This is a genomic window from Atopobium sp. ICM42b, assembly GCA_000564995.1.
GTDB lineage: Bacteria > Actinomycetota > Coriobacteriia > Coriobacteriales > Atopobiaceae > Lancefieldella.
Window position 1 is genome coordinate 1 of sequence record JDFH01000017.1, and the last position, 52,054, is coordinate 52,054.

Consider the following 52,054-nt stretch of genomic DNA (forward strand, 5'->3'; position numbering starts at 1 on the left):
AGCCTCCCATTTCTTATGTCCAAGAAATGGGAGGCAGTTCACATGCGGGTGGCTTTTTTGGTGACTAGTTATAGGAGCGGTTCTGCGAAGAGAGCTTACCTGTGAGCTGGGACTACTGTGGCAAAATCCAGGTAGGAAGACCATCAGAGAAGATACGTGCGAGGGGGTATGCCTCTTCAACAGTCAGTGTTGCAACAACGTGATAAGGGCCCTCTGCTGATGCATCAAATACCAGCGCAAGGGGTTTCTCGCCATCAGAGGTAGGAAGCGCAAGGTAGACGCAGTGCCTGGATGGATTGTAGAGCTCAACGGCCATGCGCCATCCATGTTTTGCTGCTCGCAGGGCGTTTTGCACCAGAGGCGAGTCGTCATCAAATCCGCACTCGGGATCAAAGAGCAGAGGCGCGGCACCTGGAACGGGAAGCGAAAAGTCAGCGTCAGTATGCATGAGCTGCTGCTCGTTCTTTCTGTAGACGTACGCTGCGGAAAGGCAAGCTTGCGCTGCCTGCAACGAGGGCGCGTCGCTCAGATAGGTGGTGCTAAGCGCATTCCAATCGGAGACAGGAGCCTCGTTCATGACCACGTCAACAGGGTTTATGGACAGCTGCTTTTCTGCGGCGGGCAGTTTCTCCCATGAAGCGATACCAGACTTAGGCAGACCGCGAAGCACGTCAACTGCCTGATCCTGCAGCTCACTTGCAGAAACGCTAAGCTCCAAGAGCGTCCAAGGACGCAGAGCTCCGCGTTTTGACTTGCGGATAGTAGCGGTAATTACCTCGTCTGTCTGCGGTTTCTTGTAACGCGTGTTAAACGTAAACGTGCCGCCCTTGGAAATGAGCGCGCGAGAAGACACTGCAAGTTTGAAGTCTTCCTCCAGCTGCTTGAGGACGTTGGCGTCAACGGGAGCCATCTGATACAAAATGCCGAGAAGCTCGTTGTTGACGTGGAGGTCTTCCTCAAAATCGGCTGGGTATGTTGGGGCAGGGGCAGGAGCTTCATTCTGATTGATTACCTGCGTAGAAGTTTGGGATTCAGAAGCTGTAATGCTAGAGGCAGAACTTGTTGCACTCATTGCCTGCTGCAATACTGAAGGAGCAGCTTCAAGCGTCTTCTCTTCATCGGAGCCGTCGTAGGGGTTATAGGTTACGGTAAGCGAGATGGTTGGCTCAGGCACTACAGGTTCGGGCACTGTCGGCTCAGCAGTTTTAGACTCTGGAGCTGGCGTTTCGGTCTCGTCAGGTTCTGGAGATGCGTCATCAGCGGTTCCAGCGGGCTCTGGAGTGACATCATCGGCAGATTCTTGCTGGAAGTCTTCTTCAGGCGCCTCTGCACAAGGCGTTGCTACAACAGGTGTCCCAGCAGCAGATTCCTCTGTGACTAGTGCTGTTTCTGCAGCTGACAGTTCCTCCGAGCTCTCCGTGACAGGTAGCTCCTCTGGCTCCGTCAACTCTTCCTGTGCAGGAAGCTCCTCAACTTCAGGTTCCGCTTCAACTACTAGGTGCTTTGGCTTGAGTGCGCGAATGGACTTTGCTCCACGGCGGCGTTTCCATGGTTTACCGTTGCTTTGGGGCTCGACGTTTTTCTCGCCAGCTACAAGGGCAGCCTCAAAGATGTCAAAAGTCAAAAGCGTTGCGTAGACGTAACCCTTTTTGAAGGCTGTGATCTTAATGAAATCGGGGCACGCCTCCATGAGAGCGCGGATGTCGTCAAAGCCAAAATCCTGCGGTGCAAGGTCGTCTTCAATGAGCACGCCCTCAACGGTAGAGAGGGGAGTCTGCTTAGAGACGCCAATGGTTGCTTTGAGTAGTTTATACAGGTAGAGAGCGTGTTCTTGTTTTATAACAGCCATGATGCTCCTGAGATAGTAGTTAGTGGACTACATACTACTCGATTTTGAACAGACAAAGATACTGATTACGCACAGAAAGTCGCAATACGTAGCGAAAAAGCGAGAACTGGACTGATAGAATAAAGCTAGATTGAAGGGAGCTTACATGATTGGTCGTTTTATTAAGAGAGCTGCAGTTAGAGCTGCAGGTTTAGCAATTACTCAGTATGCCGCAAAGGCAGCACTTCAATCCGAGGCTGGAAGAAAGCTGCTTGCTACAACGGCTTCTAAGGCTGCTAACTTAGCAGGTAATATCGCAAAAGAGCAGCTTACAGCTGGGTTTAATGCTCATATTAGGCCAGCACTGCCAAACGGCGATGCTATTCAGTCATCAGTCGCTCGTGCTCAGTCTGCGCTTCGTTCGGCTCAGACTTCAGTTTTGGCTGCTCAGGCCCAGCTTCAGTCTAATCTAGAGAATCGTTTTTCTCGCCCAAAGAACAAGCTTTCAAAGCAGCTTGCAAGCACTGCAGAGTCGCTTGAAGAGATGGGGGAGACCCTGGCCGAGCACCAGGATGCTGCCGCAGATATCGCAGTTGCAGATGTTGTTGAGGAAATTGCTGCTCAAAATGAACAGGATTCTGACGCTTTGTTAGCCTCTACCAAAAAACGCAAGACGCTCAGAAACGTTGCAATTGCTGGTGGCGTTGTGGCTGGTGCTGCTCTTGGTTTGGCTGCATACGGTGCTTATTCCATTGCTCCACGCAAGCAAAATGATCGCCTGCTCCTGGAGCGTTGGCATGAGATTGCTCGTCATCGCTATGCTCACCGTGGTCTCTACAACAACGAGGCGGGCATTCCAGAGAACTCCCTACTTGCTTTCCGCGCAGCTGTCGAGAAGGGCTTTGGCTCCGAGGTTGATGTTCACCTGACGGCAGACAACAAGCTGGTTGTTGTTCACGATTCAGCGCTTGATCGCCTCTGTGGCGTACAGAAGATTGTTGAGGAGTCCACGCTGGAGGAGCTTCGTGGTCTTAGGCTTCTTGCTACCGACGAGCAGATTCCAACATTTGAGGAAGTTCTTGAGGTTTATGCGTGGAGTGGCTCCGGTGAGCTGCCTGCACCTTTGATTATTGAGGCTAAGACACGCAACAATAACGCTGAGCAGCTGACAGAAAAGATTATGCAGGCTCTTGATCTTCGTCCCGTTCGTGCATGCATCGAGAGCTTTGACCCTCGCGTTTTGCAGTGGCTACGTCAGAACCGTCCTGAGATGCTTCGTGGCCAGCTCTCAGAGAATTTCCTGGTTGACCGTCAGACTAAGCACATGAACATTGCTACACGAGCTGGCGCTACAGCTCTCTTTGGTAATTCTGTTGGTCGTCCAGACTTCATTTCTTACAAGTTTGAAGATCGCAAGAACCCCTTTGTTAAGCTGGCTTGCAATACCATGGGTGCACACCTGATTACCTGGACCGTTAGGAACGAGGAGGACATGATTGCCTCCGAGCTTGAAGGTGCGCCTGTCATCTTTGAGGGATTTATCCCAACCCCTGCGTCGCTGATTAACTAGTTTTCTACTTAGCGAGAAGAACGTTTGGCTTAAACTACGGCCAAAATTTATAGGTTTATCTGGGACTCCACGGGTTTCTCGCCCGTGGAGTTTCTTGTGAAAAGTTCTTTAAAATTGTCGTATGAATATATGTACATATATCAATTTAAGGAGTAGACTAGGCGTAACAACAATCCAAGGAGGAGCTATGGGCTCAAAGACAAAGGTGAAGATTGCTCGCATTGTCTGTTCTGCTGTTTTGCTAGGTATTGCTTACGCGGTTGAGCACGCATTTGACCTGCAACTTTGGCAGGCACTGTTGCTTTACTTGTTGCCTTACGCTGTTGCGGGATACGATGTTGTTCTAGAAGCATGGGAGAGCATCACTGAGGGTGAGTGCTTTAACGAAGACTTGCTCATGACCATTGCTACTGTTGGTGCCTTGCTCATTGGCTTTGTGCCTAACGGTTCTCCTATGTTTGATGAGGCCGTCTTTGTCATGCTGTTCTTCCAGGTAGGAGAAGTGTTTGAACACCTTGCTTCCGATAACAGCAAGAAATCTATTGCCAAGCTTATGGATATCCGTCCTGACAGCGCAACGGTTGAACGTGACGGACAGCTGCTTACTATCTCTCCAGAAAAAGTTGGGCTAGGAGAGATTATTGTGGTCAAACCCGGCGACCGTGTCCCTGTTGACGCAGAGATCGTCGAGGGTTCTACCAGTCTTGATACCGTTGCTCTTACTGGTGAGAGCGTGCCTCGTGACGCAACGGTGGGAGACAATATTATCTCAGGCTGTGTAAACCTTTCTGGTGTGGTACGCGCCCGCGTTACTCACCTCTTTGAAGACTCTACTGCTTCCCGCATCATTAAGCTGGTAGAGAGCTCAAACCAAAACAAGTCCAAGAGCGAGAGTTTTATTCGTCGTTTTTCTCGCGTGTATACTCCAGCTGTTGTTTACGGTGCTATTGCGCTGGCATTTTTGCCACCACTGCTCTCGGGAGACTTTGTGGGCAACGCATCAATCTGGATTGTAAGAGCACTGACCTTCCTTATTGCATCTTGTCCGTGTGCGCTGGTAGTTTCCGTGCCACTGGCTTTCTTTGGCGGTATTGGCGCTGCTTCGAAGGAGGGCATCCTAATCAAGGGCTCTGCGTACATTGATATGCTTTCTACCCTTGATACCGTTGCATTTGACAAGACCGGTACGTTGACCGAGGGTGTCTTTGAGGTTCTGGCTGTTCATTCTCAGACCATTGGCGAGAAGGACCTTCTGCACCTAGCTTCTCAGGTTGAGATGCACTCCACGCACCCCATTGCTGCAGCTCTTCGTGCTGCCTATCCAAGTAAGGACGATGACTGTGTTATCACGGACATCAAAGAAATTGCTGGTCAGGGCATTTGCGCTAACGTGAATGGTAAGAGCGTTGCTGTTGGCAACAGCGCACTTATGGAGAGCGTAGGAGCTTCTTGGAAAGCGTGCGAGAACCACGGAACCATCATTCACGTGGCTGTTGATGGGACCTACATGGGCCACATTGTTATTTCTGACCGCGAACGAGCTGATGCTCCAGCAGCAATCGCTTCCCTCAAAAACGTTGGCGTTTCTAAGGTTGTTATGCTCACGGGCGATAAACGCGACGTTGCAGAAGAGATTGCAGCTCAGATGGGTATCACCGAGGTTCGCTCTGAGCTGCTTCCACAGGATAAGGTAGCTGCGGTCGAAGGCCTTCTCGCCCAAAAGACAGCTGGTAAGTCCCTTGCTTTTGTCGGTGACGGCATCAATGATGCACCCGTTCTTGCACGCGCTGATGTAGGCGTTGCTATGGGCGGTTTGGGGTCTGATGCTGCTATTGAGGCCGCCGACGTAGTTCTTATGGACGACAAGCTTTCTAAGCTCTCAAAGGCCGTAAAGATTGCTCGTCATACCTTGGGTATTGCAAAGCAAAATATTGTGTTTGCTATTGGCGTTAAGGTTTCTGTTTTGATTCTTGCAGCCTTTGGTTTGGCTCCCATGTGGCTAGCGGTCTTTGGAGACATAGGCGTTATGGTGCTTGCGGTTCTTAATTCCACTAGAGCTTTGAATATAAAGTCGATCAAGTAAAAGAGTCAGGGCTGCTGGCCTAAAAAAGAGCGCTCGCAAAGGAGCGCTCCTACAAAGGTTTTTTTGGCAAACGGCTGTTTCTACACAGAGCCAATTACAAATTACTGAGCCTTCTTACGAAGTCTACGAGCACGGTTTGCAAGATTGCGGACCGTGCTTTCCATTCCATGAGGAACGTAGGTTAGCGATTCTAAATCTTCTGGAAGGTAGTCAACAAGACTGACAGGCTCTGTGGGTGTGAAATCTGCTGGTACAGGACCCGGAGCAATTAGGTAGGCATGAACCTTAGCGCCCTGGGCGCCAAGTTTTTGTTCGTACTCACTGGGAACATCGTGAGGAAAATCTGTCTGTGCATCTCGCGTTTTCCAAATAAAGTTGTAACCAGCAACTCCAACTTGCTCAAGAGAAAAATCAAAAAGTGGCTGACTGTCCGTTTTAAGACGAACAACACCCTCTTTAGCCAAAACATTTCTATACTGCATAAGACGCTCAGCATCAGTGAGGCGCAACTTTGCCTGCCTGATTCGAGGAAATGGTGCAGGGAAGTTGAGGTAAATAACAGAGACTTCTTCTGGCGAGAAGTACTCATCTATCTTCATGCCGGTACCAGGAACTACGATGGCGTTAGGCACTCCAGCTTCATAAATTGTTTTAGCAGCATATGAAATACAGATAGGCTCTGTATCAATGGCTACAAAAAGCACGTTAGGATTTGCCTTAGCTTGAGCAGCAGTAAAAGATCCCTTGCCGCAGCCAAGGTCTACACGGACCTCAGAGAAGGGAACATGTCCTTGAGCAGTAATTGGCGCACACACAGAAGCCCACGTACCTCTCAAAGCCTCTGGATGAGGCTCAATGACGCTGGAATACGCCTCTAAGCGCTCTTCCAGAACAAAGTTTTTAGGCAAACGTGCATGTAGTGCGCGCAAAGTAACTCCTCAAAAGCAGGCAAAATCAGCGTTTCTTTACAGAAGCTGATCAAGCGTTTCTCCGTACGAAGGTAGGAATTCTGTCATAAAATCGCGCACTTCTGGAAGAGAATCTGCTAAATCTTCAACAACTCCACGAGTTGAGGCTTCAGCGGTAATAAATTCTGAGTTTCCAGACTGAGCCTCCTCAATACACTTAATAAGTGCCGCAATCTTATCTGCAGCTTTAATAAGCTTTCTAAGATAAACTTCACTCTCCGAAGCCTCAGTGCTGTGAGTGAGCACCTGAGCATAGGCATCTTGCAGGTCTTCTGGCAGTGTGGAGAGAATGGTTTTCTCGGCACGTGCCTCTACCTGATGATACGCATCTCTAATCTCTGAATTAGCATACTTTACCGGCGTGGGCATGTCTCCGGTGATAATCTCTGATGCATCGTGATACATACCAATAAGGGCTGCACGATCTGCGTCAAGATTTCTGTGATAGCGCACATTTGCAATAGTTGCGAGGCAGTGAGAAATAACGGCCACGTCAAGGGCGTGTTCAGCAAGGCTTTCTGATCGAGAATTGCGCATAAGCGACCAGCGCTCAATGTAGCGCATGCGAGAAATAAGTGCAAAAAAGCTAGACTGCGACGAAGAATTCTGAGACATTGCCCCTCCTTAATTTGTTTTCTCAACCTTACCACGGATACCGGACAAAAACTGTTTTGACACAACTATGCAATGTAGTCATAGCAAATATGAAGTAATCAAATACTTTAGATGTTTATATGAAATTATTGATATCTGAACATCCGTTCATGGGTATTTTTGCTCCGCTTACCGGCAACCATGGCTAACTTATTCCAAAGGAGTTAACCCGGGCTTACTATGCAAGTAAACCTCGTCCGTTTAAAAGAAGTGAGCGGACAACAAAGGAAGGATGGGAAACATGAGTAAGTATGCTTTTGTAGGCGGCAAGCTCGTTGACGGTACTGGCGCTGCTCCAGTTGAGGACTCCCTTGTCCTTATCGATGACGACAAGATTACCTATGCTGGTCCTCGTAAAGAGGTCCCAGAGGGATATGAGGTACGTGACGCATCTGGCCATACCGTAATGCCTGGTCTTGTTGATACACACCTGCACTTCTCCGGCAACCTGACCGACAACGATAACGACTGGGTTATCGAGTCCGTTGCTCAGAAGCAGGCATGCGCAGTCAAGCAGGCTTATGACGCTCTTACCCACGGCCTTACCACTGTCGTTGAGATTGGCCGTAATGGTATTGCTATCCGCGATCTCGTTAACATGGGCATTATGCAGGGTCCTCGTATCTTTGCTACCGGCCTTGGCCTTTGCCGCGTTGCTGGTCACGGTGACTCTCACCACCTGCCACTGCAGATTTCCAAGGACGGACACCCTTGGGGCGACCAGGTAGACGGTCCATGGGAGCTTCGTAAGGCAATCCGCCGTCGTCTCCGTGAAGAGCCTGACGGCATCAAGATCTGGGCAACCGGTGGCGGCATTTGGCGTTGGGACTCCGACCGTCTGCAGCTCTTCTGCACCGAGGAAATCAAGGCAATTGCTGACGAGTGCGCACTGGTAGGCATCCCTCTGTACGCTCACTCTTACAACAACTTTGACGCTGCATATGACTGCGTCCGCTTTGGTTGCAAGCAGCTCATTCACGGCTTTGAGCTAGACGAGCGCACCATGAAGCTTATGGCAGAGCAGGGAACATACTTCACCCCAACCATCGGCTTCCTGCCAACTTGGTACGGAACTTATCCACCAGACTGGACTCCAGAGCTTGACGCATTCCCAGGCGAGACTGTTGTCGAGAAGGGCCTTGCACGCACCTACGCTAACCTGCGTAAGGCTTATGACATGGGTATCACCATTACCATCGGCTCTGACTCCTTCAGCTTTGTCACTCCTTACGGCTACGTCACCATCGATGAGATGTATGACTTTGTCGAGAAGGTTGGCATCTCCATCCTTGATACTGTTGCAGCTGCTACTTACAACGGCGCAAAGATGCTGGGCAAGGAGAACGAGTTTGGTGCTGTCAAGGAAGGCCTCTCCGCTGATATCCTCGTAGTCAAGGGCGACGTTGCTAACAACATCCGCGACCTCACGCCTGAGAACATGGACGTCATCATGAAGGAAGGCAAGATTATTGATCGCGGCAGCTTCTAAGCTTCCTGTTCGATAATTTGTAACGCGAAGGTTGGGCCCTGACTCACTTAAGCGTCAGGGCCCACTTTTACAGGCAAGAAGTTTATTCTTTGATATAAAAGTTTGACATTTGAAGGAGCTCACTATGTCTGAACCAAAGCAGGTGAAAATTGTGCTGCTTACCGGCTATTTAGGCGCAGGTAAGACCACTATTTTGAACCACATTCTCTCTAACACTGAAGGTATTCACGCAGCAGTTATCGTCAATGATATTGGCGAGATTAACGTTGATGCTGGTCTTATTAAAGACGGCGGCTACGCTAAAGAAGGCGACGTTATTCCTCTCACTAACGGTTGCCTCTGCTGCACCCTTTCTAATGACTTGGCACTTCAGTTGGGTGATTTGGCCGATACCGAGGAGTTTGACTACATCATTATTGAGGCTTCGGGCATCTGCGAGCCAATCCCCATTACCTATAACATTTCTGCATTCTGCAATCAGAGCCAGCATGCAACTAATCACTCTCACCTCAACCTTGATAACATCGTCGCAGTTGTTGACTGTGCTCGCATGTTTGAGGAGTTCCACAACGGCGCCGATCTTCTCGACCCAGACATTGAAGAGGACGACATCGAGAACCTGCTTATTCAGCAGATTGAGTTCTGCTCTACGCTGGTGCTCAACAAGACCGATCTGGTTACTCCAGAGCAGCTCCACGAGCTCAAGGCGCTTGTTCGCGGCCTGCAGAAAGACGCCGTTATTGTTGAGGCGGTCAACGGTGACATTCCAATGAGCGAGCTTATCAATACGGGCCGTTTTGACTTTGACAAAGCCTACGCCTCCGCTGCCTGGATGGATGCAATGGAGCATCCTGAGGAGCACGAAGACCCAGAGGTTTTGGAGTACGAGATTACCACCTTTGTGTATCGCCGCCGTCAGCCATTTGACCTGGACAAACTTAACCAGTTTGTGGCTAGCTGGCCAAAGAATATCATCCGCGTCAAGGGTAGCATCTGGATTTCGCAAGACCCCGAGATGAGCTTTGTCTTTGAGCAGGCTGGCAAGCAGGTCCAGTTCTACGAGAATGGCATGTTCTACGCTTCGCTGCCAGAGGATGAGCGAGAAACCCTTCTTGACGAGAAACCCGAGCTACGCGCAGAATGGGATGATGAACTGGGCGATCGTCAAACTAAGCTGTGCTTCATTGGCCGTCATATGAACCATGAGGAAATTGAAGCCGGTCTGGATGCATGCCTTACCGAGTATGTTTCAGACGAGTTTGATTACTAGCGTTTTCAGCGCCAAGAGCTCCGGCGCTTGAGACGAGGGACCCAGTTTATCCGGGTCCCTTTTTTAGGTTAGAGGTGCCTAATGACCAAGATTGAGCAGCTTAAAGACTGGATTCAGTCGTCAGATAACATTGTTTTCTTTGGTGGCGCAGGCGTGTCAACGGAAAGCGGTATTCCTGATTTTAGGGGTACTAACGGTCTGTATCGCCAGGGCGGTATCAAAGTAGAAAACATGACCATTGGCCTGGGCCAAGACGGTTATGACATGGGAAAAGAAGCCTACGACCTGGGAAATGGCGTAACGGTTGACCCCGATAACGAGGAGTCTTTTGCCTACAGTAAGGCGCCAGACTTTACGCTTGAAGAGATCTTCTCGCTCGATGTGTTTTTAGATTACCCTGCAGCGTATTACACGTATTTTAGAAACTCTCATCATTTGGGGGAGGCTCAGCCAAACATTGCTCACAAGTGGCTGGCAGACTTGGAAGCTGCGGGAAAGTTGCGCGCGGTGGTGACGCAAAACATTGACGGACTACATCAAGCTGCTGGTAGCAAGCGTGTGTTTGAGCTCCACGGCAACGAGACGCGTTTTTATTGTCCCGAGTGCGGCCACACCTACACGCTTGATCAGATTGAAGAGCAGTCGTCTGTGGTGCCGCTCTGTCAATGCGGCGCAGTTATTAGGCCTGATATCGTCTTTTACGGAGAGGGCCTTGATATGGACACGGTCTACGGCGCGCTGAATGCTATCTCACAAGCGGAGGTTCTTGTGGTTGCAGGGAGTTCGCTGGTAGTACAGCCTGCCGCCGGTCTTCTCGACTACTACGAGGGCAACAAAATGGTCATTATCAACGACCAACCTACGCCGTACGATGGTCGCGCCAATCTGGTGATCAGAGACAGAATAGGCGCCGTCATAGAACAACTCCTGTAGAAAAACGCCTACCCGCAAAAACACAGGTAGGCGTTATCATTTCAATCAATGGCGAGAAACCCGACGCGCGAGAAACCCGACGCGCGAGAAACCCGACGCGCGAGAAACCCGCGCTAGTTGGCGGTTTCCTCGGCGAGCGTCTGAAGCGTTGCCATGAGAGATGGAACAACCTGTTTCTTACGGCTGACAACACCTGGAAGAACAGCAATGTTGCCATCAACCTTTACGTTAAAGGCGCGCTCGATGACATTGGCAGCATTTGCGCCGTAGAAGAGCATCTCGGTGACCTGGCTCTTTACGTCGGTGAACATGTAGAAGACCATTGGGAGCTCTTCGGACTTAGCAGCGGTCTCCAAGAATGGTCCAACAAGTTCCTCTGCAGCCTTGCGACTGGACTCGGTCATGAAGGATCCCTGGCCAACGCCAAACTTTACGCCGCCACGGCTGAATACCTTGTAGTCACCGTGGAAGACTTCTTCTGCAGTACGACCAGTGAGGTCTGCGCCAGCGTCAAACATTTGCTCAGAGTAAGCGTCAATGTCTTCTCCGCAAATCTCTGCAAGCTTTTTACCAGCAACAATATCGCGCTCGGTGCAGGTAGGGGAGCGGAATGCAAGGGTGTCGGAAAGAATTGCAGAGAGCATGAGGCCAGCAATATTCTTTGGAATCTCGATGCCGTACTCGTGGTAGAGGCCATAGATGATGGTGCAGGTGCAGCCAACAGGGACGTTTCTAAAGGTAATTGGGTTAGAAGTCTCAATGGAGCCGATGCGGTGGTGATCAACAATCTCCATGATCTCTGCCTGCTCAAGACCATCAACTGCCTGAGTGCGCTCGTTGTGGTCAACAAGAATGACATGCTTCTTGCGAGGGTTCAAAAGACCAGGACCGCTGATAAGACCTGCAAAGGTGCCATTCTCGTTGATAACAGGGAAGAAGCGGTGCCTTGAGTTGGTCATTTCCTTACGAGCATCATCAATTGCGGTGTTGACGCTGAACTTAAGGATGTCGTCAGTGAGCATCTTCTCACGGACAGGCATAGACATGATAAGCAGGCGAGCTACCTCAAAGGTATCGCGAGGAGTGCTGATAATAGCGCAATCACGCTTTTTAGCCAGGTCAATGACGTCCTGAGCAATTGGAGCATCGCAAGAGACAATAAGGCAGGAAGCGCCGTGCTCAACTGCGATAGTCTGGTTCTCATGGTTGCCAGCAACAACAATGATATCGCCAGCATCAACAATCTCTGAAAGGGCGGAAGCGCTGGTACCAACGCGAATATTGCCCTGCTTAACAACGCCCTGAGGATCACCAAGAACCATGGTGCCGCCAAGCGTAGAAACGATATTTTCATAGCTTGTCTTAGCCTTAGAGAGCAGGTTTGGCTCGGAAAGGCTCATGTTTGCATTTGCAATATCTTTAACGGCAATCAGGCCGGTAAGCTCTTCTTCCTCATCAGTAACGCAGAGTGTATCAAGCTTAACGTCCTGCATAAGCTGCCAAGCAGCATAGAGGCTCATTCCAGCATCAACTTTTGGCTGAGCTTGAATTTCTGCATCTTTAATTTGAGGAGTAACCGTAGTAATAAGCTGCGGCTCTTCAAAGCCAAAGTGATTTAGGACAAACGCAGTCTCACGGTTGAGTGAGCCAGCGCGACGAGCTTCATAGATAGGGTTATCAATCTGATTTTTGAGATACGCATAAGAAATTGCAGCACAAATGCTGTCTGTATCTGGGTTCAAATGGCCAATGATATTTACTTTACGAATTGCTTCTGCCATCTTCGCCTCCCTGGTAATGTCGATGATGTAACTTTCTAATTAGAACACACTTTAGTAAGCACATTTTGTTTCTTTTTTAATACCACCTTGTAGTGTACCCCTCTCTCTTTTTACTTAGAACAGAAAATCGCAGAAAAACAGCGGGCGTACCTGTGAATCTGGTAAATGTGTATAGGACAAATGACAATTCAAAAGTTGAAGGAAATTAGTACAATGAAATAGTTAACAAATCGATTGAATTGGAATACCTAGTGAGTTCTCCTACGCGTTTTTCTGCTAAAAAAAGAAACGCTCGTCATATGGTTAAAGCGGCGCACGTCCCTGAGCCTTCATCTGAGGCAAGGGAAGTTGCACCTGTAGAAGCACCTCAGGCTCCCGTAGAGAAGGCTGATACTACGGCAAGTCCAGTGGCCTCTCTGCAGACCGCTTCTGAGCAGCTTTCGTCTGCTTTTGCGTCGTTTGCGCAGCGTAAGCCCGCAGAAGTGTCTGCTGCACAGCCCGTAGAAAAACCTGCAGAAAAATCCGCTACACAGCCCGCAGAAAAACCTGCAGAGGGCATGCGGTCTAAAGTTGCGTCAGAAAAAAAGAAGCGTCAGAAAACTCCTCTATCTGCACGCAAAAGCATTCGTGTGGAGAAACACCGCCACAATCAAGCAGATCCAGAACCAGAACAGCGTCATTCTCGCCCGGTGAGTGCGGGCAGAAGAAAGCTTGAGCTGGTAAGTGTCGTTGCAATTTTGGTGCTTGCGGTGCTCTCGATTGTGCTGGTTAACCGACCAAGTCAAAAAACGCTGGTGTTTGGCAACAATCAGGTGACGTATACCGGCACTACCATTCAAGGAAAGATGAATGGTCAAGGCAAGATGACTTTTGAGAATGGTGATACCTACGAGGGAGAATTTGTCGACGGGTATTTCCAAGGTACGGGAACGTATACTTCAAAAGATGGCTGGACGTACGAAGGTCAGTTTGTAAAAGGCCAGGCAGACGGACAGGGAAAGCTCACTACGCAAGACAACATTGTGTACGAAGGAACTTTTAAGCAAGGGATTTATCAAAGTGCGAATTAAATGGTTTTCGCTTGTACGTATAACAGGACTTGTTTTAGTCCTCATATATCACTTTTTTAAGGACGCGCTTCCAGGTGGCTTCATTGGTGTCGACGTATTCTTTACGTTCTCGGGCTATCTCATCACGGCTCTCTTGATTGACGAGTTTGCTCGCTTTAGATCCATCGACGTCATTGGATTCCTGCGCAGGCGTTTTTACAGAATTGTGCCGCCGCTTGTGTTTATGGTGCTTGTATGCACGCCGTTTCTTCTGCTTGTGCGTACCGAGTTCATTTCCGGTATTAAGTATCAGATTGCCGCAGCTCTTGGCTTTGTAACTAACTACTTTGAGATAGTTCTGGGCAACAGCTATGAGAATCAATTTGCTCCTCACGTGTATCTGCACACCTGGAGTCTTGCCGTTGAGATGCATTTTTATGTGCTCTGGGGTTTGTGCGCCTGGCTGCTTGCTTGCATGAGCAAAACAATTAGAAGCTATAAGGTAAAGATTGCTGGAGCTTCCCTGGTGCTGTTCGTTGTTACTTACTTGGCGATGGCCAACGGCGCCCAAAACTCCACGAATCTTTCTATCCAGTATTTCTCGACGCAAACGCACGTGTTCCCCTTCTTTATCGGTGCGCTTTTATCGTGTGTTGCAGGAATTGCTCAGACGGGCGAGCTCTTTGACCAGCTCGAGCAGAAGCTTTCTACTCAGCTAACGCTTGTGGGCCTTGTGGCAAGCTGCGGCGTTCTTGTCTTCCTGAGCGTCTTCATGCACTTCGAGGATCTCTTCACGTACACCTTTGGTTTCCTTTTTGCCTCGCTCGCAGCAGCCGCAATGATTTTCTTTGCTCGCATGTTGCATCAAAAAACCGAGGGTATCAACGAGCCTGGCATCGTTTCTTTTGTGGCAGATACCAGCTACGGCGTGTATCTGTTCCACTGGCCTTTGTACATTATTTTTGCCGAGAAGGTCGATCCAGTCCTAGCTGCACTCCTAACCCTGGTGCTTTCGTTTGTATTTGCAAGCTGCTCGTTCTATGTACTTGAGCCAGCGCTGGCAGGGAAGTCTCCGGAGATCTTCTCGCGCATCAAGCTTGATGGTCAGAAGGTTTTGCGAGGTACCGGCCTTGCGCTTATTCCTTTTGCTGCGGCCGTTGCCTTTATTGCGCTAACCGCTCCACAGCTTAGCGATTTCCAGAACGATCTGCTGCTCAATGCTTCGTTGCAGGAGCAGAGTACCATGACCATGACTCGCAAGCATGCGGATACCTCGCAGGCAAGCAACTACAACGTTGTTGAGGGAGTCACCTACATTGGCGATTCCGTTTCGCTGCGTGCTCGTTCTTACCTGCAGGATGCGCTGCCCGATGCTCAAATTGACGCTTCTGTTAGTAGAAACGTGGCGATGGGCGTAGATTTGCTGCAGTCCGCAATCGATAACAACACCCTCTACCAGGACGTTGTTGTTGCCCTGGGCACCAACCCTGTTGGTGGCTCCGATGCGGTTGATAAGATTGTGGACATGCTACCGCGTGGACATCGTCTGATTTTTGTCACTCCGTATGACGGTAGAAACTCCGATCCAAATGCTGGTGCAAATGCTATTCGCGCACACGAGCTTGAGCTCGCTCAACAGTACGACTTCATTACCATTGCGGATTGGGCACAGATTGCTCAGGATAATCCTGACATTTGGTCAGGTACTGACTATGTTCACTTTGGCTCTGATTCAGATTCCATTAATCGTGGTGGTACCCTCTACGCGCAGATGGTCAAAGATGCCGTAGATAAAGCAAATCAGGGCCACGTAAAACCATAAGCTCACCTAAACCACAAAAGACCACGTTAACCCACAATTTTGTTGCCATTCTTCCTACTCGTTCGTAACGACGCGGTTGAATGGCAATTTACAATGCGATTGTTCTATATAGCTTGGAGATTTGGTGTCTCTTGCGACAAACCATCCGAAGACGGCAATCTAATGCGAGCCATAATCACAATTAATGGGTCAATTCATCATTATGTATAAATAAGACTCAATATTCGTAATGGTGAATACTGATATATAAATATTTTAACTACCCCTATTTTCGAGCCTCTAGCTACACACCTATGTCGGATAATCTGCTTAATGCGAGGCAAAAAACACACCTAAGTCCAATAATCTGCAAGATATAGAGGTTTTGAGTGCAATGTATACGCCTTTTGAGCAGATTATCTGACATAGGTGTGTTCTCGCGCTCCACGTCGCACCCTCGCGTTCCACGTCGCACCCTCGCGCACCGCATCGCACCCTCGCGTTTTGCAGGCATATCCTCTTTCCAGCTTCTCTACTGTGGAGTCCTCGCAATATTTCATTAGAATGGACTATGTGAATATTTCATCTGACAGCCCCTTAAGGAGGAGCACATGGCAGAGTTTGTCTATCAGATGTACAAGGCTCGCAAAGCTGTCGGCGAAAAGGTCATCCTTGATGACGTCACCGTCGGCGTATACCCAGGCGCAAAAATCGGTGTTGTGGGTCCAAACGGAATGGGAAAGTCCACCTTGCTCAAGGTTATTGCCGGCATGGAGGACGTTTCTAACGGAGAGGCAAAGCTTACCCCAGGTTACACCGTTGGCCTGCTCCAGCAGGAGCCGCCGCTGGATGAGACCAAAACGGTCAAGGAGAACATCGAGCTTGCCTTCGGTGACCTGCTTGCCAAGATCGCGCGCTTCAACGAGATTGGCGTTGAGATGGGCAATCCTGACGCCGATTTTGACGCGCTTATGTCAGAGATGGGCCAGCTCCAGACCGAGATCGACGCAGCTAACGGCTGGGATCTGGACAGCCAGCTCTCTCAGGCAATGGACGCGCTCCAGTGCCCTGATCCAGATTCTCCCGTCACTCATCTCTCTGGTGGCGAGAAACGCCGTGTAGCCCTGTGTCGTCTGCTTCTCGAGGCACCTGACCTGCTCCTTCTTGACGAGCCCACCAACCACCTTGACGCGGAGTCGGTGCTCTGGCTTGAGAAGTTCCTGCACGATTACCCCGGCGCCGTCATGGCCGTCACGCACGACCGCTACTTCCTCGACGACGTTGCCGAGTGGATCTGCGAGGTTGACCGCGGACAGCTCTATCCTTACGAGGGCAACTACTCAACCTACCTGGAGAACAAGGCCGCACGTCTCGAGGCTCAGAACCAGCAGGACGCCAAGCGCGCAAAGAAAATGCGTGCTGAGCTGGAGTGGGTTCGTTCGTCTCCTAAGGCTCGCCAGGCAAAAAACCGCGCGCGTCTTGACCGCTATGAGCAGATGGAAGCAGAGGCTCGTGCATCCAAGAAACTCGACTTCACCGAGATCCAGATTCCTGTGGGTCCGCGTCTGGGCCAGAAGGTCCTGGAGGCCGATCACATCCACAAGGCCTTTGGCGACCGCGTTCTTATCGACGACCTTTCGTTTAGCCTGCCAAGAAACGGCATTGTTGGCGTGATTGGTCCCAACGGTGTTGGTAAATCCACGCTGTTCAAGGCTATTGTTGGCCAGGAGGAGCTCACTTCCGGTACGCTTGAGATTGGCGAGACGGTTCAAATTTCTTACGTTGACCAGCTCAGGCAGGGAATCGATCCAGATAAGACTATCTGGGAGGTTGTCTCTGACGGCAATGATTTCATCAAGGTGGGAGATACGGAAATTCCAAGCCGCGCCTATGTGGCCAGCTTCGGCTTTAAAGGACCTGACCAGCAGAAACGCGCTGGCGTCCTTTCTGGTGGCGAGAGGAACCGTCTAAACCTTGCCCTTACGCTTAAGCAGGGTGGAAACCTCCTGCTTCTGGACGAGCCTACCAACGACCTCGATATTGAGACGCTGGAAAGCCTTGAGGATGCACTTGAGCGCTTCCCAGGATGCTCGGTGGTAACCAGCCACGACCGTTGGTTCTTGGACCGCATTGCTACGCACATCCTTGCGTGGGAGGGCGACGACGAGAACCCAGGTAAGTGGTTCTGGTTTGAGGGTAACTTTGAGGCTTACCAGGCTAATCGTATCGAAAGACTTGGTCAGGAGGCTGCTCGTCCTCATCGCATTCACCGCAAGCTCACCCGCGACTAACGTATAGGTGGCGCAAACGCAGCGCATTCAAATAGAAGATAAAAATAGTAACTATTTTTATCATTAAGATTTTGTGCAATCTGTTTAAGAGACCAACAACTGGGTATCAAAAATGAGAAGCCAAAGAGCTTCTCATTTTTTGAGAAAAAGTTATGAGGAAAGAGAAGAACATGGCACTTGACACAAACGTTGGTAACATCCTTAATCTGCAGATCAACAAAGAGTTTTATTCCGCATATCTCTATCTGACTTTTGCAGATTTCTATGAGGAGCAGGGCCTGAAGGGCTTTGCAAACTGGTATGTTATCCAGTCTCAGGAAGAGCTTGCTCACGCACGTATTCTTCGTCGTTACCTACTTGATAACGATTGGACTCCAACCATGGAGGCAATCGCAAAGCCAGACCTTACCTTTACCAAGGTAGTTGAGCCAATCAAGGCAGCATACGAGCACGAGCAGTTCATTACCGCAAGCATTAACGAGTGCTATGCCGTTGCTCAGAAGGCAAACGATTTCCGCACTATGCAGCTACTTGACTGGTACGTTAAGGAGCAGGGCGAGGAAGAAGCAAATGCTTCCGATCTTCTCAAGGCAGTAGAGATCTTTGGTGGAGATCCAAAGAACCTGTATGACCTTGATCGCGAGAACGCTGCTCGCGTCTTTGTAGCACCTACTATGCCAATGTAAGTAGCAGCTTAAGCGCAGCTCGTTTGCGACAGCAGCTTAAGCGCGACCTGCACACGGGTGTGCGGCAGCTTGTACGCGTGGCTTGCTCGCAGCTTAAACGCTACAGTGGAGTTTCAATAGCCTCTGATTTGTCCGAAGAGGCGCCTGATAGCTCAGCAAAGATGGCACCGCCTATGATGCAGGCGGTGCCTATTATTTTGAGAAGACCAAAGGGCTCGCCAAGGATAAGTGCCGAGAAAATAACTGCAGATAGTGGCTCAAGGTAGCCAAAGACTGCCACGCGCTGAACAGGAATCTTGGTAAGTTGTGGGAAATACAAAAATGATCCAAGGCCTGTGTTAAAGAGACCGATGGTCAGAACGGCCAGCCAGTTTACCGACGCTGGATTTGCGGGCAGTTCAATGCCATGGAATACAACAGTAACCAGAGCAACAATAGCGCAGCCAATGCCCAGTTGAATGCTGGTGCCTTCAATACCAGAAACACCTTTGAGCTGCCTGTTACAAATAACCATAACGGCATAAAGAACAGCAGAGAGAGCGCCTAGAAGAAGACCAACTGGCGAGAGGTTCAGTCCAACTCCATAGCCAATAATAAGGGCAGCTCCAATAACAACTACAAGAAATCCTAGTATCTTTTTAGCAGTGAGTTTCTCGCCAAATAAAAGGGGAGAGAGCGCCATTACAATAACGGGTCCGCAGTAGTACTCAAGCGTTGCAATACCAACGCCTACCAGGCGATACGCCTCAAAAAGAAAGGTCCACTGAAGACCCAAGGCAATGCCTGATCCAACGAGCGCCTGGAAGTCCTTGGGGTAGTTTTGAATGGTAAAAGCCTCTTTTTGTACAAGCTTAACCGCGAGCAAAAAGAGCGTGCCCAAAAGCATACGGAAGAAGACAATTTGGTAGCTAGGAAGATTGATAAAGCTTGCAACGATTCCGTTAGAACCGCAGATGATAAGCGCAATTAGGTAGAGCACGGTAGGTTTAAATGTGGCGTCTCTCATCGGCTACTCGCAAATTTCTGTATCCACGGACTGTGGAATTCTGTCGTTACAAATTACCTGGTAGAACAGGTTTTCTTGCTCTCGTTGATCGGAGGTCTGACCAAGCATCCACATAGTTTTTGCAACCAGAGCTTCGGTAGTCATATCGTCTCCAGAGAGAACGCCGGGCATATCTTGATAGGTTCTACCAACTTCATATACACCCAGGTCAAGACCCTCTTCAGGAACTTGTGTGGTAATAACTACAGTGCGACCAGACGCAATCCAATCGGTGATAGCTTCTTCGTAAGAGCCGTCGTATGAGGGGATGCCACCAATACCAAAGGTTTCAAGCACAATAGCGTCGTAGTCATTCTTCAGAAGGTAGAAGATAGATGGATTAAGCTCGGGGGTCAGTTTAAGCACAATGACACGTGTATTAAGCGTTTCATAGGTGGTAAGACCGCCATCTACCTGCTCTTGATTTGGAGCACTACGAATAATCTTGTTGCCACGGATGTGGGCAAGCGGTGGATAATTCATGCTCGTAAATGCATTGAAGCTCAGGGTGCGCTGTTTATGAGCGCGGGTGCCGGCAATAACCTCGTTGCCAAAAACCACCACGACTCCGGCGCTTCTGTCGTCGAGCGCGTAGAGAACGGAGTGGTAGAGGTTAAGTTTGGCGTCGGTAAACGGATTTGCCATTGGCTGTTGAGAGCCTGTGAGCACAATGGGTTTCTCGCTATTTTGAATCAGGTAGGAGAGGGCAGCGGCGGTATATGCCATGGTATCGGTGCCGTGAAGGATAATAAAGCCGTCGTAGGCATCGTACGACTCAATAATGGCGTCTCTGATCTGGAGCCAATTTTGAGGGCGCATATTGGTGCTGTCGATATTCATGACTTGTTTGAAATCAAATTCACAGAGGTCATGAACAAGAGGGACGTTGGCTAAAAGCTCTTCTCCTGAAAGTGAGGGAGCCAAGCCCGATTCAGTGGAAACAGAAGCAATAGTTCCTCCTGTTGCCATCAGTAAAAGTTTCTTCACACGTCCCCCATGAACTCCAATTGTGCAGACTTTACAGAAAATAAGTCTGTATAGCGCTTTATTGTAACGGGATAGATGCTTTTCAAGGCGAGAAAAGCAAAGTCGGTGTATTCTTTTTTCGGTAAACGAATCTTTTAGCAAGGATTGTTGATGGCAGAGAACAACCTCTTTGGTTTTGGTAAGAAAAAGCGTCCAGCTCAGGTTCCACCTACTGTCTCTCGTAATGGGGAGTCTTCTACTTCTCCACGTGCGGTACGAGGTCGTCACGCAGCTGTTGGAAGCCGTGCACAGGCGCAGCGTAGGATGACGCAAGATCGCCCAACAAATCCCGTTAACCATGCCCGTGCAGATGCCGCCCGTGCACGTGGTCGAGCAAGAACTGCTTACGGCAATCACTATGGCACGCTCAACCCCAGAGATGAAGCTCAGGCAGCATATGCGGCCAGGAGACGTCGTTCTTCTCGCATGAGACTGGGTCGTGTGGCGCTGGCAGTATTGCTTGCAGCCATCATCTTGTGGGTAGTGTTTACACTGGTAAGTTCATGTAGCCCAGGAGGCGCTTTTGCGCATGCTCAGGCGCTTGATCCTACCGTTACCCTGGCTGGTTCCGTGAAGGTCGGATAGCCTTACGGGCTGCGACGCGTTTAGCATTTGTGGCTGGCGCGTGAGCTCTATTTTGGACTCTTACTTGTAGAGACGCGTGAGAAGTCCAAATTCAAATCAACTGAACCGGTAATACCGTCAACTTGTCCTGTTGAGGTGTATTGCCATATCAAAAAGTTAAAGTTTACGTCTGGCTGATCAACGTATTGTGCCAGCCAAATGGGCTCGTCGAGTGAGACCAGGTCAAAGCGATTCAGATCAACTTTGTTGCCATACACAATAACGCGGTATCCTGCTTCTTGAATGGTGGTGCAAAACGCGCGCGCAATTGCGTTAGTTTCTGCGGGGGAAAGGTTGTCGGCGCGACCGCTGTAATCGGGAGAAGGCTCCAGATCAAACGCAACAGGAAGAGCAAGCTTTGTAACTCCTGCTTCCCGTAACTGCTGCAGAACAAAAGCTGCCTCCTCGCGAGCTTCTTCCACGTTAATAGCCTGCGAGAAGAAGTACACACCTACATCAAGACCAGCGCTTTGCGCACCCTTTAGATTGGTCTCAAACAGCTCATCCGCGTGAATACTACCCTCGGTGGAGCCGCGGTAGCCAATGCGAAGCATGGCAAACTGAATGTTATCGGCAGCAACGGCCTCCCAGTCAATAAACCCCTGGTGAGAAGAGACGTCAACGCCCGTGCGTGTGAGCTCTTCTCCGTCCACCACATAATGCGCACGTCCCGTTGCATCATAGGTGAGGTTTTCCCACTCATAGGGGACTTCGTTTTTGATGATCAGGTTGTTGTCAAAAGAGAGGGAGAAAAGTCCCTGGCACGATTGCAACAATGCCAGCACAAATACAATGGCCAGCGTAATGAGTCCCCAGGTAACAACAGGATTATTCTGGGAATTTTGCTCAAGTATATGCATCGCCCGCTGCTTACGTTTTGAAGCGTTTGCAGAAGCAGGTGTATGTTTAGTTTTAGAACGAGTCGTAGAGTTTCTCGTTTTCTTGCTTTTATGTGAGCTCTTAAAAATCACTGGTGAAAGAATTGTCCTTGTTCAAAAATTGGCTCGCAACACACGTTAATGCCCAGCTTGTGATAGATGGACTCGTCATCGCTTGGAATAATTGACGAGAAATACGCGTCGCATCCACGGAGTAGTTGCGTGGCATCAACGGCTTTTCCGGCCAATGGGTTGGTAATTGAGCTGATAGAGAGCGCAATGAGCATCTCGTCGGCGCAGAGGCTGGTGCGAGCTAGCTTAAAGTTGTTCTCTTTTAGCGTGCAAATAGGCCTTAGGACCTCATCTGAGACAATAAACGTCTTCTTCTCAATACCAACTACGTATTTGAGGGCGTTGAGCAAAAGCGACGCTGGCGCACCTAAAAGCTCCGAAGTCTTGCCGGTAATAATGGTGCCGTCAGGCATAACCATAGCGCCCGCAAGCTTTCCTGTCTCTTCTGCTTTATGCAAACAAGCTGCATGAGCTGGCGAGAAGTTCTGGTCAACGTTAACGTCTTTCATCAAGAGATTAATCTTTGTGAGTTCACGCTCACCCATGCCCGTACGCTCGAGTTTCTCGGCAGCCCTAAACCACCTGCGTACAATCTCTGCCTTTGAAGCTTCTTGGCAAACCTCATCATCAATAATGCAGTTGCCAACCATATTGACACCCATATCGGTTGGAGACTGATACGGGCTGGTACCTGCGATTTTCTCCATCATGGCTTTAAGCACAGGAAAAGCCTCAACGTCGCGGTTGTAGTTAACGGTAACTTTGCCGTGAGCCTCAAGGTGATATGGATCGATGATGTTGTTGTCGCCCAAATCTGCCGTGGCTGCCTCATAGGCAACGTTTACGGGATGCTTGAGCGGAAGGTTCCAAACAGGGAATGTCTCAAATTTTGCATAACCTGCGCGGACTCCACGCGCGTTCTCGTTGTAGAGCTGCGAGAGGCAGACAGCAAGCTTGCCTGAGCCAGGACCAGGTGCTGTCACAACAACCAGAGGATGCGTAGTCTTTACGTACTCGTTTTTACCGTAGCCCTCCGCCGAGACGATAAGGTCAATATTGGAGGGGTAGCCCTCAATGGGGTAGTGGCGGTACACGGCAATGCCCATGTTTTCTAGGCGCGCACGATAGGCCTTTGCCTTTGGCTGACCAGAGTACTGCGTAATGACAACGCCGCCAATGGCAAGGCCGCGAGCACGGAAGATGTCCATAAGCCTCAACACGTCATCGGCATAGGTAACGCCAATATCGCTTCTGCGCTTGCCGTTTTCAATGTCGTTTGCGTTGATGGCAAAGACAACCTCTGCCTCGTGAGCAAGCTGCTGAAGCATCTGAGCTTTTGCGTCTGGAGCAAATCCAGGGAGGATGCGAGAAGCGTGGTTGTCGTCGAGCAGTTTACCGCCAAACTCAAGGTAGAGCTTGCCGCCAAATTCACTGATACGCTGGTGGATTCGATCCGCCTGCATAGTGATGTACTTCTCGTTATCAAAGCCGATACGCATGCGTCCTCCTGCCAAGATTTACTGTAGAAATTGTATCATCAAGCGCAGACTTCCTATACGCTATAAGCTATACAGAAAACAAATAAACAACCAAGGAGTTGTGTATGGATAGCAAGTTTTCACAAACACCTTCTCGTGGCGAGAAGTTCAAAGAGCTGGCACTGAGTGCCTTGCGTGCATTTGGTTATGGTTGTCTTACAGCAGCTGGAATGAGTGCTGTTATCTTCGCATTTGCGTACTTTACCAGCGGTATGGATATGTTTACGGGCATCGACTGGGTGCGCCGTGTTATGTACGTCATTTCTTCTTTGGGAATTATTGCTTGCGGCGTTGGTCTGCTCTTTAGCGGAAAAGAGTACGAGGACCGCCAGATGGGCTTTACGCGCGATATTGATGACCCCATCAGCCTTAAAGAAGGAAAGCTTGATCCTCGTATTTCAAAAATCGAGACCAATCACCTTTCTTGGCAAGCAGCAATTCTTTATGCCTCAATTGGTATGTTTGTAGTTACCACTATCTTTGACGAGGTTATGAGCCACACCTTCTTGATGTAGGTATCCTCGTCTGGACAGAGACAACTTACTAGGACAGTGGTGGCTTGCTAGTACGGAGGTAGAGCGCCTAGTATAAAGGCAGCTCGCCCGTTAACGGATCAATATCTTCTGCAGCCAGTGGCTCAAATGCCAGGCAGGTAAATGTTGGTTCTCCATGGAACTCGGTAAAGCCCGCGTCCCTAATAAGGGCCACGACAAAACCACGAGCTTTTCCCTCGACAGCAAGCTCAAGCAACGCTTCTTCAGAATCAACATAGACACATACCTTTGCAACGCCAGCATCAAACCAGTTAGTGATTGCAGAGGTATCTTCGTCAGCATGGTCCAAATAGACCCAATTCTGATCATCGGTAACACGAACCTGATCAAGTCGACGCTCTTTTGCAAGTGCCATCAGCGTGGCTTCAACACATGCATGGCTTGCCTGAGCGGCAATTTTACCTTTTCGCATCTTAAGATCGCGACGAATAACAATCATTTGTTTTGATTTATATGAAGAACTTGGCATGAAAAACCTTTCTAGAAACTGAGTGCTAAGTGTACCATTCACGGCTTTCCGATTTTTGTCGCAAGTAAATCTCGAAGGATCAAAAAGGCTCTCTAAAACCAAGAGCGGCGAGAAGAACGTTGAATGTTCAGCTTGTTACATCAATAAGTTAAATAACGGCACCTGTGTAGAAAGTTGATTCTTGTTCATGCTGCTAAGGTTGACTGAGGAGGTGTCTATGAGAGAGTTAGTTATTTTTGTCATGTATATCTGGGCTTCAATATCGGATATGCGAAATCGCACTATTCCAAATAGAATCCCTATTTTGCTCGCTTTTTTATGGCCTATTTGGCTTGTGGCAAATGAAAAGCGCACTGAGTTACTGATGAATGCATTATGGAGTGAGCTCTTTGTTATATGTGTACTGGTTACCGTAGGTATAGTTACAAAATTTATAGGTCATATGTCTTCTCTGGGAGGAGGAGATATTAAACTAATTCTCTCAACATGCCTTTATCTTGAAATAAAAGAGACATTTGTCTTTTTATTTTTAGCAAATATTTTAGGTGTTATGTTTTCCTTTCTGTTCTTTATTTGGCGTAAATTTTTAAAGAGAGAAGACAGAAATAAAGAAGAAATTACCAGTTCAGATAGTATATTTATGTATACATTTCCTTTTGCGCCATTTCTTGGATTTGGTGTGGCACTTGCGCTATTTTTACGCTAAAATCGGGAAGTGTTATATGAATTTAAAAATTCTTCTAATTCCCGAATATATAAAAAGTTTTTTCTGCTATCAATAGTTTACACGTTGCGTTGAGAGATTGAGTACCCCCAACACTCAATTTCATTACTGAATGGCCCCGACTGTTCAGATCTCTCGTTATGCGAGGCAACGTATGCCATGGAGGCAGGACGACTATTAACGTGGTCGCACACATGTCGCCCTGCCTCATGGCAACCTTTAAGAGCAAGAAGCTCTGCTTCTGATATACCCATTATTTCAAGTATTTAAAAGTAAATATACAGCTACTAAGCTATTTTCCTGTGGTTTTATACGTGCCAGAAACCAGCTGCATGGATCATCCAAAATCTTAAAAGCCAGATGGCATTGAACTGCCTCTCATTTCTTATGTCCAAGAAATGGGAGGCAGTCCATATGCGGGTGATTATGATTCTGCAGCGTGTTAGCGTCGGCTTTTAGTCCTGGCAGACAAAATAGCGCAGCTTTGGTAGGTTCTGCCGAAGAATCGACATGTTTTTAATCAAGATAGCTAGGCTGCTAGGTGGTCGCACTACCCGATATGCATCTCTATGCATAAACTTAACCTAATATGCTATAAAATGAATAGCGTCATATAAAATATTTAACTATAGGTAAATTTCGCACCTACGGAACACACTTAAGTCGGATATTCTGCTCAGATGTGGGCATTTTACACATCTAATGATGATAATCTGCATGATTTAGCTATTTTCAGCGTCATGTATACGTCTTTTTGACAGATTATCCGACTTAGGTGTGTTTTGAACTGCCTCCTATTTCTCGTGTCCAAGAAATGGGAGGCAGTTCATATAGAGACTCTTTGTTATCGCAGAAAAAATGCCAATACATTATTTTGCATAGAGGAATTGATTTTTGCATATCTTTTGTATAGCCAATTAATCCCAGACAGAAAAGTCACTTACGATTTATTTACGTAACAGGTATGCAATTTTCTTTAAATTTCCGCTTGTAAAACAACATAACAAATTGTATCTGAAGATATTTTAGTGTAGTATGATACGGTAACAGCACGAGACTATGCATAAAACATACGCATGTTTTTAAGGCATCGTTTGAGCAGATGGGGCTGTGAGATGGCTAAGGCAGGTGTTACCAAAAAGACCGACCCAGGTTTGGGTAGGACAGTAGCAAGGTTGTTACAAGAAAGTGGCAAGCGCCAGGTAGACCTGTGCGAATTCTCACATTGGTCACGTGCGTATGTCTCTTATATTTGCACCGAGCGCCGTAAGTGGCCTTCATTTGATAAAGCAAAGGTTATCGCTGACTTTTTCTCCTTAAGTCTTGATCAACTCTGGGTTGAGCATCTTAAAGATCTTGTTGATGCTGGCGTGGAGCTTACAGAGATGCAGAAGAAGAATTTAGCCGAGGGTGTTAATCTTCCAAATCCTACTGTTATGCATGACGGAAATGACAATAGAGAATACCTTCAACCTGTTGTTTCCTCGGGGAACGGTTCAGATTACACGCTCCCGGAAATTCTTGGCGTCGAATAAGTATTTTTGACTATTTTTATTGTTTTCAATGCCATACTTGCTGTATACGCGTATGATTCAGCGTTGTTCAGATTGCATGGGGCTATCTGAAGAGTAGGAGATGTGCAAGATGGCTGGACTACACTGTTCAGACTGCGCTTTTAGCTCGTTCAAATTTAACGAGGACGCCCAGATGTATCAGGCGTACTGCTCGCGCGGCTATTTGCTGGCTGATCCACATATCCATGAGCTTTTCGCCATGCACTTTGCTAAGTCTCCAGAGGATTTTGTTCCCGTCAAAGATCCGTTTAATCGCGAGTATCTAAGGAAGTCATATATCTGCGGAGAATTTATTAAGCGTAAGGATAATTTGGGTTAACGGTATGTCTTAAAACCCTGTTATGTAACATAGCAGGGTTTTATTATGCCTCTGACGTGTTTCTCGTCTAATCAATATCAAAGAATTAAGTAAATATCACAAAAGTTGTTATGTAACGATTATAGATTTCTGCATAATTAGTTAACTTTCTGTTATATGTTCCTCTTAAAACAAGATAGTATTGATTTGGGGGAATCTCCTTATTACAAGGGGATTTAAAACATTTATAAAGGAGCGACAGCAATGTCGAGGCGACCACAAACAGAAAGTTGCGACACTCGTCACAGACTTCTTAAATCCGCAGAGCAAGAGTTTGCTTTACAGGGATACGATAAAGCTTCACTTCGACAGATTTGTGCACATGCAGGCGTTACCACGGGCGCTCTTTATTTCTTCTTTGATAACAAAGAGGACCTCTTTAAGAATGTTTTGATTCCTGTCACTGAAGGCGCAATTCAGATTCTTGAGGATTACAAAGATCATCTGCTGGTCTCTGGCGAAAGAAATCTTGAAGACACTCCTTTGGGTGATAAAGAAACGCTCGAGAAATTCTTGGACCTTCTGTACGGCAATAGGTACGTGGCGCAGATTCTTGTGAATAATCGAGAAAACCCATATGTTGCCTATTTCTTTGAAGAGTTGACCGAGGTTATCTCTGCAACCATCAGAGCTATTCTTTATCCTAACGTTGCACAGGTTAAACCCTATGATGAGTTTATTATTACCTGGCTTGCTCAAACTGAAATGACCACCATTGTCAATATTCTTAAAAATGATGAGACTCGTGAAGAGGCTGACGGTCATATAAATTCAGCAGTAATGTTTACGCAAGGTGGCATCAAGGCTTTAGTTGCAGAGCATTAAGTGTTCATCTATGCATAAAAATTGACAATATCTACTTATTTCCGTTATCCTCTTACAAGGTATAAATCACCCGAAGGAGACCTTTATGAAGTTCAATAAGCTCGGCCTCGTAGCAGCATCCGCTTCTGCCGTTCTTGCACTTGCTGGCTGCAATCTTATTCCAAATCTTGCTGATCCAGGAACCACTACTGGCGGTGGTCAGCAGCAACAGCAGCAACAGCAGACTGCACCTGATGCAAATACCGCAACCAAGCCTTCAGATACTCGTGCTGGTGACTCTGACTCTAAGGACCTCTATAACACTCTGATGGATAAGCACAACACTTCAGAGCAGGTTACCAACGTTCAGAAGTACGTTGATGATATTAAGAAGACTGGCGATAAGACTGAGGTTCTTATCGACACCGATAAGATTACCGTTACCGTTACCGGCATTGGTGTTGACTTTGAGAACTCCAACGGCTATCTGGTTGAGGTTGTTAACAAGACCGATACCAACATCTTCATTCAGACCACCGACACCGCTATTGGCAAGGATGAGCTGAGCTTGTTTGTTAACGCAGCTCCTAACGCAACTACCAAGGGCTTTGCATTCTTTGACCCAGGTGTAAAGATGGATCCATCCGCAACTGTTCGTGGTACCATCCTTGCTCTTTATGGTTCTGACTACAGCATGGATTCCTTCAACGTTATGTTCTAAGTTTCACTTAGTTCGTTGACTGCAAAGGCTCAGCTTTTAGCTGAGCCTTTTTTGTTAGCGAGAAACCCTGTCAAAAGCAGTTAAATGAGTCAGTATTAAGTTATTAGAATCCGTTAGACTATAGAGTTGTTAGCTATTAGAAAAGCATATATGCACTGCATATAAGGAGCTACGATGCTAGATTTAGATAAAAACACAGACAGGTCATATAACGATCTTATCTTTTTAAAACCTCTTTTTCACAATAAGATTTGGGGCGGCAGAAGGCTTGCTGAAGAGTATGGCTATGACATTCCTGAAGGTGCAGTAGGAGAGTGCTGGGCAATCAGCGCACATCCTAACGGAGACTGTGAAGTTGCCTCTGGTGCCTTTGAAGGAAACACTCTTTCCGAGCTATGGGTTTCTCATCGAGAGCTTTTTGGTAATGCAGAGGGCGACCGTTTCCCACTTCTCATTAAAATTCTTGATGCAAAAGATGACCTCTCTGTTCAGGTTCATCCAGATGACACGTACGCAGCAGAACACGAGAATGGTTCTCTGGGAAAGTCTGAGTGCTGGTATATTCTTGATGCAAAAGAGAATGGCGATATTGTTGTAGGACAAAATGCCTCCTCAAAAGAAGAGTTTGCAGCCATGGTTGAGCAGGGAAAGTGGTCTGAACTGCTCAATTACGTTCCTATCAAGGCTGGAGATTTCTTTAGGATTGATCCTGGAACCGTTCACGCCATTAGAACGGGCACGCTTATTCTTGAAACGCAGCAGAGCTCAGATATTACATACCGTGTGTATGACTATGATCGTTTAGGAGACGATGGCAAGCCTCGTGACTTGCATCTGGCACAGAGCTTAGAGGTTATTGATTACGCTCAGAAGGCTCCAACATCTGGAGAAATTACTGCTCCAGAAATTGATGGCAAAACTGAACTTATGAGCTGCAAGTACTTCTCGGTAGAAAAATATGAGATTCATGAGGCAAAAACTATTGCTCAGCCATGGCCGTTTATGTGCATAAGTGTCATTGAGGGAGAAGGTACGGTTTGCGCTGATGGTGGCAATGGAGTAGAGCATAGGATTTGCAAGGGCTCGCATTTTATTGCACCTGCATCTTCTGGTAGCCTGCGCTTTACGGGCACTATGACATTGATTACCTCTCATCTTCCTCATACAAAGTAGGATGATACATAAGTCGAATGCAGCTTAATGTGTAACATTTGACTCGTTTCAAGTAGAATATAAAAAGTTGAGCCTTTTATACGTTTATAGGAGGAACGTATGAATAAAGAGATGATTACTCGTCGCGCTTTTGCTGGATTGGCTGCAGGCGGTGCTGCCAGCACGCTTGCTGCTTGTAATAGTGACGTGATGCAGGCAATCTTAAACCCTGATTCTATTCTTGGTGGAGCTGGTCAAGATCCTCAGAATGGCGGTCAAGGCGGTACTGGTGATGCACCTTCTCAGTCAGATTTTGTGAAGCTTGAAGAGATTCCAGACCATCCAACGCTAACCGGAGATTTTTCTAAGATTATTACTGGCGTCTGGTGTGTTGACAATGGCGTTGGAACTAAAGGTGGATCAAAGGAAGGCAAAACCTTTGACCATGGTGGCATGCTTAATCAGGGCTATAACGATGGAACCGTTCTTTACTATTCATTCAAAGAAGACGGCACTTTCTTCATGCATAATTTTAAAGGTGTGAAGAATGATGGTAAGTGGGAAGCAAAAGGAACTATTGCCATTCAATGTACGTATGATGATGGCGATAGTGTGCCAATGCTTTTTGATAAGGACGACAACAACTATCTGAAGTACAGTGATGCCAAGAGCGAAATTACATTTAATTTCAAAAAACTTTCTGACAATCCAGACGATACTTCACAGATAGCTTATATTGAAGGACAGGTAGTCAATTTTGCTGCCACCATTCCTGGTACGTATTATCTCTTTGGCTTGCACTATGCAGATGGTTCTAAAGAAGATTTGACCAGTGATCAGATTGAGTCTATGAATAAGGGTTCTGGCGGAGCGTATACCTTCTCTGCTCATAAGGATGGAGCTGCTGCACTGTTCTATCCAGACGGTAGCGTTTCTCCTATTCAGATTGTTGCAGAAGAGCCTTCGGCGGATGGTCTTTCTTTCCCCATTCTTGCTCAGGGCTTTTCAGAAACTGAACAGATATCTAAGTCTGTTCTATACACTACTGCGGAAAATAAAAAGCTTCTCAGTATTGATGCTCCTGGGTTTACTCTTAAGTTTGCCCTCCTTAATCACCGTGAGGATGATTGGGCTAAATATGAGTATCCACCAAAGGCAGAGTTCCCTTGGCAGCCAGATGGTAAGGGTGGCTATAAGCTAGTAACTCCTACTTCTGGTTCTGGTAATGGTGGTAGCTCTTCAGGAAATGGCGGCAGCTCTTCAGGAAATGGCGGCAGCGGCAAGGGCGGATTAGGTAAGAAATAACCCAGCCGTTTCTGGTTTCTTTTAGTAACAAAAAGCAGGCATATGATATGCCTGCTTTTTTCTTGCTAACCTTTTGCGCGTGTAAAAAGCGTGCTTTTCAGCAGAATGCTGATGTTACGCAGCGTGTGCGCCGCCCTCAATCTCACCAGTGCAATGTGGGCAGCGAGTTGCGCCTTCTTTAACCTCTTCAAGGCAGTGTGGGCAGTGTGGGGCTGCAACCTCTTCAACAGCCTCTTCTTCGTCCTTCTTAAGCTTGGAAGCCTTCATGAACTTATTGAGGGCTTTAACCATGCAGAAGACAATGAATGCAATGATCAGGAAGTTGATGATTGCGCTGATAAACGCACCAAAGTCAATGCCGTTCTGGGTGCCAGGAACTGGAATAGAAAGACCAGAAACCTCGGTGCCACCGCCAGAGATCAGCTTAATAAATGGGTTGATGATGTCATTGACAAGGGAGGTAACAATAGCGGTAAATGCGCCGCCAATGATGATACCAATAGCCATGTCCATAACATTGCCCTGCTGGATAAACTCTTTAAACTCCTCGATAAACTTTTTCATTTCATCCCTTTCGTTTAATTGGTAGAGGACAGATATTTCTACTCGCGCCTACGGCGTGCGCTTATGCGCTGGCCAGACCATAGATGCGAGAGTATTTATCAGTTAGATACTTGGTGTAGTAGTGGACGTCAAAAGGCTCACCGCATGCACCCAAGATAAGCTCCTTAGAGTCCTTTGCTCGGCCCCAGGTCCAAATGCGACTGCCCAGCCACTCTTTGATAGGTGCTAGGTCTCCTGATGCACAGACGGCGTCAAAGTCCATGCCCTCAGCAATCATGGCGTGCTTGTACTGTGCGCCATAAGCGCTGCCAAGAGCATAGGTTGGGAAGTAGCCAAACTCACCCCATGACCAGTGAACATCCTGAAGAGCGCCTTCGGTGTTGTTTGGAACCGTAACGCCCAGGTACTGCTTGTACTTCTCGGCCCAAAGAGCTGGAACGTCCTTTGCAGTAATCTCGCCAGACAAAAGTGCCTGCTCCATTTCGTAACGGATGAGGATGTGCAGAGGATAGGTGAGCTCGTCCGCCTCAGTGCGGATGAGACTTGGCTGTACCTTATTAGCTGCCGAGAAGAGCTGGAAGGCAGTGACACGATTCAGCTGGCCAGGGAAATGCTTGCGCATAAGCTGAATAAGAGGCTCAGCAAAAGCCTCAGAAAGGCCAACGTAGTTCTCAAAGAACCTAGACTGGGACTCGTGCATACCCATAGAAGTGCCGGTGCTCAGAGAGGTAAAGCGGTACTCCCAGTTAATGCCCTGTTCGTAGAGGGCGTGACCGTTCTCATGCAGCATGGAATAAACGTTGGAGAGAACGTTATTCTCGTAAGCATGGCTGGCAACCATAACAAAGCCGATACCAGGGCCACCGGTGTAAGGGTGCTCAGTTTTGCCAAGCCAGTAAGCGTCCTCGTCAAGACCCTGGAGCTTTACCAGGTCTTTTGCAAGATCCCACTGACGGTTAACGTCAAACTTACCCTCAAGAGGTTTGGTGCTTGGCTGACGCTTAGAAGCCATACAATCAGCAACCAGAGGAACTACCACTTCTTTAACATTATTGAAGAAGGTGTTGTAGAACTCTCTGTTGGTGCCGTGCTCAAAATCGCTGAGTAAGAGATCATATGGGTCTTTGGAAGCATCGCGTGCCTGGCACATCTCTTTGCGAAGCTCAATTAAGTTATCCAGCTTTGGAGCAAAGAGTGACCAGTCATCGCTGTTCTTTGCCTGCTCCCAGACCTCGTTAGCCTCTGTGGTAAGACGAACAAAGTTGCTCTGAAGCTCAACAGGTACATCTACCAGCTGGCTTCTATCGCGACGAAGAATTTTAACTTGTGCGCGATGAGTCTCATCAAGTAGAGCGCGATTCTCGTGAAGTCTATCAAGGAGTGCGCCAACAGCAGGATCACAGAGGGTCTCCTGGACCTGCTCGCCAAGGATTGCCAGGGCTTCTCCGCGCTCTTCAGCAGCCTTTTTTGGATCGATGCATGGTCCAAAAGAGCCAATCTCATTAGCTGCGTAGTTGAGAGCAAAGAGCTTCTTCTCAAGTTCATCAAGTTTAGCGATATCATCGCGGGGATTTGAAAGCGCTGCGTTCAATTCAACAGTGTTATGTGCGCTGTCCATAAAAATCCTCTCTACAAAAATAGGTGTGACCAGTTATTTTACCGGTCAACAGAAACCGTTTAGCAATTGCGTCATATTTTACCCTGTTATTTATTGTTATTTGAGCGATACTAAAAAGACTACGTCCTAAAACAATAAGCACATCTTTTCGGCACAATTTTGCCCAAAGATGGCTTGTAAGGAGTAAGAGTTCTATGGATGACAGCAGAATCTCGTTTGACGTATGGAGTGATCTTTACGCAGATCGCGTTCAAACCATGCGAAAAAGCGAAGTACGAGATTTGTTTGCGGCCCTGTCTCGTCCAGGTGTTATTGCGCTGTCTGGTGGTCTGCCAGACATTTCTTCGCTGCCACTTGACCAGGTTGCAGAGTGCGCTCGACGCTGCGTTGCTGTTGAGGGACTTAGGTCTCTTCAGTATGGCAACTCTGATGGCCGCATTGAGTGCAGAAGGACCATCTGCAAGATTTTAGCTGCTCAGGGCGTCGAGGCTGATCCTGACGAGATGATTTTGACTTCTGGTTCTCAGCAGGCGCTTGATTTCTTGGGCCGTGTCTTTCTTAACTCAGGGGACGATATTATCTGTGAGGGTCCAAGCTATCTTGGCGCGTTCCAGGCATTTTCTGCATACGAGCCTACTGTTCACACCATTGATATGGACGAAGAAGGCATCAGAACAGACCTGCTTGAGGCAAAGCTCAAAGAGCTTGCAGACCAGGGCAGAAAGCCTAAGTTCATCTACGTTATTCCTAACTTTAACAATCCTGCCGGCATCACCATGTCTATGCCAAGGCGTCTGCGCCTTCTTGAGCTGGCGCGCCAGTACAACATCCCTGTTGTTGAGGATGACCCGTATGGTCTTATCCGTTTTGAGGGAGAAGATCTAACACGCCTTAAGACGCTTGATCCAAGTGTCATTTATCTGGGAACCACGTCAAAGATTTTTGCCCCTGGACTGCGCTTAGCATGGATGGTTGCACCTCGTCATTTCCTTGAGCGCATCAACCTTGCTAAGTCTGGCTCTGACCTGTGTACCAGCCCCTTTAACATGATTCTTGCTGAGCACTATTTCAATGAGGTTGATTGGCAGGCAGCACTTGAGGTGTCTAAGTCTCGCTATAAAGAGAGAAAAGACGCCATGCTCGCAGCGCTTGCAGAGTTCTTCCCCAAAGACGTTACCTGGACTAAGCCAGAGGGCGGTTTGTTCCTGTGGGTAACCTTCCCGCCATACCTCAACACTGAGCAGTTGCTTCCTCGTGCAATCGAAGAGGGAGTTGCCTTTGTACCAGGTGTTTATTGCTATCCTGACCAGCGTATTAGTTCAAGTATGCGCCTGTGCTACTCATTTGAGACGCCAGAGCGCATCCACGAGGCAATCCGCAGGCTGTCTTTGTGCGTCCAAGATCGCATGGCGCTGTATCGCGCATTCCTAGAGGCGGGCGCTCTACCTGAGTCTTCTCATTCTGAATCTCAATCCTCTGCAAGGGAGTGTTAAGTATGGCTACAAAAGTTGCTGTCATTATGGGTGGAGCCTCATTTGAGAGGAACTTCTCGCTCAAAAGTGGAGCTCTTGTCTCTGAGGCTTTAGAGAAGCACGGGTATGAGGTATTACCACTTGATGCTGATGCGCACCTGGTAGACACCCTCCGTGCCGAGAAGCCTGATGTTGCGTTTGTGTGCCTTCACGGTGCAGGCGGAGAAGATGGTGCAGTACCTGCGCTTTTAGAGTTCCTCAAGATTCCGTATGTGGGCTCAAGGCCTGCATCTTGTAGGGCAGCCTGGAACAAAGCTGACATGCCATTTATTGTGCGTCAGGCCTGGTCAAAGGAGGAGTCCGAGGTCATCTGGCCTCCTCAGATTGTACTAACTGCCAGCGCTTTTAAAGATCTTGGAGCCGCAGCCGCTCTTGATCTGGTTCCCGAGCGCCTTGGCGGTGGCGTTGGCTTCCCTCTAGCAGTCAAGCCCGTTCACGGCGGCTCTGCTATGGGCCTTTCTAAGGTTGACAGCGCTGACCAGCTTGGACCAGCACTTCTCGGCGCACTTGGTTTTGACGATTCCGTCATTATCCAGCAGTGGGTTGATGGTGTTGAAGTAAGCGTTACTGTGCTCTCTGATGCAGACGGCGAGAAAACCCTGCCACCAGTAGAGATTTCAGTGACCAAGGGTATTTACGACACGGATGCTCGTCTTGATCCAGAGCGTATTCAACACTTCTGCCCAGTTCGTCCTGAGTCTTTGGCAGCACTTGGCGCAGATCCAGCTGCTGCTCGTGAGGCTCTTGAGCGCGCAGCTCTTGAGGTATATACCGCGTACGGCTGCAGAGATCTTGCTCGTATCGATTTTATTTGGGATGGACATCACGTATTGGTCATGGGCTTAAAGACGTTCCCAGGACTTACCGAGACATCCCTTGTTCCAATGGCTATTGAGGCTGCAGGATACGCTGTTGAAGACGTTCTTGCGCAGCTTGTTGAAGGTGCGCTTAAGCGCGGCAACTAGGGGGTTTTATGGAATACGTATTAGGCATTGATGTTGGTGGTACTACCATCAAACTGGGACTCTTCTCTGCAGAGGGAGAGCTACTTTCTGAGCAGAAGGTCAAGACGCCAGCGCTTGATAACCAGGAAGGTTATCAGACGGTAACTGATGCTATCAAGCTTATTGTCCATGGCCAAAAAGCAAGCCGCAACGATGTTATTGCGTGTGGTTTGGATATTCCAGGCCCTGTTGCAGATGATGGAACCGTTGGTCTTCTCGCCAATGTAGACATTGATCCTGAGGGATTGGTGCAGGCAATTACTATGTGCCTGCCAAACGCAACTATCGCGTTTGTCAACGATGCTAACGCCGCTGCTCTGGGCGAAGCGTGGGCTGGTGTTGCCGTGGGTGTGCCGTCGTTTGTGCTGATTGCGCTGGGCACCGGCGTTGGTGCAGGTGTTGTTGTAGACGGCAAGCTTGCTGCAGGTGCTTTTGGCGCGGGCGGCGAGATTGGTCACATCATTGTTGAGCCAGAAGAGACATTGACCTGCGGTTGTGGTCGCCACGGTTGCCTGGAGCAGTATGCTTCTGCTAAGGGTGTTGTCCGCCTGTACCTGGAGGAATGCGCTTCCCGAGGCGTTGTTCCTGTGAACATTGAGCACGAGACCGATACGGTGTCCGTGTTTAGGGCTCACGCTCAGGGCGACGAATGCGCAACCCTTGCTATCCATAAGATGTGCCACTACCTGGGTCTTGCTATGGCGCAGGTTTCGTGCGTGGTTGATCCTGCCATGTTCTTGATTGGCGGCGGTGTTGCGGGCTCGTTTGCAACGTTTGCTACCGAGCTTCGCGAGTGTTTTGAGCAGTACGCTCTACCGGTAAGCAAGGGCGCTCGTATTGAGGCCGCTAGCTTGGGCAATCAGGCTGCAATGTATGGTTGCGCATACGAGGCACTGCGCCTGAGGCAAGAGCGTTTTGGTCAGGAGAGCGCTGAGTAGAAGCAAGTTTCTGGCGCATGATCTTCTCGCCTGGAAAAGGTACGTACGTTAGGGCTCCTGACGAGAAAAACATCAAAGTTTTTGTCATAAACGCTGTACTAAATGAAAGTACGTTCAATAACATAATTTTCTGATTACAATTTATGTAAAAACGTAGTTGTCAAAGCTGCTCAGTGCTAACATTGAGCAGCTTTTTTGGTTGTGTTTGGAATAGTTCCGAGCACTAGGATGAAAGGGGAGTGCTGTGGCTGACGAGTCAAAGTATGACATCGTTGCTGCTACTGGTTGCCCAACCGGTATTGCGCACACCTTTATGGCTAAGGAGGCCCTTGAGAAGGCCGCCGCAGCTAAAGGTTTTACCATTAAGGTTGAGACGCACGGCCAGGTCGGTGTAGAGAACGAGCTCACCGCAGCTGAAATCAAGAACGCCAAGGCAGTAGTTGTTGCTGCCGATAAGGACGTTCAGGCTGAGCGTTTTGCCGGAAAACCAATGGTAAATGTTGGTGTTACTGCAGCTATTAAGGATGCAGAGGGTCTTATCGACCGCGCTCTTGTTGCTCAGCCTGAGGGCGAGCTTGCAGAGGCAGACGACGCTCCAGTCTCAAGCACTATTGAGAAGGAGTCTGTAGGCCACATCATCTACAAGCACCTCATGAACGGCGTTAGCCACATGCTGGTCTTTGTTGTTGCTGGTGGTGTTCTGACGGCTGTTTCATTCCTCTGGGGTATTACTTCCTTCAGCTCCACTGCACCTGACTACAACAGCTTTGCTGCCATGCTCAAGATCATCGGCGGCATTGCAATGGGCCTTATGGTTCCAGTTCTTTCTGCTTACATTGCTGAGTCTATCGGCAAGCGTCCTGCTCTTGTTCCTGGTTTTGTTGCAGGTATGATTGCTATCCAGGGCCTTCCAATCAACCCTGACACTGGCATGATTGATGCTGGTGGCGCTGGTGTTGGTTTTGGCTTCCTGGGCGGCATCGTCGGCGGCTTCCTTGCTGGTTATGTCATCGTTGGACTTGAGAAGCTTCTCTCTGGTCTTCCAAAGAACCTTGACGGTCTGAAGGCAATCTTCCTGTACCCACTGCTTTCCACCACTATTGTTGGCCTGGTTATGCTGGGAATCTCTGGTCCTATGGCAGCAATTAACACTGGCATGATGAACTTCCTGCGCGGCCTGTCTGCTTCTGGTCCAATTGTTCTTGGTCTTGCAATTGGTTGCATGTGCGCATTTGACATGGGTGGCCCAGTTAACAAGGCAGCTTACGTCACCGGTACCGCACTTCTGACCGAGGCTCTTGCTGCCGGTGTTGGTACCCCAACTTATGAGTTTGGCACCAACTTTATGGCTGCAGTTTCTGCTGCTTGTATTGTTCCTCCACTGATTACCACCTTTGCTGTTGTCGTTGGTAAGAAGTACTTCACCAAGTCCGACTTCAACGCTGGCCTGGTCAACTTCATTCTTGGCTGCACCCACATTACCGAGGGCGCTATTCCATTCATGACCAAGAACATTTGGCCTGTCATGCCTATCATGATGATCGGTTCTTCCATCGGCTCCATCTTGACGCTGCTCTTTGGTGTCCACGACCCAGCACCTCACGGTGGTTTCCTGGTTCTCCCCGTTGTCGATGGCGGCCTCAAGTGGGTTCTCGCCATTCTCATCGGCGCTGTTGTTGGTGGTATTCTCTTTGTTGCTTTCAAGGCATACGAGTACCGCAAGAACGGCAACCAGATTGTCGAGGGCTAAGCGTTACGCTTAGCACACTCGGCGGCGTTTGAGTCTCATCAGAATTTACGTACAGTTTGGGTGCAGACTCAGATAATCGAAGTAAAATATGGACTCGGCGATTTCGTCGGGTCCATATTTGTTTCAGAGGGAGCTTTGATGATTTACACACTTACCACTAACCCCGCTATCGACATGAACGTCAACTCGGGAGTTCCTTCTTATACGCACGTCAACCGCACAACCGACGCTGTTTACACACCAAACGGCAAGGGTCTGAACGTTTCATTTACGCTTGCTCACTACGGCGTCGAGTCCACTATCCTGGGCTTTTTTGGTGGCTTCTCGGGCAATTATATTGTTGAAGAGGCATCCAAGATTTGCCCGGTCAAGCCTGTGTGGATTGACGGTATTACCCGCGTAAACATTTTTGTGACCACACCAGAAGGCGAGCTTAAGTTCCCTAATGCAGGTGCTCCCGTTATTCGCTCCAAGCAAGACGAGATGCTTGAGCTGCTGCGCACTGCGCCCGACCTGGACGTGCTGGTGGTCTCTGGCTCGCTTTCCCCTGAGATGGATCCAACCTTCTACGACGAGCTCTTTGATCTGTGTCATGAGTGCGGCGCTGAGCTGGTCCTGGACATCTCTCATAAACACCTTGCAGAACTTGTCGAGAAAAAACCACTGCTCATCAAGCCAAACGACGAAGAAGTGGCAGAGATCTTTGGCGTCGATGTCCATAACGAGGCCGACGTTCTTCTCGCCCTCCACAAGATTCACGAGCGCGGCGCAAAGAACATCCTGCTCACGCTAGGCGGCGAGGGTGCGTACTTCTTTAACGGTGAACATGTCTGGCACGCAAATGCTGCGCAGGTAGAGGTGCTTTCGACGGCATGTGCGGGCGATTCGACACTGGCAAGCTTCATGTCGGTTTGGCTTGAGGATCCGTCGGCTGTCGAGAAGGCTTTGACGCGCGCGATGGCTACCGGCGGAAACGTTGCGATGAGCGCTGGCTTGGGCGACTTTGCGCTAGTCGAGAAGATCGCGGAGTCCATTCACGTTGAGCTGGTGGAGTAGGAGCGGACGTGTTGCGCGTGGAGGTGTGCGATGGTGCGCGGACTTGCGTGGAGGTGCGCAGGCTTACGAGCTCACGGGTTTCTCGGCGTATGGCGTGCGTAAGTCTCCATATCTGCAAAATAAGTCTTTTCTCGCTTCTTGATTTCGTGTAACGTATAAGGGCTAATGTGATAATTAGGTTTTCAAACCTCTAAAGAAGGAGAGTGCAATGTCCGGACACTCTAAGTGGGCCACAACCAAGCACAAGAAAGCAGCTATCGACGCTAAGCGTTCCTCGCTGTTCTCTAAGCTTTCCCGCAACATTACTGTTGCTGCAAAGATGGGTGGCGACCCAAATCCGGACAACAACGCTAGCTTGTCTGCCGCTGTTGCCCGTGCTCGCATGGTCTCCATGCCTAACGCAAAGATTCAGGCCGCTATCGATAAGGCATTTGGCGCTGGTGCTGATGCTGCCATTTACGAGGAGATCGTTTACGAGGGATACGGTCCTGCAGGCGTCGCAGTTTACGTTGACTGCCTGACTGACAACAAGAACCGTACCGCAGCAGACGTTCGTTCCGCATTTACCCACTCTGGCGGCAATCTTGGTACCGCAGGTTCCGTTGCGTTCCAGTTTGAGCGCAAGGGCTCCATCGCAGTTGACAAGGTTATTGTCTCCGAGGAGAAGAAGGTTGCTGACCGCGAGAACGCTGTCGACGAGGACGAGTTCATGATGGCAGTTGCCGAGGCGGGCGGAAACGATTACGAGGACGCTGGCGATCAGTGGATTGTTTGGACTGCATACGACAAGATGCAGGACGTCCAGAAGGGTCTCGAGGCTCAGGGCATTGAGGTTAAGGGTTCCGAGCTTACTATGGTTCCAACCACCCCAACTGACGTTTCTGTTTCTGATGCAAAGAAGGTTCAGCGTCTTATCGATAAGCTCGACGAGCTCGACGACGTTCAGAACGTCTACAGCACCATGAACATCACCGACGAGATTGCTGCTGCTCTCGAGGAGGAGTAAGCTCTCTGGTCCGCGCCGCGCGCCGCGCGCCGGACGCGATGCACGCGACGATGCGCGACGAGCGCGAAATCGCGACGATGCGCGACGATGCGCGACGAGCGCGACGATGCGCGACGATGCGCGAAATCGCGACCGGCGACAAAACTGCACTTCAAAGCCCCGCCAGTTGGCGGGGCTTTTTGTTTAGATAGCGTTAATGCTGTCAGAACACACCTATGTCGGATAATCTACACGTTTTTAGAAGCCCGAACACACCTATGTCAGATAATCTGTATATACAGAGCCAAAAACATAACTTACAGCCCTAAAAAACACAGCAAATGACGATATTCTGAGAAAAATAGGACTTTTGAGGGTCAATTTTGCAGAATAAGTGACTTTGCTGTGTTTTCAAAACGCCAAAAATAGGCCTTTAAAAATTTTATGCATACAAATGAATTCACCCTCATGAATATTCATGAGGGTGAATATTTTCGCATCATGGTAGTTTAAATTTTGATGTCTTCTTTGCTGGGCGAGAGAACCGATGGACTACAGCAGCGAAAACTTGCGATTAAAGCCGAATCTCATCGTCCGACGCATGTGGACATGCAGCTCTACAGGCTAACGCGGACAACCTTACGAACGCCGGCAGCTTCGAGGGCTGCTACCTGCGAAATCGATGCGGATTCGTCCGTCATCAGCACGTCGATATCAGCAGGCAATCCATATTGGAAGCTGGAGTTGACGCCCAGTTTGCTTGCATCGGCCAAGACAATGTGCTGCTCAGAGTGTTTAAGCATCAGCGAGTTCACGCGCATCTCGTTTGAAACCAGCGTGGTAAGGCCGCGCTCAGCGGAAATTCCCGAGCATCCCAAGATGCACTTCGCGGCACGAATCTGATTGATCGAAGCAAGCGCAAAATCGCCGGTCAGTGACTTCTTAGCTGGTCGAACTTCTCCGCCCGTGACCAAAACGGTCATCGATGGGGGATAGTCGGCGGCCAGAACGCTACCGTTATTGGTAACAACCGTGATGTTCTCGGCGGTGATGAATTCCAGGACTTTTATAGCGGTTGAGCTGGTGTTAATGAAGACCGTGTCGCCGTCTTTAATCAGCTTGGCGGCGGCCTGGGCAAGCTTGAACTTTGCGGTTACCTGGTTTGAGCTGAGTCCTGTCGAGAGCGGGTCAAGCAGCGTGGCCATGCCATAGCTTCGGGAAATGAGGCCTTGAGCTTCGAGTTCGTCAAGATCGCGGCGGATGGTAAGCGAAGAAACTTCAAATCTATCGGCAAGATCGCTGACGGAAACCTGGCGATATTGTTCAAGAAGGCTCATGATCGAGCTTCTGCGTGATGCTACGAATGAACGACTTGTGGCCATGAATCCCCCAATAGAACTCAACTGCTGATAGACCTGTAGAATTACATTTAACTAATTCAGTTCTGTGAAAAACATCGTACAAATTGACAGCACCTTTTGAATGGTTCTTGAACAATTGTGTAGATGTTTTTCAGTAGATCCGATTGTATCTTACCCTATTCGATGAACGTTTTGAATACTTAAACGGATATTATTTAACGGTCAACGGTTTTTATGACGTAAATCTCTAAAGTGAGCATAGATAAGTATTGCTAAACTCCTAACTTTGGCTATACTAACATTATCGATTCGATTGGTAAAACGTTCCAAACGTTCAACAAATAGGGAAATTTGTTATACGGCAAGTCAAATGTCATATAAATTATTTATCTAATTGTTGAAGCGTTCATAAGATTCAAGTTTTTGTCGTTAAGCGATGTATTCTTGTGTGGTCTTGCTATAGTCCAACACAAGGAAAGATTCACAGTAGTCTACTGGAGAGGAGTGAATCGCATGCTACTTCGCGATATCTACGAGCAGAATCACTATGCTTTCGTGAAGACCCCCATGACTTGGGAAGAGTCTATTAGAGAGTGCTGCAAACCACTGGAGGCTGACGGAACAGTCAATTCAGAGTATGCAGACGACATTATTGAGTGCGTAAAGAAGTTTGGTCCCTACATTGTCATCGTTCCAAACGTCGCAATGCCACACTCCACTGCTCGCATTGGCTCTAATGGAAAGACTGCTATTGGCTTTATGCATTCTGATGTTCCTGTTAACTTCGAGGATGGCGACGATGAGAAGCAGGTTAAGACTTTCTTCACTCTGAGCGCTACTGATCAGGATGCTCACCTCAAGAATATGCAGATGCTCGTTCAGGTTCTTATGAATGGAGAGGTCCTTGAGCGTCTGAAGAATATTCAATCTCCAGAAGAGCTTTTGGAGATCGACGAGCTTATCTCCGAGTAAACACGCCCGTTTGGGCACGTAATTGAGGATTTCCTTTTGTAGTGTGGGCTGCAGAAGGTACGTATGTAGGACCCTTTGAAAGGGGTATCAATGGATATTGTTCTTGGTATTTGGAAATGGTTTGCGAGCAACTTCTTGACTCAGCCAGCCTATTTCATCGGTTTGATTGTTGCTATCGGCTACATTCTTCTTAAAAAGAAGTGGTACGACGTACTCGCTGGCTTCCTTAAGGCAGTCATTGGTTATCAGATTCTCCTGGTTGGTTCCGGCGGCCTGGTAACTGCATTCCGTCCAGTTCTTGTTGGACTTCAGGCTCGCTTCAACCTTTCTGCAATGGTCATTGACCCATACTTTGGCCAGAACGCAGTACAGGCAGGCATGGAGGCAGCTGACGCTCCTGCATTTATCGCAGGTCGTTCCTTCTCCTCCGTTATGCTTCTTCTGCTCTTCGCTTTCATTCTGAACATTGTTCTGGTTGCTTTTAAGAAGCAGACTAAGCTTCGCGCAATCTTTACTACTGGTCACGTCCAGGTTCAGCAGGCAGCAACTGCATTTTGGCTTATCCTCTTCTGCTTCCCACAGCTTAACGACGTTACCATCCTTGCAGTTATGACCGTTCTCCTTGGCCTTTACTGGGCAGTTGGTTCCAACCTTTGTATTGGACCTACCCAGGACCTTACTGATGGCGCTGGCCTTACCATTGCTCACCAGCAGATGTTTGGTGTTTACTGCGCATCCAAGGCTTCTGAGTGGCTCGCCAAGCACTCCAAGAAGGAGTCCAAGCGTATTGAGGATATCGAGCTTCCAGGCTTCCTTAAGATCTTCAACGAGAACCTCGTTGCAACTGCAATTCTCATGACAGCATTCTTTGGTGTCATCCTTGCTGTTCTTGGCCAGGACTTCCTGCTTGAGAACAAGTTCATGAAGCCAGGTCAGGATTTCTTCTTCTACATCATGACCACTTCCTTCCAGTTTGCTGTTTACCTCTCCATCCTGCAGCTTGGTGTTCGTACCTTCGTTACTGAGCTCACCAACTCCTTCCAGGGTATTTCCAACAAGCTCCTCAAGGGTTCCGTCCCAGGCGTTGACTGTGCAGTTACCTACGGCTTTGGTTCTCCAAACGCAGTTACCCTCGGCTTCCTCATGGGTGCTGCTGGCCAGTTCCTGGCAATCGCAACTCTGTTGCTTTTGAAGTCCCCAGTTATTGTTATCGCAGGCTTTGTTCCACTGTTCTTCGATAACGCTACTATCGGCGTTTACGCAAACAACAAGGGCGGCCTCCGCGCAGTTCTTATCATGCCTTTCATCTCTGGTCTTCTCCAGGTCTTCGGTTCAGCTCTTATCGCTGGCTGGGTTGGCATGGCTGCATACGGTGGATACCTTGGCATGTGGGACTGGGCAGTTGTCTGGCCAATCATGACCGGCATCATGAAGTTCCTGTCCTACGCAGGCCTCGCAATTGTTGTTATCGCTCTTATTGCAATCCCACAGCTCCAGTACCGTGCAAACAAAGACACGTACTTCATGGAGGTTGAGGATTACCAGAAGTGCAAGGAAATCCGTGCACAGAAGGCCGCCGCAGCTAGTGCGGAAAGCAAGTAGCCCTCTTTCTTCCTACCCTGAGCAGACCCCCATCTGCTCAGGGTTATTAGTAATACTCGGCACATTGTTTGATGCAGTATTTGCTTTAAATGCGAGCGTTGTAGCGCCCAAATGGGTACAAACACAATGTGTCCGTAATCAGTTTGTTTGATCGAAGGAGTCAACATGAACGCAAAGATTTTGGTCGCATGTGCAAACGGCGCAGGTACCTCTCTGATGATGAAGATGACCGCTGAGCGCGTCACTCAGAAGCTCAACATGGGCGTCGATAAGATTCACCACTGTGCACTTTCCGAGGGCGTAAGCTCTGCTCGTCAGTATGACATTGTTTTTGCACCACTTAACTTCCTGAATATGTACGAGGATGCTGCTAAGGCTGGCGTTACCGTCATTGGTCTGCGCAACGTTCTTTCTGATGCAGAGATGGAAGAGAAGCTCAAGGAAACCGGCGCTGCAGAGAAGTTTTCCGCATAGTTTAGGTTTCTAAAGAATCGAGCACTTTAATGACTTTTGAAAAGAAAATTCTTGCCGAGATGCCCAAGTGCTATGCACTTGGCATGTTTGAGGGAGAAGACACACCAAGCTTTTTAGCTGCTGTCGAGAAGGACGGTCCAATCCGTCGCTTTACGCTTGATGGTGAGCCTCTGGAGACTGTTGCTCCAGGCCCTGGCGGCGTCATGACCATTACACAGGTCCCTGGCAGGAAAGATCAATTCCTCGCAACCCGCAAGTTCTTCTCGCCAAACTTTGGTGGAGACGACGCGGCAATTGCATCCTATACCAAGCAAGCAGACGGTTCTTGGTCTGAGCAGATTCTCTGCGACCTCCCGTATGTTCACCGTTTTGGCATTTTGAAGGCTGCTAACGGTCAGCTTTGGGTTCTTGCTTGTTCTATCAAGGGTGGAGCTGAGACCGGCGTCAAGGATGATTGGCGCACTCCAGGTGCTGTTTGGGCTGCTCCTCTGAGCGATAACCTTGAGCAGTACACGGCAGACAACCAGCTTAAGCTGACTTGTGTTGCTAATTATCAGGTTCAGAATCACGGTTTCTGGACTGCACCTGATAAATCGTATGCTTTGATCTCAACCGCTGCAGGCGTGTTTAGATATGTGCCACCAACTACCCCTGAGGGTACTTGGGATGTCACCTGCCTTCTGGTCCAGCCAACAAGCGATATTGTTGCAACAGACTTTGACGGCGACGGCAAGCTGGAGATCCTTACGTTCTCCAAGTTCCACGGTGACACGCTGGCAATTTGGCACGAAGGCCAGACTCGCGATCGCTACGAGCAGGTTTGGTGCGACCCACAGAAGCGCAGCTTCCTTCACGCGCTTTGGGCAGCAGACCTTAATGGCGAGAAGTGCGCAGTCATTGGCAACCGTAAAGATGGTCGCGATTTGTTGCTTGTTAGATACGTTGACGGTGAGTACACCGTAGACGTTATCGACCACGACCTCGGACCAGCAAACTGCATGGTGTATAGGCATGACGGCAGCGATTACATTGTTGCTGCATATCGTGAGACAGACCAGCTGGCTCTCTACAAAGTAGTGGAGTAGGGCTGCGTTTTGTAGCGAGCGCTCAGGATGAGCTTCTGAGCATGCAGGCAAAGTCCTGAGCGCTGCTCAAATTACCTGCATATGCATCAAAGTACTAGTCCTATGTTTTAGAAAGGAGCGCGTAATGGCAGATTTGAAAGACGTCACACGCGATAGTTGGATTATGAGCACCTTCCCTGAGTGGGGAACTTGGCTCAACGAAGAGATTGACAATGCCGTAGTAGAGCCAGGCCAGGTTGAGATGTGGTGGCTCGGCTGCGTTGGTATTTGGTTTAAGACTCCTGGTGGAGCAAACGTTGCTGTCGACTTCTGGGCAGGCAATGGTAAGCGCACCCACGGTGACGGCCTCATGAAGCCTGGTCACCAGATGGCAAACATGGCTGGCGTTCGTAAGATGCAGCCAAACCTGCGTAACGTTCCTTTTGTTATTGATCCATTTGCTATCAAGAACCTTGACGCTGTTGTGGTAACTCACATTCACCAGGACCACATGTCCAAGGAGCTTGCAGCTCACGTTGTTAACAACAACATGACCACTACTGACGAGAATGGCAAAGAGATTCCTGTTCCCTTTATTGGTCCTAAGGATGCAGTTGACATTTGGGTTGACTGGGGCGTTCCACGCGAGCAGTGCATTGTTGTTAAGCCAGGCGACCGCATCAAGGTCAAGGACATGGAGATTGTTGCATACGATTCCTTTGACCGCACCATCATCGTTACCACTACTGATACTTCTGAGAACCGTCCTGACCTCTGGGGTAAGTGCCCAATGGACATGGATGAGAAGGCAGTTAACTACCTCTTTGTCACCCCTGGTGGAAACATCTATCACTCCGGTGACTCTCACTACTCCATTTACTTTGCTAAGCACGGCAAAGACATCGCTCAGGAGTTTGGCGGCGTAGACGTCTGCTTTGGTGCTTTTGGCTGCAACCCAATTGGTATCCAGGATAAGATGGAAGCAACCGATATGCTTCGCATGGCTGAGGCTCTTCAGTCCAAGGTTGTTATCCCAATTCACCACGATGTTTGGACTAACTTCCAGGCAGACGTCCAGGAGATCAAGGTTCTTTGGGAGATGCGTAAGGACCGCCTTGACTACAAGTTCCACCCATTCTTCTGGGAGGTCGGCGGCCACTACACCTATCCACAGGATAAGGACCGCTTTGCTTACCATCACGACCGCGGCTTCCATGATTGCTTCGATCACGAGCCAAACGTTCCATTCCGTAGCGTTCTCTAAGGAGCAGTCTCTATGATGCTTAAAGAGCTTCGTGATGAAGTGTATGAAGCAAACATGGACCTGCCAAAGCATGGCCTGGTAGTTTTCACCTGGGGTAATGCTTCTGGACTTGACCGTGAGCGTGGTCTGTTTGTTATCAAGCCATCGGGCGTCTCCTATGAGGAGCTCAGCCCTGAGAATCTGGTCATCTGCGACCTAGACGGCAACGTTGTTGAGGGTGAGATGAACCCATCTTCCGATACTCCAACTCATGCATGCTTGTATCGTGCATGGGGCGATAAGATCGGCGGAATTGTTCACACTCACTCAACCCACGCTGTTTCTTGGGCACAGGCAGGACGCTCTATTCCTTGCTATGGAACCACACACGCAGACTATTTCTACGGAGATATTCCTTGCGTGCGCAGCCTTACCAAGGACGAGGTAGAAAGTGCCTATGAGCTTGAGACCGGAAACGTTATTGTTGAGGGCTTTGCTAACTTGGACCCCATTGCGGTTCCAGGAACACTCCTTCACAATCACGGTCCTTTCTCTTGGGGTAAAGACGCAATGGCTGCTGTGTATCACGCAGTAGTTATTGAGGAGGTTGCAAAAATGGCAACACTCACCGAGCTCAATAACCCTAAGGTTCAGGAGGCACCTCAGTACCTTCAGGACAAGCACTACATGCGCAAGCATGGTCCAAATGCCTACTACGGACAGGGTAATCACTAAAGCCTGTTCAGTGAGTAGAATCTGTTTCAGTCAGGCGGTCTTTTATAAGGCCGCCTGTTTTTAAAAGGAGAAGATATGTCCAAGTATCAGCTAGGACTTTACGAGAAGGCCACTCCAACTGATCTTTCTTGGGAAGAGCGCCTCAGCGTAGCAGGAGAGTCTGGCTTTGATTATGTTGAGATCTCCGTTGATGAGTCTGACGCTCGTCTTTCTCGCCTTGAGTGGACTGGTGAGGAGCGTGCAGCAGTTCGCCAGGCAATGGTAAACTCTGGCGTTCGCCTAGGCTCTATGTGCCTTTCTGGTCACCGTAAGTATCCTTTTGGTTCTCGCGATCAGGCTACTCGTGAGCGTGGCCTTGAGATTATGCAGAAGGCGCTTGATCTTGCAGGTGACCTGGGACTTCATACCATCCAACTTGCTGGCTATGACGTGTACTACGAGGACGGCGCAGAGGATACGCGTAAGTACTTTGAGGAGAACCTAGCAAAGGCTGTAGAAATGGCTGCTCAGGCGGGCATTGTTATGGGTTTTGAGACCATGGAGACTCCTTTTATGGATACAGTCGAGAAGGCCATGCACTACGTAAACCTTATCAACAGCCCTTACCTTGGTGTGTATCCCGACGCTGGTAACCTCACCAATGCATCGTTTATGTACGGCAACACGGTTGCTGACGATATTGCTCTTGGTGCAGGCCACATCTTTGCAGCTCACCTCAAGGAAACTGTTGCCGGTGCGTATCGCGAGATTCCATTCTCTACCGGCACCACTGACTACGAGGGAGCTCTCTCGCAGCTTGTTCCTCAGGGCGTCAGGCGCTTTGTTGCAGAGATGTGGTACACCGGCAACGAGAACTGGAAAGAAGATCTTGTCTTTGCTTCCACCTACGTTCGCAGCAAAATTGATAAGGCGTTTGAGGGGTAAACGGCCTTTTTGCACTTGTTTTGGGTTTCTCGCCACAGACGGTACATAAGAATCTGTACAATGTGGATGAGCTCTTTCTTAGTACGACGTACGTTTCCAAACTCGTTTAGGTTTGTACAGGAAAGGATTACACATGAAGTTCTTTATTGACACGGCAGATATCGATGAGATTTCTGAGGCTTTGAGCTGGGGCTGTTTAGCAGGTGTTACTACCAACCCATCGCTGTATGCAAAGATTGGTGGAAAGCTAGCAGACTTTGAGTCTCATATGGTTAAGATTGCTCAGCTTTGCGAGGGACTCCCTGTATCTGCTGAGTCAACAGCAACAACAACTGAGGGCATGATTGAAGAGGGCCGTCACCTGGCTTCTCTTGCTCCAAACATTGTTGTTAAGCTTCCTATTTGTGCAGAGAGCCTTGCTGCTACCCATCAGCTTGCTTCTGAGGGAATTCGCGTCAACATGACACTGATTTTCTCGGCACCTCAGGCTCTTCTTGCAGCAAATGCTGGTGCCCGTTATATTTCTCCATTTGTTGGTCGCTTTGATGACATCGGTGAGGACGGCATTGAACAGCTGGGAACCGTTGTTTCTTGCATTGAGAACTATGCATGGGATAAAAACGTTGATCACACCGTAGAGATTATTACGGCTTCTGTCCGTACGCCTAACCATGTGACTCAGGCAGCTCTGCTTGGTGCTGACATTGCAACCGTTCCATTTGGAGCTTTGAAGAAGTGTCTGAAGCACCCTCTGACCGACGCCGGTCTTAAGTCTTTTGAGGCAGACTGGGAAAAGGTTAAGGCTCAGCAATAAATAGTGATTGTGGTACGCCCAGCTTAGGTTGGGCGTACTTGTTTTGAGAGGATGAGAATGGGAACATCTGCATTACCCGAGCGCAACCTCACCGATGATGAGCTCAAGCTTGCAGCTAATACGCTGAGGCGCGATGTCATTGACATGCTCGAGAAAAGCAAGTCAGGTCATCCCGGCGGCTCTCTCAGTGCGGCAGATATTGTGGCTACACTGTTCTTCTCGGGAGTTATGAAGTACAACCACAACAACCCAGAGGACCACACCGAGGATAGGTTCTTCCTGTCCAAGGGTCACGTGGCTCCTGTGCTGTATGCTGCGTACCACCTGCTTGATTGGCTCCATGACGAGGATATGGTTACCCTCCGTCAGCTTGGTAGTCGTTTGCAGGGTCATCCAGACTGCCACGCATGCCCTGGTATTGAGGTTTGCTCTGGCTCTCTTGGTCAGGGTCTCTCGGTAGCAGCAGGATGTGCTTTGGGACTTTCTATGGACGCTCTGGCAAGCGGCGAGCACGCCAAGAAGGTATTTGTCCTTCTGGGCGACGGCGAGCTGCAGGAGGGCTCTAACTGGGAGGCATGCATGTTTGCTGCTCACCAGAAGCTGGATAACCTCATTGCCATTGTGGACCTCAACAATCTGCAGATTGACGGCCACGTAACCGATGTGTGCTCTCTTGGCGATATTGACGAGAAGTTCCGTTCTTTTGGCTGGAACGTACTGCGCGTTAACGGTCATGAGGTTACTGAGGTGCGCCAGGCCCTTCTCGCTGCACGAGATGGTCGCGAGGCAGGAAACACGGCGCCTACCGTGGTTATTTGCCAGACCGTCAAGGGCAAGGGCGTCTCGTTTATGGAGGACAAAGCCTCCTGGCACGGAAACGCTCCTTCGGCTGAACAGGCTGATCTTGCGCGAGAAGAACTTGATGCAGCAAGAGAGCTTCTTTTGATTGATCTTCAGGGTGAGGGTAAGGAGGTTGCCAATGTCTAGAGCAACTCGTGAGGCATATGGTCAGACTCTTGTTGAGCTGGTAAACGAGGGTCACGATATTGTGGCCGTTGACGCAGACCTTGCCGGCTCCACTAAACTTGCCGACCTTCAGAAGGCCTTCCCACAGCGCATGGTTGACGTGGGTATTGCCGAGCAGAACATGGTAGGCGTTGCATCTGGACTGGTACTTACGGGACGCACCGTGTTTACCGGCTCGTTTGCTGTGTTTGCTACCGGCCGCGCTTACGACCAGATCAGAAACACCGTCTGCGATTCCGGCCTTAACGTGAAGATTTGCCCTACGCACGCAGGTATTACGGTGGGAGAGGATGGCGCCACTCACCAGTCCCTTGAGGACATTGGCATGATGCGCGCCCTGCCTCAGATGCGCGTGCTTGTTCCTGCAGATTACAACGCTACCAAGGCAGCGCTCAAGCTTGCTGCCGAGGCAGATGGTCCCTTCTACGTGCGTATGGGTCGTCACAAGGTTGCCGACATCTACGATGAGTCCTTCAAGGGCGGCCTGCCTTTTGCAAACGTCTTGCGTGAGGGTACTGACGTTACCATTGCTGCCTGCGGTGTTGAGGTTGCTCAGGCACTTGCAGCCGCAGATTTGCTGGCAGAGGAGAAGATTTCTGCCGAGGTCATTGATGTGTTCTCCATCAAGCCTTTGGACGAGGAAGTTATTTTGGCATCTGCCGAGAAGACCCGTCATGTGGTAACCGTTGAGGAGCACAACGTGGCAACAGGCCTTGGAGCTGCAGTTGCCGAGCTTCTGGCCGAGCAGCTACCAACGCCCATGCGCTTTGCTGGTATGCGTACCTTTGGCACCTCCGCTCCTGGCGACGTGCTGCTTTCGCACTTTGGCCTGGACGCCGAGGGTATTGCTGCTCGCGTCAGGGAGTTCTTGCTCTCGTAGACGCGTGCGAGAGCTGCAACGGCAACGCCGCAGGTCAGCGGCGCGTGTGCGGTTCACAGGTTACGAGTGATTTTGACCCGGTATCTATTTCGTGTGGATACCGGGTTTCTTGTGCGGATACGCTGCTAGTGGACGGGCTTCTCGCCAGGTGGGCGGTATGAGCCCGGAGTGAGCCAGGCGTATGCTTGGTGCGCCTGATTTTCTCGCCATGTCTGAACGATTTGCCGGAAAAGTACACCATATCTGAGCTATTTGCCGGTTTTTC

46 protein-coding genes are annotated in these 52,054 nt (G+C 49.0%); 34 read left to right on the forward strand and 12 right to left on the reverse strand.

Features of this window, described 5'->3' with window-relative positions; genetic code table 11:
- Window positions 1-112: 112 nt before the first annotated feature.
- Entirely contained in the window at window positions 113-1,849 is a 1,737-nt protein-coding gene (locus tag HMPREF1493_RS04950; protein ID WP_035428290.1) for a hypothetical protein, read from the reverse strand.
- A 145-nt stretch (window positions 1,850-1,994) separates the two neighbouring features.
- On the opposite strand from HMPREF1493_RS04950, the gene HMPREF1493_RS04955 reads away from it, so the two are divergent.
- The gene (locus tag HMPREF1493_RS04955) at window positions 1,995-3,398 is read left to right on the forward strand and encodes a glycerophosphodiester phosphodiesterase (RefSeq protein WP_035428292.1); all 1,404 of its coding nucleotides are present in this window, start codon (window positions 1,995-1,997) and stop codon (window positions 3,396-3,398) included.
- Between the two features lie 187 nt (window positions 3,399-3,585).
- Window positions 3,586-5,481 (forward strand): heavy metal translocating P-type ATPase, encoded by a 1,896-nt coding sequence (locus tag HMPREF1493_RS04960; RefSeq protein ID WP_035428294.1) that lies wholly within the window; start codon window positions 3,586-3,588, stop codon window positions 5,479-5,481.
- 101 nt (window positions 5,482-5,582) lie between these two features.
- Here HMPREF1493_RS04960 and trmB read toward each other — a convergent pair whose 3' ends face one another.
- Window positions 5,583-6,410, reverse strand: a complete 828-nt coding sequence (trmB, locus tag HMPREF1493_RS04965; protein ID WP_035428296.1) for a tRNA (guanine(46)-N(7))-methyltransferase TrmB — start codon at window positions 6,408-6,410, stop codon at window positions 5,583-5,585.
- A gap of 36 nt (window positions 6,411-6,446) precedes the next feature.
- Window positions 6,447-7,064 (reverse strand): 5'-deoxynucleotidase, encoded by a 618-nt coding sequence (gene yfbR, locus HMPREF1493_RS04970; protein ID WP_035428298.1) that lies wholly within the window; start codon window positions 7,062-7,064, stop codon window positions 6,447-6,449.
- Between the two features lie 280 nt (window positions 7,065-7,344).
- On the opposite strand from yfbR, the gene HMPREF1493_RS04975 reads away from it, so the two are divergent.
- The 3 genes from HMPREF1493_RS04975 to HMPREF1493_RS04985 all read left to right on the forward strand — a co-directional run bounded on the left by HMPREF1493_RS04975 (window position 7,345) and on the right by HMPREF1493_RS04985 (window position 10,795).
- Window positions 7,345-8,592 carry a metal-dependent hydrolase family protein gene (locus tag HMPREF1493_RS04975; protein WP_081933327.1) on the forward strand — a complete coding sequence of 416 codons (1,248 nt, stop codon included), beginning with the start codon at window positions 7,345-7,347 and terminating at the stop codon, window positions 8,590-8,592.
- A 124-nt stretch (window positions 8,593-8,716) separates the two neighbouring features.
- Window positions 8,717-9,862 carry a CobW family GTP-binding protein gene (locus HMPREF1493_RS04980; protein ID WP_035428301.1) on the forward strand — a complete coding sequence of 382 codons (1,146 nt, stop codon included), beginning with the start codon at window positions 8,717-8,719 and terminating at the stop codon, window positions 9,860-9,862.
- Window positions 9,863-9,943: 81 nt separating this feature from the next.
- Entirely contained in the window at window positions 9,944-10,795 is an 852-nt protein-coding gene (locus tag HMPREF1493_RS04985) for an NAD-dependent protein deacylase (protein ID WP_035428303.1), read from the forward strand.
- 113 nt (window positions 10,796-10,908) lie between these two features.
- Here HMPREF1493_RS04985 and HMPREF1493_RS04990 read toward each other — a convergent pair whose 3' ends face one another.
- Entirely contained in the window at window positions 10,909-12,576 is a 1,668-nt protein-coding gene (locus HMPREF1493_RS04990) for a putative manganese-dependent inorganic diphosphatase (RefSeq protein WP_035428304.1), read from the reverse strand.
- 251 nt (window positions 12,577-12,827) lie between these two features.
- Here HMPREF1493_RS04990 and HMPREF1493_RS07140 point away from each other — a divergent pair, with 251 nt between their 5' ends.
- The 4 genes from HMPREF1493_RS07140 to HMPREF1493_RS05010 all read left to right on the forward strand — a co-directional run bounded on the left by HMPREF1493_RS07140 (window position 12,828) and on the right by HMPREF1493_RS05010 (window position 18,403).
- A complete protein-coding gene (locus tag HMPREF1493_RS07140; RefSeq protein ID WP_232215514.1) occupies window positions 12,828-13,646 on the forward strand; it encodes an MORN repeat-containing protein in 819 nt (272 codons plus the stop codon).
- On the forward strand, window positions 13,636-15,447 hold the full coding sequence (locus HMPREF1493_RS05000) for an acyltransferase family protein (RefSeq protein WP_035428306.1): 1,812 nt from the start codon (window positions 13,636-13,638) through the stop codon (window positions 15,445-15,447). Before HMPREF1493_RS07140 ends, HMPREF1493_RS05000 begins: the two co-directional genes overlap by 11 nt.
- Before the next feature lie 590 nt (window positions 15,448-16,037).
- The gene (gene ettA, locus HMPREF1493_RS05005) at window positions 16,038-17,717 is read left to right on the forward strand and encodes an energy-dependent translational throttle protein EttA (RefSeq protein ID WP_035428308.1); all 1,680 of its coding nucleotides are present in this window, start codon (window positions 16,038-16,040) and stop codon (window positions 17,715-17,717) included.
- 170 nt (window positions 17,718-17,887) lie between these two features.
- Window positions 17,888-18,403: a ferritin gene (locus HMPREF1493_RS05010; protein WP_035428310.1), complete on the forward strand. Its 516-nt coding sequence runs from the start codon at window positions 17,888-17,890 to the stop codon at window positions 18,401-18,403.
- Window positions 18,404-18,503: 100 nt separating this feature from the next.
- On the opposite strand, the gene HMPREF1493_RS05015 is transcribed toward HMPREF1493_RS05010, so the two are convergent.
- Together HMPREF1493_RS05015 and HMPREF1493_RS05020 are read right to left on the reverse strand one after the other, a co-directional pair.
- Window positions 18,504-19,409: a DMT family transporter gene (locus HMPREF1493_RS05015; RefSeq protein ID WP_035428312.1), complete on the reverse strand. Its 906-nt coding sequence runs from the start codon at window positions 19,407-19,409 to the stop codon at window positions 18,504-18,506.
- 3 nt (window positions 19,410-19,412) lie between these two features.
- Entirely contained in the window at window positions 19,413-20,435 is a 1,023-nt protein-coding gene (locus HMPREF1493_RS05020; protein WP_035428315.1) for an asparaginase, read from the reverse strand.
- A 150-nt stretch (window positions 20,436-20,585) separates the two neighbouring features.
- Between HMPREF1493_RS05020 and HMPREF1493_RS05025 the strand changes: the two genes are divergently transcribed.
- Entirely contained in the window at window positions 20,586-21,059 is a 474-nt protein-coding gene (locus tag HMPREF1493_RS05025; protein ID WP_035428317.1) for a hypothetical protein, read from the forward strand.
- 47 nt (window positions 21,060-21,106) lie between these two features.
- On the opposite strand, the gene HMPREF1493_RS05030 is transcribed toward HMPREF1493_RS05025, so the two are convergent.
- Complete coding sequence (locus HMPREF1493_RS05030) at window positions 21,107-21,958, reverse strand: glycoside hydrolase family 25 protein (RefSeq protein ID WP_232215515.1); 852 nt, start codon at window positions 21,956-21,958, stop codon at window positions 21,107-21,109.
- 107 nt (window positions 21,959-22,065) lie between these two features.
- On the reverse strand, window positions 22,066-23,547 hold the full coding sequence (locus HMPREF1493_RS05035) for a DUF1846 domain-containing protein (protein ID WP_035428322.1): 1,482 nt from the start codon (window positions 23,545-23,547) through the stop codon (window positions 22,066-22,068).
- A gap of 104 nt (window positions 23,548-23,651) precedes the next feature.
- On the opposite strand from HMPREF1493_RS05035, the gene HMPREF1493_RS05040 reads away from it, so the two are divergent.
- Window positions 23,652-24,101 (forward strand): hypothetical protein, encoded by a 450-nt coding sequence (locus tag HMPREF1493_RS05040; protein WP_035428323.1) that lies wholly within the window; start codon window positions 23,652-23,654, stop codon window positions 24,099-24,101.
- A gap of 67 nt (window positions 24,102-24,168) precedes the next feature.
- On the opposite strand, the gene pth2 is transcribed toward HMPREF1493_RS05040, so the two are convergent.
- Window positions 24,169-24,609 (reverse strand): aminoacyl-tRNA hydrolase, encoded by a 441-nt coding sequence (pth2, locus tag HMPREF1493_RS05045; protein ID WP_035428325.1) that lies wholly within the window; start codon window positions 24,607-24,609, stop codon window positions 24,169-24,171.
- A gap of 217 nt (window positions 24,610-24,826) precedes the next feature.
- Between pth2 and HMPREF1493_RS05050 the strand changes: the two genes are divergently transcribed.
- From HMPREF1493_RS05050 to HMPREF1493_RS05080, 7 genes are all read left to right on the forward strand, one after another.
- Window positions 24,827-25,315, forward strand: a complete 489-nt coding sequence (locus HMPREF1493_RS05050; protein WP_035428327.1) for a prepilin peptidase — start codon at window positions 24,827-24,829, stop codon at window positions 25,313-25,315.
- 1,133 nt (window positions 25,316-26,448) lie between these two features.
- A complete protein-coding gene (locus HMPREF1493_RS07145; RefSeq protein ID WP_232215517.1) occupies window positions 26,449-26,868 on the forward strand; it encodes a helix-turn-helix domain-containing protein in 420 nt (139 codons plus the stop codon).
- 109 nt (window positions 26,869-26,977) lie between these two features.
- Window positions 26,978-27,226 (forward strand): hypothetical protein, encoded by a 249-nt coding sequence (locus HMPREF1493_RS05060; RefSeq protein ID WP_035428329.1) that lies wholly within the window; start codon window positions 26,978-26,980, stop codon window positions 27,224-27,226.
- 243 nt (window positions 27,227-27,469) lie between these two features.
- The gene (locus tag HMPREF1493_RS05065; protein WP_035428331.1) at window positions 27,470-28,090 is read left to right on the forward strand and encodes a TetR/AcrR family transcriptional regulator; all 621 of its coding nucleotides are present in this window, start codon (window positions 27,470-27,472) and stop codon (window positions 28,088-28,090) included.
- A gap of 85 nt (window positions 28,091-28,175) precedes the next feature.
- On the forward strand, window positions 28,176-28,790 hold the full coding sequence (locus tag HMPREF1493_RS05070) for a hypothetical protein (RefSeq protein ID WP_035428333.1): 615 nt from the start codon (window positions 28,176-28,178) through the stop codon (window positions 28,788-28,790).
- A gap of 174 nt (window positions 28,791-28,964) precedes the next feature.
- Window positions 28,965-29,963, forward strand: a complete 999-nt coding sequence (gene manA, locus HMPREF1493_RS05075; protein WP_035428336.1) for a mannose-6-phosphate isomerase, class I — start codon at window positions 28,965-28,967, stop codon at window positions 29,961-29,963.
- 99 nt (window positions 29,964-30,062) lie between these two features.
- The gene (locus HMPREF1493_RS05080) at window positions 30,063-31,247 is read left to right on the forward strand and encodes a hypothetical protein (protein ID WP_051485284.1); all 1,185 of its coding nucleotides are present in this window, start codon (window positions 30,063-30,065) and stop codon (window positions 31,245-31,247) included.
- Window positions 31,248-31,361: 114 nt separating this feature from the next.
- Here the strand turns inward: HMPREF1493_RS05080 and mscL are convergent, their stop codons facing one another.
- Together mscL and HMPREF1493_RS05090 are read right to left on the reverse strand one after the other, a co-directional pair.
- A complete protein-coding gene (mscL, locus tag HMPREF1493_RS05085; RefSeq protein ID WP_035428338.1) occupies window positions 31,362-31,811 on the reverse strand; it encodes a large conductance mechanosensitive channel protein MscL in 450 nt (149 codons plus the stop codon).
- A 61-nt stretch (window positions 31,812-31,872) separates the two neighbouring features.
- Window positions 31,873-33,429: a carboxypeptidase M32 gene (locus HMPREF1493_RS05090; protein WP_035428339.1), complete on the reverse strand. Its 1,557-nt coding sequence runs from the start codon at window positions 33,427-33,429 to the stop codon at window positions 31,873-31,875.
- Between the two features lie 194 nt (window positions 33,430-33,623).
- Between HMPREF1493_RS05090 and HMPREF1493_RS05095 the strand changes: the two genes are divergently transcribed.
- The 6 genes from HMPREF1493_RS05095 (at window position 33,624) to HMPREF1493_RS05120 (ending at window position 40,715) form a co-directional block, all read left to right on the forward strand.
- Window positions 33,624-34,922 (forward strand): aminotransferase-like domain-containing protein, encoded by a 1,299-nt coding sequence (locus HMPREF1493_RS05095; protein ID WP_035428341.1) that lies wholly within the window; start codon window positions 33,624-33,626, stop codon window positions 34,920-34,922.
- 2 nt (window positions 34,923-34,924) lie between these two features.
- Window positions 34,925-35,926: a D-alanine--D-alanine ligase family protein gene (locus HMPREF1493_RS05100; RefSeq protein WP_035428343.1), complete on the forward strand. Its 1,002-nt coding sequence runs from the start codon at window positions 34,925-34,927 to the stop codon at window positions 35,924-35,926.
- Window positions 35,927-35,934: 8 nt separating this feature from the next.
- Entirely contained in the window at window positions 35,935-36,903 is a 969-nt protein-coding gene (locus tag HMPREF1493_RS05105; RefSeq protein ID WP_035428346.1) for an ROK family protein, read from the forward strand.
- A gap of 244 nt (window positions 36,904-37,147) precedes the next feature.
- The gene (locus HMPREF1493_RS05110) at window positions 37,148-38,653 is read left to right on the forward strand and encodes a PTS fructose transporter subunit IIC (protein ID WP_035428347.1); all 1,506 of its coding nucleotides are present in this window, start codon (window positions 37,148-37,150) and stop codon (window positions 38,651-38,653) included.
- A 138-nt stretch (window positions 38,654-38,791) separates the two neighbouring features.
- A complete protein-coding gene (locus HMPREF1493_RS05115) occupies window positions 38,792-39,709 on the forward strand; it encodes a 1-phosphofructokinase family hexose kinase (RefSeq protein ID WP_035428349.1) in 918 nt (305 codons plus the stop codon).
- A gap of 208 nt (window positions 39,710-39,917) precedes the next feature.
- Window positions 39,918-40,715: a YebC/PmpR family DNA-binding transcriptional regulator gene (locus HMPREF1493_RS05120; protein WP_035428351.1), complete on the forward strand. Its 798-nt coding sequence runs from the start codon at window positions 39,918-39,920 to the stop codon at window positions 40,713-40,715.
- Window positions 40,716-41,311: 596 nt separating this feature from the next.
- Here HMPREF1493_RS05120 and HMPREF1493_RS05125 read toward each other — a convergent pair.
- The gene (locus HMPREF1493_RS05125) at window positions 41,312-42,076 is read right to left on the reverse strand and encodes a DeoR/GlpR family DNA-binding transcription regulator (RefSeq protein WP_035428353.1); all 765 of its coding nucleotides are present in this window, start codon (window positions 42,074-42,076) and stop codon (window positions 41,312-41,314) included.
- Window positions 42,077-42,568: 492 nt separating this feature from the next.
- Here HMPREF1493_RS05125 and HMPREF1493_RS05130 point away from each other — a divergent pair, with 492 nt between their 5' ends.
- From HMPREF1493_RS05130 to HMPREF1493_RS05175, 10 genes are all read left to right on the forward strand, one after another.
- Entirely contained in the window at window positions 42,569-43,027 is a 459-nt protein-coding gene (locus tag HMPREF1493_RS05130; protein ID WP_035428354.1) for a PTS sugar transporter subunit IIA, read from the forward strand.
- A 90-nt stretch (window positions 43,028-43,117) separates the two neighbouring features.
- A complete protein-coding gene (gene ulaA, locus HMPREF1493_RS05135; RefSeq protein ID WP_035428356.1) occupies window positions 43,118-44,629 on the forward strand; it encodes a PTS ascorbate transporter subunit IIC in 1,512 nt (503 codons plus the stop codon).
- 165 nt (window positions 44,630-44,794) lie between these two features.
- Window positions 44,795-45,103 carry a PTS sugar transporter subunit IIB gene (locus HMPREF1493_RS05140; protein WP_035428358.1) on the forward strand — a complete coding sequence of 103 codons (309 nt, stop codon included), beginning with the start codon at window positions 44,795-44,797 and terminating at the stop codon, window positions 45,101-45,103.
- A gap of 29 nt (window positions 45,104-45,132) precedes the next feature.
- The gene (locus tag HMPREF1493_RS05145) at window positions 45,133-46,188 is read left to right on the forward strand and encodes a hypothetical protein (protein WP_035428360.1); all 1,056 of its coding nucleotides are present in this window, start codon (window positions 45,133-45,135) and stop codon (window positions 46,186-46,188) included.
- Between the two features lie 124 nt (window positions 46,189-46,312).
- A complete protein-coding gene (gene ulaG / locus HMPREF1493_RS05150; RefSeq protein WP_035428362.1) occupies window positions 46,313-47,431 on the forward strand; it encodes an L-ascorbate 6-phosphate lactonase in 1,119 nt (372 codons plus the stop codon).
- A gap of 12 nt (window positions 47,432-47,443) precedes the next feature.
- Window positions 47,444-48,145: an L-ribulose-5-phosphate 4-epimerase gene (locus tag HMPREF1493_RS05155; RefSeq protein ID WP_156095556.1), complete on the forward strand. Its 702-nt coding sequence runs from the start codon at window positions 47,444-47,446 to the stop codon at window positions 48,143-48,145.
- Between the two features lie 75 nt (window positions 48,146-48,220).
- The gene (locus HMPREF1493_RS05160; protein ID WP_035428364.1) at window positions 48,221-49,069 is read left to right on the forward strand and encodes an L-ribulose-5-phosphate 3-epimerase; all 849 of its coding nucleotides are present in this window, start codon (window positions 48,221-48,223) and stop codon (window positions 49,067-49,069) included.
- A gap of 133 nt (window positions 49,070-49,202) precedes the next feature.
- Window positions 49,203-49,883: a transaldolase family protein gene (locus tag HMPREF1493_RS05165; protein ID WP_035428365.1), complete on the forward strand. Its 681-nt coding sequence runs from the start codon at window positions 49,203-49,205 to the stop codon at window positions 49,881-49,883.
- Window positions 49,884-49,940: 57 nt separating this feature from the next.
- On the forward strand, window positions 49,941-50,870 hold the full coding sequence (locus HMPREF1493_RS05170) for a transketolase (protein WP_035428367.1): 930 nt from the start codon (window positions 49,941-49,943) through the stop codon (window positions 50,868-50,870).
- Entirely contained in the window at window positions 50,863-51,789 is a 927-nt protein-coding gene (locus tag HMPREF1493_RS05175; RefSeq protein WP_035428369.1) for a transketolase family protein, read from the forward strand. Before HMPREF1493_RS05170 ends, HMPREF1493_RS05175 begins: the two co-directional genes overlap by 8 nt.
- The last annotated feature ends 265 nt before the right edge of the window (window positions 51,790-52,054 follow it).

Bases quoted from the DNA above. Each gene is read 5' to 3' on its own strand.
- HMPREF1493_RS05140 (WP_035428358.1), top strand. From the start codon at position 44,795: ATGAACGCAAAGATTTTGGTCGCATGTGCAAACGGCGCAGGTACCTCT.
- HMPREF1493_RS05160 (WP_035428364.1), top strand. From the start codon at position 48,221: ATGTCCAAGTATCAGCTAGGACTTTACGAGAAGGCCACTCCAACTGAT.
- HMPREF1493_RS05090 (WP_035428339.1), bottom strand. From the start codon at position 33,429: ATGGACAGCGCACATAACACTGTTGAATTGAACGCAGCGCTTTCAAAT.
- HMPREF1493_RS05145 (WP_035428360.1), top strand. From the start codon at position 45,133: ATGACTTTTGAAAAGAAAATTCTTGCCGAGATGCCCAAGTGCTATGCA.
- HMPREF1493_RS05165 (WP_035428365.1), top strand. From the start codon at position 49,203: ATGAAGTTCTTTATTGACACGGCAGATATCGATGAGATTTCTGAGGCT.
- HMPREF1493_RS05155 (WP_156095556.1), top strand. From the start codon at position 47,444: ATGATGCTTAAAGAGCTTCGTGATGAAGTGTATGAAGCAAACATGGAC.
- HMPREF1493_RS04950 (WP_035428290.1), bottom strand. From the start codon at position 1,849: ATGGCTGTTATAAAACAAGAACACGCTCTCTACCTGTATAAACTACTC.
- HMPREF1493_RS05060 (WP_035428329.1), top strand. From the start codon at position 26,978: ATGGCTGGACTACACTGTTCAGACTGCGCTTTTAGCTCGTTCAAATTT.
- HMPREF1493_RS05030 (WP_232215515.1), bottom strand. From the start codon at position 21,958: ATGCATATACTTGAGCAAAATTCCCAGAATAATCCTGTTGTTACCTGG.
- HMPREF1493_RS05010 (WP_035428310.1), top strand. From the start codon at position 17,888: ATGGCACTTGACACAAACGTTGGTAACATCCTTAATCTGCAGATCAAC.
- HMPREF1493_RS05105 (WP_035428346.1), top strand. From the start codon at position 35,935: ATGGAATACGTATTAGGCATTGATGTTGGTGGTACTACCATCAAACTG.
- HMPREF1493_RS05095 (WP_035428341.1), top strand. From the start codon at position 33,624: ATGGATGACAGCAGAATCTCGTTTGACGTATGGAGTGATCTTTACGCA.
- HMPREF1493_RS05120 (WP_035428351.1), top strand. From the start codon at position 39,918: ATGTCCGGACACTCTAAGTGGGCCACAACCAAGCACAAGAAAGCAGCT.
- HMPREF1493_RS05170 (WP_035428367.1), top strand. From the start codon at position 49,941: ATGGGAACATCTGCATTACCCGAGCGCAACCTCACCGATGATGAGCTC.
- HMPREF1493_RS05040 (WP_035428323.1), top strand. From the start codon at position 23,652: ATGGATAGCAAGTTTTCACAAACACCTTCTCGTGGCGAGAAGTTCAAA.
- HMPREF1493_RS07145 (WP_232215517.1), top strand. From the start codon at position 26,449: ATGGCTAAGGCAGGTGTTACCAAAAAGACCGACCCAGGTTTGGGTAGG.
- ulaG (WP_035428362.1), top strand. From the start codon at position 46,313: ATGGCAGATTTGAAAGACGTCACACGCGATAGTTGGATTATGAGCACC.
- HMPREF1493_RS05080 (WP_051485284.1), top strand. From the start codon at position 30,063: ATGAATAAAGAGATGATTACTCGTCGCGCTTTTGCTGGATTGGCTGCA.
- HMPREF1493_RS05065 (WP_035428331.1), top strand. From the start codon at position 27,470: ATGTCGAGGCGACCACAAACAGAAAGTTGCGACACTCGTCACAGACTT.
- HMPREF1493_RS05035 (WP_035428322.1), bottom strand. From the start codon at position 23,547: ATGCGTATCGGCTTTGATAACGAGAAGTACATCACTATGCAGGCGGAT.
- yfbR (WP_035428298.1), bottom strand. From the start codon at position 7,064: ATGTCTCAGAATTCTTCGTCGCAGTCTAGCTTTTTTGCACTTATTTCT.
- mscL (WP_035428338.1), bottom strand. From the start codon at position 31,811: ATGAAAAAGTTTATCGAGGAGTTTAAAGAGTTTATCCAGCAGGGCAAT.
- ulaA (WP_035428356.1), top strand. From the start codon at position 43,118: ATGGATATTGTTCTTGGTATTTGGAAATGGTTTGCGAGCAACTTCTTG.
- HMPREF1493_RS04985 (WP_035428303.1), top strand. From the start codon at position 9,944: ATGACCAAGATTGAGCAGCTTAAAGACTGGATTCAGTCGTCAGATAAC.
- HMPREF1493_RS05015 (WP_035428312.1), bottom strand. From the start codon at position 19,409: ATGAGAGACGCCACATTTAAACCTACCGTGCTCTACCTAATTGCGCTT.
- HMPREF1493_RS05175 (WP_035428369.1), top strand. From the start codon at position 50,863: ATGTCTAGAGCAACTCGTGAGGCATATGGTCAGACTCTTGTTGAGCTG.
- HMPREF1493_RS04980 (WP_035428301.1), top strand. From the start codon at position 8,717: ATGTCTGAACCAAAGCAGGTGAAAATTGTGCTGCTTACCGGCTATTTA.
- pth2 (WP_035428325.1), bottom strand. From the start codon at position 24,609: ATGCCAAGTTCTTCATATAAATCAAAACAAATGATTGTTATTCGTCGC.
- HMPREF1493_RS04955 (WP_035428292.1), top strand. From the start codon at position 1,995: ATGATTGGTCGTTTTATTAAGAGAGCTGCAGTTAGAGCTGCAGGTTTA.
- HMPREF1493_RS05070 (WP_035428333.1), top strand. From the start codon at position 28,176: ATGAAGTTCAATAAGCTCGGCCTCGTAGCAGCATCCGCTTCTGCCGTT.
- HMPREF1493_RS04960 (WP_035428294.1), top strand. From the start codon at position 3,586: ATGGGCTCAAAGACAAAGGTGAAGATTGCTCGCATTGTCTGTTCTGCT.
- ettA (WP_035428308.1), top strand. From the start codon at position 16,038: ATGGCAGAGTTTGTCTATCAGATGTACAAGGCTCGCAAAGCTGTCGGC.
- HMPREF1493_RS05115 (WP_035428349.1), top strand. From the start codon at position 38,792: ATGATTTACACACTTACCACTAACCCCGCTATCGACATGAACGTCAAC.
- HMPREF1493_RS05050 (WP_035428327.1), top strand. From the start codon at position 24,827: ATGAGAGAGTTAGTTATTTTTGTCATGTATATCTGGGCTTCAATATCG.
- HMPREF1493_RS05130 (WP_035428354.1), top strand. From the start codon at position 42,569: ATGCTACTTCGCGATATCTACGAGCAGAATCACTATGCTTTCGTGAAG.
- manA (WP_035428336.1), top strand. From the start codon at position 28,965: ATGCTAGATTTAGATAAAAACACAGACAGGTCATATAACGATCTTATC.
- HMPREF1493_RS05100 (WP_035428343.1), top strand. From the start codon at position 34,925: ATGGCTACAAAAGTTGCTGTCATTATGGGTGGAGCCTCATTTGAGAGG.
- HMPREF1493_RS04990 (WP_035428304.1), bottom strand. From the start codon at position 12,576: ATGGCAGAAGCAATTCGTAAAGTAAATATCATTGGCCATTTGAACCCA.
- HMPREF1493_RS05025 (WP_035428317.1), top strand. From the start codon at position 20,586: ATGGCAGAGAACAACCTCTTTGGTTTTGGTAAGAAAAAGCGTCCAGCT.
- HMPREF1493_RS04975 (WP_081933327.1), top strand. From the start codon at position 7,345: ATGAGTAAGTATGCTTTTGTAGGCGGCAAGCTCGTTGACGGTACTGGC.
- HMPREF1493_RS05125 (WP_035428353.1), bottom strand. From the start codon at position 42,076: ATGGCCACAAGTCGTTCATTCGTAGCATCACGCAGAAGCTCGATCATG.